The following is a 53,281-nucleotide window of genomic DNA, read 5'->3' on the forward strand; positions in this document are numbered from 1 at the left end:
GACGGCGGGACGGGGCGAGGACTAGAACGCGGCCTCGTCCAGCTCCATCAGCGAGTTGTCGACGGCCTCGGCCAGCGCGCGCTCGGACGAGACGCCCGGCAGGACGTTCGCGGCGAAGAACTTCGCCGCGGCGATCTTGCCCTGGTAGAAGGCGGTGTCCTTGGCGGAGGCGTTGCGCAGCTTCTCGGACGCCACGACCGCGCTCTTGAGGAGCAGGTAGCCGACGACGACGTCACCGGAGGCCATCAGCAGGCGGGTCGTGTTGAGGCCCACCTTGTAGATGTTCTTGACGTCCTCGCCGGTCGCGGTGAGGTCGGTGATCATCGTGCCGACGATCGCCTCCAGGTCCACCGCGGCCTTGGCGAGATGGTCCAGCGCGCCGGCGAGCTCCTCGTTGCCCTGGGCGCTCGCGAGGAACTTCTTGATCTCCTCGGAGAGGGTGTTCAGCGAGGCGCCCTGGTCGCGGACGATCTTCCGGAAGAAGAAGTCCTGGCCCTGGATCGCGGTCGTGCCCTCGTACAGGGTGTCGATCTTGGCGTCCCGGATGTACTGCTCGACCGGGTACTCCTGGAGGTAGCCGGAGCCGCCGAAGGTCTGGAGCGACTGCGCGAGCTGCTCGTAGGACTTCTCGGAGCCGTAGCCCTTGACGATCGGGAGCAGCAGGTCGTTGAGGCCGTTGAGCGCCTTGGCGTCCTCGCCCGCGGCCTCCTTCACCTGGATCGCGTCCTGGACGGAGGCGGTGTACAGCACCAGGGAGCGCATGCCCTCGGCGTACGCCTTCTGCGTCATGAGGGAGCGGCGCACGTCGGGGTGGTGCGTGATGGTGACCTTGGGGGCCGTCTTGTCCATGAACTGCGACAGGTCGGTGCCCTGGACGCGCTCCTTGGCGTACTCCAGCGCGTTGAGGTAACCGGCGGAGAGGGCCGCGATGGCCTTCGTGCCGACCATCATGCGGGCGAACTCGATGATGCGGAACATCTGGCGGATGCCGTCGTGCTTGTCGCCGATCAGCCAGCCCTTGGCGGGGTGCTGGTCGCCGAAGGTCATCTCACAGGTGTTCGACGCCTTGAGGCCCATCTTGTGCTCGACGTTCGTCGCGTACACGCCGTTGCGCGCACCGAGCTCGCCGGTGGTCCAGTCGAAGTGGAACTTCGGGACCAGGAAGAGGGAGAGGCCCTTGGTGCCGGGGCCGGCGCCCTCGGGACGAGCCAGGACGTAGTGGAGGATGTTCTCGGACATGTCGTGCTCGCCCGAGGTGATGAAGCGCTTCACACCCTCGATGTGCCAGGAGCCGTCCTCCTGCTCGACGGCCTTCGTGCGGCCGGCGCCGACGTCCGAACCGGCGTCCGGCTCGGTCAGCACCATCGTCGAGCCCCACTGCTTCTCGACGGCGATCTCGGCGACCTTCTTCTGCGCCTCGTTGCCCTCGTCGAAGAGGATGCCGGCGAACGCGGGGCCGGAGGAGTACATCCAGACCGCCGGGTTCGAGCCGAGCAGCAGCTCCGCGTAACCCCAGATCAGGGAGCGCGGGGACGTCGTGCCGCCGATCTCCTCGGGCAGGCCCAGGCGCCAGTACTCGGAGTCCATGAACGCCTGGTACGACTTCTTGAAGGAGGCCGGGACGGGCGCTGTGTTCGTCTCGGGGTCGAAGACCGGCGGGTTGCGGTCGGCGTCGGCGTACGAGTCGGCGAGCTCGTTCTCCGCGAGGCGGGTGACCTCGTCCAGGATGCTCTTCGCGGTGTCGACGTCCATCTCCGCGAACGGACCGGTGCCGTACAGCTTGTCGCGCCCGAGGACCTCGAAGAGGTTGAACTCGATGTCGCGGAGATTCGACTTGTAGTGCCCCATGGGAAGGCTCCGTAATCAATAGCAGTGGCGCGCAGCGCCCCGTGGAGGAGTGAGGATCGGGCGACGGACGGCCTGGCGTGGGTATATCACCTGACCCCTCCGATGATGCTACCCGTCAGTAATAAGACGCAACCCCTCAAGGCACAGATGTGTCCGATTACTCTTTGCGGCATGTATGGCTACGACCAGAACCCGGGCGCACAGCAGCAGATGGGCGGCGGCTACGGCGAGCAGCCGTTGTACCCCGAGCCCTCGCCGCCGTCCCTGGCCGACGCGGTACGGGCCTTCACGACCGGATCGCTGTCCGCGGAGGACTTCCAGCAGATCTTCGCCACGGCGAAGGTCTACTGCCCGCGCGGCGACAACCCGGGCTTCCTCGCCCTCCACAACACCCAGCAGCCGGTGATCCCCATGTTCACCACGCTCAAGGAGCTCCGGAGCTACGCCGGCAAGGAGTCCAAGTACTTCGTGATCACGGGCGCCGAGGTGATCGACCTGCTGCCGACGGGCTACGGCTTCGTCCTGGACATGGAGGGTGATCACCGGATGGTCTTCGACGCCAAGGCGGTGGAGCAGATGGTCGACTTCGCCATGCGCCGCATGTACGGCTGAGCAGCACCGGTTCCACACCGGCAGTCCGAGGGCCCGCACCGGCACGGTGCGGGCCCTCGGCGCTGTCCGGGTGCGGCTCTCGGCGCCGCCCCGGGGCGCGCGGGAATGGATGCCGCCTTGCTAGATGTTCACCGTTCAACTAAATTGGGCTCAAGACTCCCGGAGGTGGCTCCCATGCCCGCAGTGACCGTCGAAAACCCGCTGACCCTGCCGAAGGTCGCGGCCCAGGCCGACGCCGTCGCGCGCCCCGTGCTGACCGTCACGACGGCGCCGAGCGGCTTCGAGGGCGAGGGGTTCCCGGTGCGGCGCGCCTTCGCCGGGATCAACTACCGGCACCTCGACCCGTTCATCATGATGGACCAGATGGGTGAGGTGGAGTACGCCGCGGGCGAGCCGAAGGGCACCCCCTGGCACCCCCACCGCGGCTTCGAGACCGTCACGTACATCATCGACGGGAGCTTCATCCACCAGGACAGCCACGGCGGTGGCGGGTCCATCGAGAACGGTGACACCCAGTGGATGACCGCGGGCAGCGGACTCCTCCACATCGAGACGCCGCCCGAGGCGCTCGTCATGTCCGGCGGCCTCTTCCACGGCCTCCAGCTCTGGGTGAACCTGCCCAAGGCCGACAAGATGATGGCGCCGCGCTACCAGGACATCCGCGGCGGCCAGGTTCAGCTGCTCGCCTCCCCCGACGGCGGCGCGCTGCTCCGGGTCATCGCCGGTGAGCTCGACGGTCACGAGGGCCCGGGCATCACCCACACCCCCATCACCATGGTCCACGCGACGGTCCGCCCGGGCGCCGAGGTGACGCTGCCCTGGCGCGAGGAGTTCAACGGCCTCGCGTACGTCCTCGCCGGGCGCGGGAGCGTCGGCACGGAGCGCCGGCCCGTCCGCACCGGGCAGACCGCGGTCTTCGGCAAGGGGTCCTCGCTGACCGTCCGGGCCGACGAGGCGCAGGACGGCAACACGCCGGACCTGGAGGTCGTGCTGCTCGGCGGACGCCCGATCCGTGAGCCGATGGCGCACTACGGGCCGTTCGTGATGAACACCCAGGACGAGCTCAAGCAGGCCTTCGAGGACTTCCAGGCCGGCCGCCTCGGCAAGGTCCCGGCCGTCCACGGCATGTGACCCGCGCTCCCGTACCGGGCGTACGGTGACGGTCCGTCACCCGTACGCCCGTGCGGGAGGGACACCGCTCCCGGCCCGTGATCGGGTGGGAGGGTGTCTACCCGGAAGCCCCTTCTGCCCGACGTCGCGCGGCGGACGGCCGCCTGGTGCGGTGTGCTGCTGCTGGTCGCCGGTGTCGCGGCGGTGGCCGTCTGGTTGTGCGTGGCGCTCAAGACCGCGGTCACCCCGGTCCTGCTGGCACTCCTCGGCACGGCGCTCCTCGGCCCCGTCCACCGCTGGCTGACCGCCCACAAGGTCAACAGGTCCGTGGCGGCCGGGCTGACCTGTGCGGCGCTCGTCGCGGTCGTCGGCGGCGCCGGGTACATCGTGGTCACCGTCATGGTCGACACCGGCGGCCAGATCGTGAAGTCGCTGAAGGAAGCCGCGCAGTGGGTCATCGACCACTTCGACATCGCGGGTGTCGCCGATGTGGACGACCTGGCGGACAACGCCAAGTCCCTCTTCGAGAAGTTCGGCGCGAGCGCGGCGGGGGGACTGCTCAGCGGGATCAGCCTCGTCGGCTCGCTCGTGGCCACGGCCGTCCTGGCCCTGCTGCTGACGTTCTTCTTCCTGCGTGACTCCGACCGCGCCGCCCACCTCGCCCACGCGGTCGCCCCGCGCGGGACCGGCGCCCTGGTGGAGGCCATGGGGCGCAGGGCCTTCGAAGCGGTCGAGGGGTTCATGCGCGGCACCACCTTCATCGCCCTGATCGACGCGTTCTGCATCACCGTGGGCCTGCTGATCCTGGGGGTGCCGGGGGCGGTGGGGCTGGGTGCCCTCGTCTTCGTCGGCGCCTACATCCCGTACCTCGGGGCCTTCATCTCGGGTGCCGTCGCCGTGCTCGTCGCGCTGGCCGACCAGGGCCTCGTGATCGCCCTGTGGGCGCTGGGCGTGGTGCTCGCCGTCCAGGTGCTGGAAGGGCACGTGCTCCAGCCCGTCATCCAGAGCCGCACGGTCCAGATGCACCCCGCCATGGTCATGATCGCGCTGACCGCGGGCGCGAGCGTGGCGGGGCTGCTGGGCATGCTGCTGGCGGTGCCGCTGTGCGCCGCCGGGTTCGGGGTGATCGGCGAGCTGCGCAGGGAGGCCGACGGCCCCGGGGAAGCGGTTCCCGAGGGCCCCTGAGCCGGCTCAGCCGCTCAGTTCCACCGGCTCCGCGGACTCGTACAGCTCGAACCAGATCGACTTCCCCTCGCCCCGCGGGTCCACCCCCCACGCGTCGGCGAGCATCTCCATCAGCACCAGCCCGCGGCCGCTGGACGCCATCTCGCCGGGCCGCCGCTTGTGCGGCAGCTCGTCGCTGGAGTCGGCCACCTCGACCCGCAGCCGCCGCTCGCCCCGCTCACCCATCACCTCCGCCACGAGCAACGCGTCCCCGTCGGTGTGGACCAGCACGTTCGTGGCCATCTCCGAGACCATCAGCTCCGCGGAGTCGACCTGCTCCGTGTCCGCCCAGTCGTGCAGCAGCTCACGCAGCTGCTGCCGGGCCGACGCGACGCGCTCGGGCTCCGCCTGGGCGATGGTCATGGCCGAGCGCCGCCCCGGCGTCCTGCGCGTCCGCGCTCCCTCGCGGCGCAGCACCAGGACGGCGATGTCGTCCTCGCGGCGGTCCACCAGCGGTCCCGTCGTGTAGTGCGAGCCCGGACCGTGCACCGTCTGCACGAGGGCGTCCGCGAGCTCCTCCAGGTCCTCGGCGTTCTTCTCCAGGACCGGCTTGAGCCTGGTCCATCCGGTGGCCATGTCGTGTCCGCCGGTCTCGATGAGCCCGTCCGTGCAGAGCATGATCGTCTCGCCGGAGCCCAGGACGACGCGGGTCGTCGGGTAGTCGGCGTCCTTCTCGACGCCCAGCGGCAGGCCTCCGGCGGTCTGCCTGATCACCGCGGTGCCGTCGACGCTGATCACCACCGGGTCCGGGTGGCCGGCACGGGCGACGTCGAGGGTCCCGGTCCCGGGATCGGCCTCCGCGTACAGACAGGTCGCGAAGCGCGTCGCGTCGGACCGGTCCTCGCCGTCGGAGAGGTCGTACGTCTCGGTCAGCCCGGACAGGAAGCGCGAGGCCCGGGAGAGCACGGCGTCGGGGCGGTGCCCCTCGGAGGCGTACGCGCGCAGGGCGATCCTCAGCTGGCCCATCAGGCTCGCGGCCCGCACGTCATGGCCCTGGACGTCACCGATGACGAGGGCGATACGGCCGTTGGGGAGCGGGATCACGTCGTACCAGTCGCCGCCGACCTGGAGCCCCCCTCCGGTCGGGATGTAGCGCGCCGCCACCGTCAGCCCCGGCACATCGGGGCCGAGGGACGGCCTCATGGCCCTCTGGAGGCCCAGCGACAGCTCACGCTCCGTCTCGGCCGCACCGGCGCGGGTCAGCGCCTGAGCCAGCATCCTGGCCACCGTCGACAGTACGGAGCGCTCGTCCGGCGAGAAGGCCACGTTGTGCCGGAAGCCCGCCATCCAGGCCCCCATGGTGTGCCCGGACGAGATCAGCGGCAGGAAGGCCCAGGACTGGCGTCCGAACTCCTCGGCGAGGGGCCAGGTGGCCGGGAAGCGCCGCCGGTACTCCTCGGGCGACTCCAGGTAGATCGCCTGCCCGGTCCGTACGACCTCGGCGGCCGGATAGTCGGTCTCCAGCGGCATGTCGGTGAACGGCTTCTCGTCGCCGACGTTCTGACCGTGGTGCCCGACGACCGTAAGCCGCTCGCCCGAGACCCCGAAGACGGCCAGTCCGTCCGGCGAGAAGCCGGGCATGGAGAGCGAACCGGCGACCCGCAGGACCTCCTCGGTGGACACCGCCTCGGCCAGCGCCCGCCCCGCGTCCAGCAGGAACGCCTCGCGCGACCGCCGCCAGTCGCCGGTGAGCGGGGTCTGCGCCGCGGTGGCCTCCGGGGGCTGGGCGACCTCCTGGAGGATGCCCATCAGTACGTACGTGTGGCGGCCCGGGGTGTCCAGCGGGACCGGCTTGGACCGGGTGCGCACCGTGCGGACGACCGCGCCCTGCTCGTCCACGATCCGCATCCGGGCCTCGGCGACCGTGCCCTCCGCGATCGCGAAGTTCACGATGCCGTCGATCTCCTCCCAGTCGGCCGGGTGGAAGCGCGGGCGCACCTCTTCGCCGGGACGGACCGTGGCCTCGGCGGGAAGTCCCACCAGCCGCGCCGCCTCGGCGTCGAGCGTGACCGTGCCCGACGAGCTGTCCCAGCTCCACAGGCCGGTCCCGATCGCAGCCAGGATCTCCTCGGTGCGCATTGCCCCACTTTAGGAAGATGTTCTCCACGGTCGCCACCGAGGGAGACCGCACGGCAGCCACCCGCCTGAGGCCGCCGGACGCGCCTCGGACAGCCGTACGGCGACAATCGCAATGAAGCAGTGCGTCCACGGGCGGTAGCCTGGGGTGTCGATCCACCACCCCCGACCGCGAAGACTGGATGAACGACGATGCATCGGTACAGGTCCCACACCTGCGGCGAGCTCCGCGCCTCTGACGTCGGCACCGACGTCCGGCTGAGCGGCTGGCTGCACAATCGCCGAGACCTGGGCGGCATCCTCTTCATCGATCTGCGCGACCACTACGGTCTGGTGCAGCTCGTCGCCCGCCCCGGCACCCCCGGCAACGAGGCGCTGGCGAAGCTGACCAAGGAGACCGTCGTCCGCATCGACGGCACGGTCTCCGCGCGTGGCGCCGACAACGTCAACCCGGAGCTCCCGACCGGTGAGATCGAGATCGAGGTCTCCGAGGTCGAGGTGCTGGGCGAGGCCGGCCCGCTGCCCTTCACGATCAACACCGAGGACGGGGTCAACGAGGAGCGGCGCCTGGAGTACCGCTTCCTCGACCTGCGCCGTGAGCGCATGCACCGCAACATCATGCTGCGCTCGGCCGTGATCGCCTCCATCCGCTCCAAGATGGTGGCCCTCGGCTTCAACGAGATGGCGACGCCGATCCTCACCGCGACCTCCCCCGAGGGCGCCCGTGACTTCGTGGTCCCGTCCCGGCTGAACCCGGGCAAGTTCTACGCCCTCCCCCAGGCGCCCCAGCAGTTCAAGCAGCTGCTGATGATCTCCGGCTTCGACCGGTACTTCCAGATCGCGCCCTGCTTCCGTGACGAGGACGCCCGCGCGGACCGTTCGCCGGGCGAGTTCTACCAGCTCGACGTCGAGATGTCGTTCGTCGAGCAGGAGGACGTCTTCCAGCCGATCGAGAAGCTGATGACCGAGCTCTTCACCGAGTTCGGCAACGGCCGCGAGGTCACCTCGCCGTTCCCGCGCATCCCCTTCCGCGAGTCGATGCTGAAGTACGGCAACGACAAGCCGGACCTGCGGGCCAAGCTGGAGCTCGTCGACATCTCCGACGTCTTCGCCGACTCCGGCTTCAAGGCCTTCGCCGGCAAGCACGTCCGCGCCCTCCCGGTGCCGGACACGGCGGGCCAGTCCCGGAAGTTCTTCGACGGCCTCGGTGAGTACGCCGTCGAGCACGGCGCCAAGGGCCTCGCCTGGGTCCGCGTCGGCGAGGACGGCACGCTGGCCGGACCGATCGCGAAGTTCCTCACCGAGACGGACGTCAAGACCCTCACCGAGCGTCTCTCCCTCGTCCCCGGCCACGCGGTCTTCTTCGGCGCGGGCGAGTTCGACGAGGTCTCCAAGATCATGTCCGCCGTCCGTGTCGAGGCCGCCAAGCGCGCCGGACACTTCGAGGAGGGCGTCTTCCGGTTCTGCTGGATCGTCGACTTCCCGATGTACGAGAAGGACGAGGACACCGGCAAGATCGACTTCTCGCACAACCCCTTCTCGATGCCCCAGGGCGGACTGAAGGACCTGGAGGAGAAGGACCCGCTGGACATCCTCGCCTGGCAGTACGACATCGTCTGCAACGGCATCGAGCTGTCCTCTGGCGCCATCCGTAACCACGAGCCCGAGCTGATGCTCAAGGCCTTCGAGATCGCCGGTTACGACCGCGAGACCGTCGAGCACGAGTTCGCGGGCATGCTCCGCGCCTTCCGCCTCGGCGCCCCGCCGCACGGTGGCATCGCCCCGGGCGTCGACCGCATCGTGATGCTGCTCGCGGACGAGCCCAACATCCGCGAGACGATCGCCTTCCCGCTCAACGGCAACGCCCAGGACCTGATGATGGGCGCCCCGACCGTGCTCGACGAGACCCGGCTGCGTGAGCTGAACATCCAGCTCCGCAAGCCCGTCGCGGGTACGAAGGACAAGGCCGACGTCACGGAGGCCGTGGTGCGGGACACCGGCGCGAAGTAGGCATCGGCGGTTCCGCTTCGGTTCCACGTGAAACAGCCCCCGGCCATCCGGCCGGGGGCTGTTTCACGCGTAGGGCGGGATCCTCCGGCGGCCCCTCGGTGAAGGGCCCGGAACCCGGGCGGGTCCGGGGTCCTTGCCTGCGTACGGGTGGACCCTGCGGGACTTTCCGGCGCACGGGTGCGCGAAACGGGTACATCCGGATGGCCCCGGTTCCGATTCGGCGCCGTCGGGCCCGGCAAGGACTGGCACGGGAAGTGCTCGTCCGACCCCCACCGAGGAGTTCCGTACCGTGTCCGTCCCACGTCGTCCGTACGTCCTGCTCGTCGCCCTGTTCCTGCTGGTCATCGGCTGTTCCGCCGGGGCGGTGCAGACCACCGACCCCTCCGCGCCCCGGGGCGCGGCCGGTCCCGGGGCCTCACCCGGACCACCGCGCCCCGTGGAGAGCCTCCGGCCCCCCGCGGAGATCCCGGATCTGGGCCCGCAGACCCGGGCGCAGATCCCGGCCACGGCCCGGCAGGCCCTCGTGGTGACCGGCCAGGGTCCCGATTCGAACCGTTCCTCGGCCGTCCTCTACAGCCTCGACGACCCGGCGCTCGGCTGGAGACCCGGGGCGGGCCCGTGGCCCGCCCACAACGGCATGGAGGGCTGGACCGGCCATCACCTCGCCGACGACCTCCGCTCGCCCGTCGGGGTGTTCGGCCTCACCGACGCGGGCGGCCGGCTGCCGGACCCGGGCGCGCTGCTCCCGTACGACGAACAGCACCGCTTCGCGGTGAGCGGCGAGGGCTTCCTGGGGGAGCCCCTCGAAGGCTCCTTCGACTACGTCGTCGCCATCAACTACAACCGGACCCCGGGCACCAGCCCACTGGACCGCACCCGGCCGCTCGGCGCGGAGCGCGGCGGCGGCATCTGGGTCCATGTGGACCACGGCGGCCCCACCCAGGGCTGTGTCTCGCTCACCGAGGACCGGATGCGGGAGCTGCTGCTCACCCTCGATCCCGCGAAGTCCCCGGTGATCGTGATGGGGGACGCCGCTTCGCTGGCCCTGTGACGACGGGACACGCGCCGGTGGACGACGCGGAGGAGCCCGGGTCCCGATGTGTCGGGGACCCGGGCTCCTGCCGTGCGTACGCCGCTTACGCGGGCTTCTCCTCCAGACGCGGGAAGAGCACCGCGCCCTTCGTGACCGTCGCGCCGACGGGCAGCTGACCCCAGCGGCCCGCGTCCTGCACCGGCTGGTCGGCCAGGGCGCCCAGGGACGCCTCGGCGCCCAGGGACTCCCACAGCTTCTGCGAGGTGTCCGGCATGACGGCGTTCAGCAGGACCGCGACACCGCGCAGGGCGTCGGCCGCCGTGTACAGGATGGTCGCGAGCCGTGCCTGGCCCTCGGGCGAGGTGTCCTTGGCGACCTTCCAGGGCTCCTGCTCCGTGATGTAGCCGTTGACCTGCTTCACGAAGTCGAAGATCGCCAGGATGCCGCCCTGGAAGTCCAGCTGCTCGCCGATCTTCTCGTCGGCGGAGGCGACGGCCTTGGCCAGGCCCTCCTGGACCGCCCGCTCCGCGTCACCGGCGGCCGTGGCCTCCGGGAGCGCACCGCCGAAGTACTTGCCGACCATGGCAGCGACGCGCGAGGCGAGGTTGCCGTAGTCGTTGGCGAGCTCGGAGGTGTAGCGGGCGCTGAAGTCCTCCCAGGAGAACGAGCCGTCGCTGCCGTAGGCGATGGCGCGCAGGAAGTACCAGCGGTAGGCGTCCACGCCGAAGTGCGAGGTCAGGTCCTGGGGCTTGATGCCGGTCAGGTTCGACTTGGACATCTTCTCGCCGCCGACCATCAGCCAGCCGTTGGCGACGACCTTGCCGGGCAGCGGCAGACCCTGCGCCATCAGCATGGCCGGCCAGATGACCGAGTGGAAGCGCAGGATGTCCTTGCCGATCAGGTGGACGTCCGCCGGGAAGGTTCCGTCGAACTTCTCCTGGTTGGCGCCGTAGCCGACCGCGGTCGCGTAGTTGAGCAGGGCGTCGATCCACACGTAGATGACGTGCTTCGGGTCCCACGGCACCGGGACGCCCCAGTCGAACGTGGAGCGCGAGATCGACAGGTCCTGGAGACCCTGCTTGACGAAGTTCACGATCTCGTTGCGGGCGGACTCGGGCTGGATGAAGTCCGGGTTGGCCGCGTAGAACTCCATCAGCTTCGGGCCGTACTCGCTGAGCTTGAAGAAGTAGTTCTCCTCCTTGAGGAGTTCCACCGGCTTCTTGTGGATCGGGCACAGCTTCGTGCCGTCCTCGGCCTCGATCAGGTCGCCGGGGAGCTTGTACTCCTCGCAGCCGACGCAGTACGGGCCTTCGTACCCGCCCTTGTAGATCTGGTCCTTGTCGTACAGGTCCTGCACGAACTCCTGCACACGGTCGGTGTGCCGCTTCTCCGTCGTACGGATGAAGTCGTCGTTCGCGATGTTCAGGTGCTCCCAGAGGGGCTTCCAGGACTCCTCGACGAGCTTGTCGCACCAGGCCTGGGGCGTGACGTTGTTCGCCTCGGCCGTGCGCATGATCTTCTGACCGTGCTCGTCCGTGCCGGTGAGGTACCACACCTTCTCGCCGCGCTGGCGGTGCCAGCGGGTGAGCACGTCGCCTGCGACGGTCGTGTAGGCGTGGCCCAGGTGAGGAGCGTCGTTGACGTAGTAGATGGGGGTCGATACGTAGTAACTCTTCACGACGTCGCCCCCTTGCTTCTCGGATCCAGTGGCCGCCATGGTCGAAATCCTAACGGTCCGTGGGAGATCCACTCACATCGATAACCCTGCCCCGGGCGGCGGAGAGCTTTGCGAAACATCCTTTCCCGTACCAAAGACGCATCCTGGGAGGAGTGGGCACGCGTGCGCGAGGCAGGGGACAACACGATGCGGGTACTGGTCGCCGAGGACGAGGAGATTCTGGCGGAGCTGGTGGCGACCGGGCTGCGGCGGGCCGGATTCGCCGTCGACACCGTGTACAGCGGTGATGCCGCGCTCGCCTACCTCGGGCTCCACGACTACGACGTCGTGGTCCTGGACCGCGACCTCCCCCGGGTGCACGGCGACGACGTGGCCCGCAGGCTCGTCTCCGCCGGCTCGCGGACCAGGATCCTGATGCTCACGGCCTCCGGGACGATGGAGGACCGGGTGGAGGGGCTCGACCTCGGTGCCGACGACTACGTGAGCAAGCCCTTCGAATTCCCCGAGCTGGTCTCCCGGGTGCGCGCCCTGCGGCGGCGCAGCGCCCGGCCCGTGCCGCCGCAGCTGGAGAGACACGGCATCCGGCTCGACAGCGTGCGCCGGGCCGCCACCCGCGACGGGCGGGACCTGGACCTGTCGCCGAAGGAGTTCACCGTCCTCCAGCTGCTGCTGGAGGCCGACGGGGGCACGGTCAGCGCGGAGGAGCTGCTGGAGCGTGCCTGGGACGCCAACGCCGACCCCTTCACGGGCGCCGTCCGCGTCTGCATGAGCAAGCTGCGCGCCAAGCTGGGCGAGCCGGCGCTGATCCGTACCGTCCAGGGCGTCGGGTACGTCCTGTGAGCGGCCTCCTGGGGCTGATGCGGACCACCGGGACGGCGCACGTGCGGCACTCCACGATCCGGATGCGGATCGCCCTCGTCTACGGCGGGGTCTTCCTGGTCCTCGGCACCGCGCTGCTCGCCACGGTCAATCTGGCCTCGCGCGCCGGTACGGACTCGCAGGCGCGGGCCATCGCCACGTCCGCCGCGGTCGCCCAGCCGGGCTTCGCGGTCAACGGGCCCCTCCACGCACGGGGCCGCCTCGGCCCGCCCACGGTCTACGACGTCACCGACGACGTCAGCGACGCCGCGAGCCGTGAGCTCCTGTACTGGTCGGTCGCCGCACTGCTCGTCATGACGGGCTGCGCGGTCGGGGTCGGCTGGTGGACCGCGGGCCGGGTGCTGCGGCCCGTCCACGCGATGACGGCGAAGGCGCGACGGCTCTCCGAGCACACCCTGCACGAGCGGATCGCGTCCAGCGGGCCCGACGACGAGCTGAAGGAGCTCGGCGAGACGCTCGACGCGCTGCTGGCCCGTCTCGAGAAGGCCTTCGACAGCCAGCGGCGGTTCATCGCCAACGCCTCGCACGAGCTGCGGACCCCCCTGGCCACCCAGCGGGCGGCGATCCAGGTGGGGCTGGACGACCCGTCTCCGGAGGACCTCGTACGGACCCGGCAGACGCTGCTTGACAACAACCGGCGCAGCGAGCGGCTCATCGAGGGGCTGCTGGTGCTGGCCCGCAGCGAGCGGGGGCTGGCGCGCGGCGAGCGGGCGGAGGTCGACCTGGCGCAGGTGGTGACGGAGGAGGCGGCCCGGCCCCTGGCGGCGGCGGAGCGGGCGTCGGCGAACCGGCCCGAGGTCACGGTCGAGGCCGGGCCCTGCGTCGTACAGGGCAACCGGCAGCTGCTCGCGCAGCTCGTGGCGAACCTGCTGTCCAACGCGGTGCGCTACAACGTGCCCGACGGCCGGGTCGGGGTGTCACTGTCCGCGGACGGGGTCCTGGCGGTCCGCAACACCGGCCCGGTGGTGGCCGAGGGCGACATCGCCGGGTTCTTCCAGCCGTTCCGGCGCGGGGAGGGGCGGGACCGGATGGGGCAGGGCTCGGGGCTCGGCCTGTCGATCGTGCGCTCCATCGCGCTGGCCCACGGCGGTACGGTCACGGCGGTACCCGGCCCGGAGGGCGGGCTCACCGTGACCGTACGGCTGCCGGTGGATCAGTCCTCCGCGACGACCCCGCGGGCGGCGGCCCAGGCGGGGAGCCCGGCGAGCACCTCCCGGTAGAACGTCGCGTCGGGCACCTCGCGCGGGGCGGGGCCCGCGTGGAAGAACCCGGCGTTCTCGACGTCCAGCCTGCGCAGGAAGTCGAAGCCCTTCGCGTCCTCGTCGCCGAACGCGACGAACTGGAAGAACAGCGGCAGCCGCGCCGCGTCGGCCAGGGCCTGCTTGGCCGCGACCTTGGCGTCCGGGGCGCCGTCCGTCTGGAAGACCACCAGCGCGGGACCGGTGGCACCGGACTTCTCGTAGTGCGCGACGATCTCCTCGACGGCCCGGTGGTAGTTCGTACGGCCCAGGCGGCCGAGGCCCGCGTGCAGCTCGTCGACCCGGCCCTCGTGGGCGCCGAGGTCGATCGCCCCGGTGCCGTCGATGTCGGTCGAGAAGAAGACGACGGGCACGGTGGCGTTCGCGTCCAGGTGCGCGGCCAGCGCCAGTGTGCGGTCGCCCAGGTGCTGGGCGCTGCCGTCCTTGTAGAACGGCCGCATGGAGCCGGAGCGGTCGAGCACCAGGTACACGGTGGCCCGCAGCCCGGTCAGCCCGTGGGCCTTGAGCCCGGCCTGTGCGGCCTTGTACGGGGCCACGAGCGCGGGCGCCGCGGCCTTGACCCGGGCGAGGGTGACGGCGGGCTTGCCGGCCGGGGCGGCGGACTTGGCCGCGGGCGCGGCGGCGGCGGGCTCGGGCGCGGCGACCGGCTCAGCTTCGGCGACCGGCTCCGCGGCCTCCGGCTCGGGTACGGCGACCGGCTCGGGGGCGGTCACGGCCTCGGGAGCCGGAACCGGCTCGGGCGCGGCGACGGCCTCGGCCTTCGGCGGCTCGGGGGCCGCTTCCGGCGCGGGGTCGGCGGCGACCGGCTCGGCAGCCGTCTCGACGACCGGCTCGGCGGCGGGCTTCTCGGCGGCGGGCTCTTCGACGGGCTTCTCGGAGGCGGCCGGCTCGGTGGCCGACTCCGCCTTCGCCTCGGCAGCGGGCGCCTCGACGGCGGACTCCTCGGCAGCGGCCGCCTCGGCGACCGGTGCGTCAGCAGCAGGCGCCTCGGCGGGCTTCGCCTCGGTCGCGGAAGGCGTCTCGGCCTCCGGCTCCGGGTCCATGTCGATCGTGATCGGCGCCACGTCGGCCGCCTCGGTCCCGACCACGGCCTCCGCGGCCGGCTCGGCGGCCGCGTCGTCGTCGGCGTCCTTCCCGGCGTCCGCGCTGTCGGCGGGCGCGGCCGGCTTCGCCTCCGGGTCCGACCCCTGGGCCGGTACCTTCGGCGCGGGCGCGGAGGACGTCGTGCCCGCCGAGGTCGCCGACGCCTTGTCGAAGGCCGCCGCGACCAGGTCCGACGCCTGTCCGCTGTCGTGCTCGGCACCGGCGGACCGGTCCGAGGAGGAGGCCGGGGCCGGTACCGAGGCCTTCGCGGGCTCGGCCGCCGAAGTGGTGTTCTCCGGCTCCGGCTCCGTGGGCTGGGTGCGCTCGGCCTGGGGCGGGACGGTGGCCGTGGTCGGCTCGTCCTGCTCCGTGCGGCCGAACACCTTGCGCAGCAAGCTCCGAATGCCCATGGGCGAGGCCTTTCGCATGAGTTGGGTGCGATAAATGTCCGTACTGCGGGAATTGATCCCTGGCCAGGGCGGATACGTAAGGTTAGCGGCCGGATCCGGCCGTTCGGCTGCGCGGCCCGCCCCTGCGTCAACCGAGCCCCAACCGAGTCGTCACCGAGTCCTGGACGGGGGCCCGTACGGCCGGAAGCGGAGCGGTGTCCCGGACTTCACCCTCCGTTCACCGGCAGTCCCTCGGACGGCGTGGATGCGCCCCTACCGTCGCCGCGTGACACACAGACGGAGGGACGAAAACGTGCGCGAACTGCTTCCGCTCATCGGCTCGCACCAGGGCGGGCGCTCTGCGCTGACCTGCCGCTACCGCTGCGGTGACGCCTGCTTCCAGGAGGTCCCGAACACGAGCGACAACGAGTACGCCGGCGACATCATCGCCGGTGCCCTGTCACGCCGTTCGATGATGCGCGCGGCCGCCGTGGTGACCGTGGCCGCCGCCGCCGGGACCGCGGCCCTCACCGGCCCGGCCGCCCCGAGCGCCGAGGCCACGCCGCTCGCGGGACGGACCGGCGGCAGGCCGAAGCCCACCGCGTCGGGCGCCCGGGGTCTGCGTTTCGCGGCCGTCGCACCGAACACCGACGACAAGGTCACGATCCCCGACGGCTACAGCCAGAACGTGGTGATCCGCTGGGGCGAACCGATCCTGCGCGGCGCTCCCGCCTTCGACCCGGAGAAGCAGTCCGCCAAGGCGCAGGCGGGCCAGTTCGGTTACAACAACGACTTCCTCTCCCTGCTCCCGCTGAGCGGTGAGCGCGGGCGTCAGGTGCTGGTCGCCAACCACGAGTACACGGACGAGATCCTGATGTTCCGTGGTTACGATCCGGCCAGTCCGACCCGTGAGCAGGTCGAGATCGCCTGGGCGGCGCACGGACTCTCCGTGGTCGTCGTCCAGGAGGAGAACCGCACGGGCAAGCTCGCCCCGGTCACCCGCCACCCGCTGAACCGCCGCCTCACCGCGACCAGCGAATTCCGGGTCACCGGCCCGGCCGCCGGCAGCCCGCTGCTGCGCACCTCCGCCGACCGCACGGGCCGCAAGGTGCTCGGCACCCTCAACAACTGCGCGGGCGGCACCACCCCGTGGGGCACCACGCTCCACGGCGAGGAGAACTTCAACCAGTACTTCGCCAACGGCTCCAGCGCCACCGACAAGCGGTACGGCATCGGCACCGCCGCGACCGAGCGCAAGTGGGAGCGGTTCGACAAGCGCTTCGACCTGGCACAGGAGCCCAACGAGGCCCACCGCTTCGGCTGGGTCGTCGAGCTCGACCCGTACGACCCCGACTCGACGCCCCGCAAGCGGACCGCGCTCGGCCGGTTCAAGCACGAGGCGGCGCAGCCCCGGCTGACCGCCGACGGGCGACCGGTCGTCTACATGGGGGACGACGAGAAGTTCGACTACTTCTACAAGTTCGTCTCCAGCAAGCGGATGAAGAAGGGGAACTCGCGGGCCGCCCGCGAGCACAACCTGACCCTGCTGGACGAGGGCACGCTGTACGTCGCCAAGCTGACGGGTGACTCCCCCGCCGCGGAGTTCGACGGCACCGGCAAGCTCCCCTCCGACGGCGAGTTCGACGGAAGCGGCGTCTGGATCCCGCTCGCCACGGGCACCACCTCGCACGTCCCGGGCATGACGGCCGAGGAGGTGTACGTCTTCACCCGGCTGGCCGGTGACAAGGTCGGCGCCACGAAGATGGACCGCCCGGAGGACGTCGAGCCGTCGCCGCGCACCGGCCGGGTCTACATCGTGCTCACCAACAACACCGACCGCGGCAAGGCGGGCCTGGCCGGAGCGGACGAGGCCAACCCGCGCCACGCCAACAAGCACGGCCAGATCCTGGAGCTCGCGGAGAACTGGGACGACCCGGCGGGGGACGGGTTCGCCTGGCGGCTGTTCCTCGTCGCGGGCGACCCGGAGGACCCGTCGACGTACTTCTCCGGCTTCCCGAAGGAGAAGGTCAGCCCCATCTCCTGCCCGGACAACGTGGCCTTCGACGACCACGGCAACCTGTGGATCTCCACCGACGGCAACCAGCTCGGCTCGCACGACGGCCTGTTCGGCGTCGCGACGCAGGGCGAACGGCGGGGCGAGCTCAAGCAGTTCCTGACCGTGCCGACCGGTGCGGAGACCTGCGGGCCGGTGATCCAGGACCGCCGTGTCCTCGTCGCCGTCCAGCACCCGGGCGAGGTCGACGGCGCCTCCGTCGAGAAGCCGGCGAGCACCTGGCCGGACGGGCGCGGCAGGATCGTGCGCCCGTCGGTCGTCGCCGTCTGGCGCAAGGACGGCAGCGACATCGGCGTCTGAGACACACCGGGAAGCCGGAAACGGAGGCCCGCCTACGGCCTGTGTCCGTGCGGTGCATGCCTGATGGGTGTCGTTCAAATGTGCCCTCGGGGGACGTAGTTGCGTTGTTAGCGTGACCGGCCGGTGTGGCTGACGAGAGGTCAGCCGCACCGGCCGATCAGTACGCGCACTCACGAAGGGCCCCACATGGGACATCCATCCCGCAGAACACGCCTCGCGGCCTGTGCCGTGGCAGCGGGCGCACTGCTGTCCGCGCTGGTGCCGGCGGCGGGTGCCACGGCCGCTCCCGCCGGCGCCCCACGCGCCGTCGCGGCGGACGATCCCGTGCCGGGCCACGAGGGCATGCCGGACGACGGCTTCGAGGACGCGCCGGAGGGGGAGCAGGACGACCTCGCCGGGGAGGGCACCGCTCCCTCGGCTTCGGCGGGAGCCGATGCGCAGGCCGTGGTCCCCGGCCGGCCGGGCGACTTCACGCTGGAGGCCGGCACCAAGCTGACCGGGCTGGTCGGCAAGCTGGACGCCGCGCTGCCCAAGCAGGGCCTCACCGAGCTCATGACCCAGGCCAACCGGGACGCGGGGTGGAACTCCACCTGCGGTGACGCCGCCATCTACGGCCCCGACCTGGTCGCCGCACCCCGGGTCTGCTGGGCGAACGACGACGCCACCTCCTCCGAGTGGATCCCGCAGGCCATCACCGGCGTCTCGGACGCCCAGGAGGACGAGGACTGGGGCACGTCCGACTCCGAGCCCGTCGCGGTGGCCGGCTACGACGACCAGAACCCCGGCCGCAGCGACTACGCCTCCGGCCGTGACAACTGCGTGCAGGCCTCCGCGTCCGACGCCTGCAACGAGAAGGGCATACGGGTCAGCTTCTTCAACCAGGCCACCAAGAAGTACCGCCATGTACTGCTGGCCTGGCCCTACCTGAACTCCAAGGACCACATCTCCTTCGACGCGCTGCACGCGAGCGAGGGCAAGTGCACCGCGGCCTCCGGTGTGACGGCCTCCTGCAAGGCGCAGAACGGCATCCACGCGGGCGGCATGGTCTGGTACGGCAACTACCTGTACGTCGCCGACACCGCCAACGGCATGCGGGTCTTCGACCTCCGCAAGATCATGGACCTCAACCCGGACAACGACGCCTCGGTCCACGACCCGACGCCGGACGGCCTGGTCAGCAACGTCGTCGACAAGAAGCGGGTCGGCCGCCAGAACAACGTCTGGTACGCCTACGGCTACCGGTACGTGATGCCCCAGATCGCCACGCTGAAGTTCACCACGGCGAAGAACGGCGGGACGACCAGCGGCAACCAGTGCTACGCGACGGGCCGCCCGAAGGCCTCGTACATCTCGCTCGACCGGACCGGCGACGACCACATGGTCCTCGGTGAGTACTGCAACACCAACAACGGCGGGTCCAGCAACGGCCGCGTCGGCACCTACCCGATGACCGCGCTGACCGCCGCGGTCGAGGGCGCGGCGGGCACCTCGGCCAAGGCGGACCTCGCGTACGGGCTGCCGGACACCGGCACCTTCGGGGGCGAGGACCTCTGGCACAAGATCCAGGGCGTCACGCGCTACGACGGCAAGTGGTACTTCCACCGCAGCAACGCGTACGACAACGGCCGGCTGATGCAGGCCACCCCGAAGACGGTGGACGGAACGACGCAGCTCGTCGCCAACCCGAAGATCCTGGAGAGCTCGTTCGGCCCCGAGGACCTGTACCTCGCGCACGGCAGGGGCGACGGCCTCCCCCCGAAGCTGTGGTCGCTCAGCGAGCACGCGCCCAGCAAGTGCGGGGTGTGCAAGCGGGAGCTGTACAGCTACGACATGGGCGCGGTCATCACCGGCTTCGGCTCCTGACCGCTTCCGGTCCCCATCTGAGCCCATGGGGGCGCCTCATCGGATTACAGTCGTACGCATGGTTTCCGGTGAGGCGCCGCAGGCGGAGGGAAGCGTCCGGGTCGACGCCTGGATCTGGGCGGTCCGGCTGACCAAGACCCGGTCGCAGGCGGCCGCCGCCTGCCGCGCGGGGCATGTGCGGGTCAACGGGGAGCGCGCGAAGCCCGCCCAGGCGCTGCGTACGGGCGACGAGGTGCGGCTGCGGCACGCGGGCCGGGACCGGATCGTGGTCGTGTCCAGGATCGTGAAGAAGCGGGTCGGCCCGCCGGTCGCGGCCGAGTGCTTCGTCGACAACAGCCCGCCCCCGCCGCCGCGCGAGGTGGCCCTCCAGGTCCCGGTCCGTGACCGGGGCGCTGGGCGCCCCACCAAGCGCGACCGCCGTGAGATGGAACGCCTCCAGGGCCTCCAGGGTCCTCAGGGCAGGGGCCCGAACCCCGGCTAGTCAGCTCTGGTAGCCCTCCACCTCGGAGGCCGGGCGCACCCTCGCCTCCGAGGGGTCCTCGCCGTACTCGCTGAGCGCGCGCCGCTGGCGCAGCAGGTCCCAGCACTGGTCCAGCTGGACCTCCACCTCGCGCAGCCGAACCCGTTCGTCGGCCGAGAGGCCCAGTTCGGCGGTGGAGCGGGAGCGCAGGGCGCGCTCCTCGGTGATCAGCTCGTCGATGTTCTCGAAGATGTCCTGGTCGGCCATGAGCCTCTCCCGGTCCGGTGTCGTTCAGATGGCGAAGACGGTCTTGCCGCGCGCCCCGCCCGCGCGGTTCTGTACGAGCGCCTGCGGCGCCTTCTCCAGCGGGAGCTCCATGTCGACGGGCACGGTCAGCTCGCCGCGTGCCACCGCGGCGGCCAGCTCGTCCAGCACCGCGGCGGTCGGGGCCAGCCGGAAGTCGGCCCAGGCGACGCCCGCCGGTGCCGCGACGCCCCGGGTGGTCACCGCGACCCCGCCGTCGCGCACCAGGGCGGTGTACGCGGCGAACGAGTCGGTGTCCGCGGAGACCAGGTCGACGAGGGCGTCGACACCGTCCGGGTACAGGTCGCGCACGACGGTCTCCAGCGCCTCGGGGCCCTCGGTCGTGTCGACGGTGACGGTGGCGCCGAGCGCCCGCATCCGCCGCCGCTCGTCGCCCCGCACGGCGGCGACGACCGCGGTCCCCCGGGCCGAGGCGAGCTGGGTGAGGAAGCTGCCGACGCCGCCCGTCGCCCCCACGATCAGCAGGCTCAGCCCGCTGCGTACGGCCGTGCTCGACAGGATCTGCGCGGCGGTCGACCCGGCCGTGGGGAGCGCCGCGGCGAGCTGGAGCGGCATGTCGCGGGGGACCAGGGCGATCGGGGAGTCCTGCGGGACGCACACGTACTCGGCGTACGCACCGGGGCGTCCAGGGAGCGCCGGCACCCGGCCGAAGACCGGGTCGCCGACCCGGAACGTGTTGTCGCCGCTGCCGATCATGTCCACCCGGCCCGCGAAGTCGGTGCCGAGCACCAGCGGGAACACCGGCGGGACGGCACCTTCCGGGGCGCCGTCGGCGGTCTGCCGGTCGAGCGGGTTGAGCGCCGCGTACTCGATCTTCACCCGCACCTCGCCCGCACCGGGGTCGGGCTTCGGCATCTCGACGAGACCGGGCTCCGCACGGAACGCGCTGACAGCGATGGCACGCATACGGCAGACCTCTCACTCGCCCCCTGCTCTCACGCCTCCCACTCTCGCCCGGCCCACGCACCCGCGCATGTCGGGCCGGGGAGGGCTCGGAAGGCCCGGGAGCGCCCCGGATCAGGTGCCCGAGGGCGCCGCGGCGGCCGTCCGCCCCCGCCGGCCCGCCACGAACCGGCCGAGGAGGCCGCCGACCACCAGCACCGCCCCCACGATCAGCACGATCCACACCGTCGTACGCAGGGACGCGGTCAGCGCGTCGTAGACCGCGGCGGCCCCGGCCCGGTCGGTGCCGGGCACCTCGTCGAGCACCCGGTCGCGGCCGACGGCCACCGCGATCCGGAGCAGGACCGCGCCCAGGACCAGCCCGCCGCCGGCCACGGCCGCGGTGGTCAGGGCGGCCCGCGGACCACCGCGTACGAGTGTGAGACCCAGCACCAGGACGAGCAGGACCACCGTCGCCACCGCGGGCCAGACGCTGCAGTACCTGAGCCACCGGAACGAGGACCGCAGCTCGTCGGCGCGGTCGGCGGACAGCACGGTGATGGAGGTCTCCCGGACCGGGATCCGGTCGGCGAAGGGCACCCCGCTGTCGACCAGCTCCTTCTTGACCTCCTCGATCACCGGCGCCAGATCGATGGTCACGGCCTTCCCGTCGTCCCCGTGCAGCGAGGCGGTGACGGCCTGGTGCGCCGTCCGGTTCGCGCTGTCCCACGCCCGCTGGAAGGCCTCGGTCGTGGTGAACGACAGGGCGGTCTCGTGCAGGAACTGCTCGACGGTGTCCTGGAGCGGCCCGACGTCGATGTTCTTCATCGCCTCGTCCGTGACCACCGTGGCCACCGTGTTCCGTACGTCGGTGTCCGAGGCCAGCGGGGAGACGGCGGCGAGATACCGGTCGGTGTCGTCCAGCTCCAGATCGACCCACGCCGAGAGCGCGCCGAACGGGACCAGCACGGCGAGCAGGACGAGCAGTACCGCCGACAGAGCCGCTGAGAGAGAGGTCCGCACAGGTCCCAGCCAATCCCGTGCGGCGGCGGGGCGCTCCGGGCCGTACGCCATTCGAGTTGCCGGGTGGCCCGGCCGGGTGTGCGCTGGAGGAAACACGACGGCGGACGACGGGGGCGACGGAAGGAGCTGTGCGCCATGGCCACACACGCAACGATGCCGATGGGCCGGCGGACGCATGCCCGCACCCCCGCCCGGCAGGAACACCGGCACACCGCGCTCGCCTGGATGGTCCCCCTGGTGCTGGGCGTGATCCTCGGTTTCTGGGCCTTCTTCATCAACCGGGACGGCGGGGCGACCACGAGCGGTCAGATCTGGCTCGGAGTCGTCTCCGGCGTGGGCTTCGCCGTGCTCTGCTTCCTGCTCGCGCGCTTCCGCTGGTCCCTCCCGCGCGAGCTGCGCGCGGCGGCGTTCGGCGTGCTGGCCGGGGGCGCGGTCGGCTATCTGTCCAGCCTGAACGGCAGGAGCGTGCTGATGTCGGGCTTCATCGGGCTGGTGGTCGGCGCGGGCATGCTCGTCACGATGTTCTACGCCTACTACACGCGCGAGGAATGACCGGCCGGTCCTTCCCGACCGACGGGCGCGGCAGCCGGACCACCTCCGGCCGCCGCGCCCGCGTCATTTGGTCGGATTCGCCCCGCGACCGGGACGCACCGTGCCATCGTGGCCCGTATCCGCCCTCGACACCGCCGACAGGGAGGGGACCATGAGCACTGAACTGGCCATCGAGACCACGGGGCTGGTGAAGGTCTTCGGCGACAACCGCGCGGTGGACGGCGTCGACCTCGCCGTGCCCGCGGGCACCGTCTACGGAGTCCTGGGGCCCAACGGGGCCGGGAAGACCACCACGGTCAGGATGCTGGCGACCCTGCTGCGGCCGGACGCGGGCCGGGCCCTGGTCTTCGGCCACGACGTCGTGAAGGACGCCGACACGGTACGCGGCCGGGTCAGCCTCACCGGGCAGTACGCCTCGGTCGACGAGGACCTGACCGGTACGGAGAACCTCGTGCTGCTGGCCCGGCTCCTCGGCCACTCCAGGCCCGCCGCCAGGGCCCGGGCCGCCCAGCTGCTGGAGGCCTTCGGGCTCGGCGAGGCGGCGGGCAGGCAGGTGAAGGACTACTCCGGCGGCATGCGGCGCAGGATCGACATCGCCGCGTCCATCCTGAACACGCCGGACCTCCTCTTCCTGGACGAGCCGACGACCGGGCTCGACCCGCGCAGCCGTAACCAGGTGTGGGACATCGTGCGGGCGGTCGTCGCGCAGGGCACGACGGTCATGCTGACCACCCAGTACCTCGACGAGGCCGACCACCTGGCCTCCCGCATCGCCGTGATCGACCACGGCAAGGTGATCGCGGAGGGGACGAAGGGCGAGCTCAAGGCGTCCGTGGGCGCCGGCTCCGTCCATCTGCGCCTGCGCGACCCCGCCCAGCGTCCCGAGGCCGAGCGGGTGCTGGCCCACGCGCTCGACGCGACGGTGCAGCTGGACCCCGACCCGGTGGCGCTGACCGCCACGGTCGGCGGGCACGGCACCGACAGGGGCGCGGCCGAACAGGCGGCGCGGGCGCTGTCGGAGCTGGCCCGGTGCGGCATCCACGTGGACAACTTCTCGCTGGGCCAGCCCAGCCTCGACGAGGTGTTCCTCGCGCTCACGGACAAGAAGGGGGTGGCGGCATGAGCACCGTGCCCACCACGGCCGAACGCGGCGACGCCGAGCTCGGCGCCCCGGACGCGGGGACGCTGGCCTCCCTGCTGGTCGGCCAGGAACGGCCGCACCGGCCGAGCGCGCTGTCGGCGTCGCTCACCTTCGGATGGCGGGCCATGCTGAAGATCAAGCACGTGCCCGAGCAGCTCTTCGACGTGACGGTCTTCCCGGTCATGATGGTGCTGATGTTCACGTACCTCTTCGGCGGGGCGCTGGCCGGCTCCACCGAGGGCTACATCCAGTTCCTGCTGCCGGGGATCCTGGTCATGAGCGTCGTGATGATCACGATGTACACGGGTGTCGCGGTCAACACCGACATCGCGAAGGGCGTGTTCGACCGCTTCCGCACGCTGCCGATCTGGCGCCCGGCTCCGATGGTCGGCTATCTGCTCGGCGACGTCGTGCGCTACCTCCTGGCCTCGGCCGTGATGCTCGTGGTCGGCATCGTCATCGGCTACCGGCCGGACGGCGGCCTGCCGGGCGTGCTGGCGGGCGTCGCGCTCCTGCTGGTGTTCTCGTTCGCCTTCTCGTGGATCTGGACCATGTTCGGCCTGATGCTGCGCACCGAGAAGTCGGTGATGGGCGTCAGCATGATGGTGATCTTCCCGCTGACGTTCCTGAGCAATGTCTTCGTCGACCCGAGCACGATGCCGGGCTGGCTCCAGGTGTTCGTGAACAACAGCCCGGTGACCCATCTCGCCGCCGCCGTACGCGAACTGATGGCCGGCAACTGGCCCGCGACGGACATCGCCTGGTCGCTGGGCTGGTCGGCGCTGTTCGTGCTGGTCTTCGGCGCGGTGACGATGCGCCTCTACAACCGGAAGTGACGGCGCGGGGCGGACGGTTGACCTTCCCGGTGGGGGAAGCCCCAGCATCGGCGGGGCCGGGCGCTTCCGTCCGGCGCGAGGAGGGGGCGTGGTGGAACACGAAGGCGGGGCGTCCGGGCGCGCGGAGCTGGTGACGATCGGGGAGTTCGCCCGGCTGTCCAGGCTCTCCGCCAAGGCCCTGCGCCGCTACGACGAGCTGGGCCTGCTCCGGCCCGCCCTGGTCGATCCGGTGAACGGCTACCGCTACTACGACCGGGCCCAGGCGGAGACGGCGCGGCTGGTGGCGTGGCTGCGCCGGATCGGGATGCCGCTCGCCCGGATCGCCGAGGTGGTGGCACTCGACCACGGCACGGCCGCGGCGGAGATCCGCGCCTACTGGGCGAGGGTGGAGGCCGAGACGGCCGCCCGCCGGGAACTCGCCTCCTTCCTCGTCGACCATCTGTCAGCGAAGGAGAACGCCGGAATGTCGAACGGCAACGGAACCGGCCGAGGGTCGGGAACCCTCGGGATCCGCTACGCGGCACTGGCCCACCCCGGCGCGGTGCGCGCCTCCCAGCAGGACACGGCGTACGCCGGGGCGCGGCTGCTCGCCGTGGCGGACGGCTTCGGGGAGAGCGGCGCGGGGGCGAGCGCGGCGGCGGTCAACGCCCTGCGACCGGCCGCGCGCGGTGCGGTGAACGCGGCGGACCTGCTCGGCGTCCTGCACGAAGCGGCCGAGTCCTCGGCGCGGGCGGTGCACGACGCGGTGGGCGGTGACGGGGCCCCGGCCGAGTCCGGGACCACGCTCACGGCTCTGGTGTGGACCGGTGAACGGCTGGGCCTGGTGCACATCGGGGACTCCCGGGCCTACGCGCTCCGTGGCGGCGAGTTCTTCCGGATCACACACGACCACACCCTGGTGCAGTCGATGATCGACGACGGGTCGCTGACCGAGGAGGAGGCGGCATCGCACCCGCAGCGCGCGATGCTGCTGAGGGCTCTGACCGGAGGCCCGGAGGCGTCTGCGGCCCGCCCGGAGGTCCGGCTGCACGACACGCTGCCGGGCGACCGCTATCTGCTCTGCTCGGACGGGTTGTCGGCGGTCGTCGACGAGACGGACGTGGCCCGCACGGTCATCGCGGCCGACGGGCCCGATGCGGCTGTGACCGCGCTGGTCGCCCTGGCGGGCGACGCGGGCGCCCCGGACAACGTGTCCTGCGTCGTGGCGGACGTCGTGGCCCTCTGATCCGGAACACGACGGACGGGCGGGCCCCCGGGGTGCAGGGGCCCGCCCGTTCCGTGTGCGGGAGGCCGGATCGGCTCGGCGGTCAGTCGCGGACGACGGTGACCGGGCAGCTCGCGTGCTGGGCGACGTGGAGGCTGACCGAGCCGAGCAGCGTCGCCTTGAAGCCGCTGTAGCCACGGGCGCCGACGACCAGGAGGTTCGCGCCCTTGGAGCGTTCCAGCAGGGACTGGGCGGGGTTGCCGATCACCACGATCTTCTCGACCGCCGCCGCTCCCTCGGCGCCGAGGGCCTCCTCCAGCGCCTCGTTGAGCGCCACGGTCGCCACCGCCTGGGGGTCGAAGTCCTCCGGCATGCCCGGCATCATGGATCCCCAGTTGGTCGCGGGGTACTCCCAGCTGTTCACCGCCTCGACGGTGTCGCCGGTCAGCTCGGCCTGGCGTACGGCCCAGCGCAGTGCCTTGATCGACGGGTCCGACCCGTCGACGCCCACGACGATCCTGCCCATGTCTGCCTCCAGTGTGTTCAACATTTACGGCATACAGGGAGCAACTGTAGTCACGTCGGGCTCCGGGGGCCGGTCAGGCCTCCGGAGCCCCTGGTCCGGCCGAGGTTCAGCCGACCCGCAGTCCGGCGAGCTGCTCCTCGAACGGGACCAGCGCGTCCTCGCCGTCGTCGAGGGTCGGGGTCCGTGAGGCGCCGGACACGGTCCGGCCCGTCACGGCGGAGGCGAGTTCGCCGCCCGCGCGCCGGATCCGGGAGGGCAGTCCCTCGGTGTACTCGTCCCCGTTCGAGCCCCAGTCCTCGGATGCCGCGTACACGGAGGTCGGCAGGACGACGGCCCGCAGGTAGGCGAAGAGCGGGCGCATCGCGTGTTCCAGGACCAGCGAGTGGCGGGGGGTGCCGCCGGTCGCCGCGATGACGACGGGCCTGCCGGTCAGCGCGGTGTTGTCGACCAGGTCGAAGAAGGACTTGAACAGCCCGCTGTACGAGGCGGTGAAGACGGGCGTCACGGCGATCAGTCCGTCCGCGCCGGTCACCGCGTCGAGCGCCTTCTTCAGGGCGGCCGGCGGGAAGCCGGTGACCAGGTGGTTGGCGATGTCGACGGCCAGGTCGCGCAGCTCGACGACCTCGACCTCGACGCGGCGGTCCTGCTCGGCCGCCAGCCTCTCGCGGGCCGCCTCGGCGAGCCGGTCGGCCAGCAGCCGGGTGGAGGAGGGGCTGCTGAGACCGGCCGCGACGGCGACGATCTTCAGGGGGGCGGTGGCGGGCACGGTCATCGGAGCTCCTTCGGGTCTGCGGCGGCGGCGCGGGCGGCGGTGACCGCGGGGTGGACGGGGGCGTCCGGCACTCCGGCCGGGCGGAGGCGGGCGAACTCCTTGCGCAGGACGGGCACGACCTCCTCGCCCAGGATGTCGAGCTGCTCCAGGACCGTCTTCAGGGGCAGCCCCGCGTGGTCCATCAGGAACAGCTGGCGCTGGTAGTCGCCGACGTCCTCGCGGAACGACAGGGTCCGCTCGATGACCTCCTGCGGGGAGCCGACGGTCAGCGGGGTCTGCTGGGTGAAGTCCTCCAGGGAGGGCCCGTGCCCGTAGACCGGCGCGTTGTCGAAGTACGGGCGGAACTCCCGCACCGCGTCCTGCGAGTTCTTCCGCATGAACACCTGGCCGCCCAGGCCCACGATCGCCTGCTCGGCGGTGCCGTGCCCGTAGTGGGCGTAGCGGCGCCGGTAGAGGTCGACCATCTTCTTCGTGTGCTCCATGGGCCAGAAGATGTTGTTGTGGAAGAACCCGTCGCCGTAGTACGCGGCCTGCTCGGCGATCTCCGGCGAGCGGATCGAGCCGTGCCAGACGAACGGCGGCACGCCGTCCAGCGGGCGCGGGGTGGCCGTGAACGACTGGAGCGGCGTACGGAACTTGCCCTCCCAGTCCACGACGTCCTCGCGCCACAGCTTGTGCAGCAGGGCGTAGTTCTCGATCGCCAGCGGGATGCCCTGGCGGATGTCCTTGCCGAACCAGGGGTAGACCGGGCCGGTGTTGCCGCGGCCCATCATCAGGTCGACGCGGCCGTCGGCCAGGTGCTGGAGCGTGGCGTAGTCCTCGGCGATCTTCACCGGGTCGTTGGTGGTGATCAGCGTGGTCGAGGTGGAGAGGATCAGCTTCTCGGTGCGGGCCGCGATGTAGCCGAGCGTGGTCGTCGGCGAGGACGGGACGAACGGCGGGTTGTGGTGCTCGCCGGTCGCGAAGACGTCCAGGCCCACTTCCTCGGCCTTGAGCGCGATCGCGAGGGTCGCCTTGATCCGCTCGTTCTCGCTCGGTGTCGTACCGGTCGTGGGGTCGGTGGTGACATCCCCGACGGTGAAGATCCCGAACTGCATGGCGCCCGCCTCCAAAGGTGTTGAGCGAGAAGTCTTGAGCGAGTGGTGCGATGTAGTGGTTGAACGTTGAACTATGTGAAGACACCCTACAACGGAGCACCCCCTCTCTCTATTCCACCCGCTCCCCGGCCCCTGTCCATCCGGCCCTGCGTACCCTGGACGCGGCGCCCGCTGCGGCCGCCGGACGGAGGAACGCCTGATGAGCGAGAGCGAACGCTGGAAGGAGCGCGGCGTCGCCCTGCGCGTCTTCGTCTACGTCTTCGCGACGCATCTGTTCGCCGGGTTCGTCATGCTGCTGTTCTACGTCGGCGGCGGCGACAAGTAGGAAACGCTCCCGTGCCGGAAGGCCGGTGCACGCTACACTCGACGCATGACCTCCGTACCGTGCCGGAACTGGTGGCGCTCCTCCTAGGAGCGGCCACCTTCTCTGCACGGAACCAGGGCCGTTCGATCTTCGGACGGCCCTTTTCGCTGCCCCGGTGCCCCGTGACGGGCCGTCCTCCACGCATACACCACCAGCGAGGAGACCCCCGTGACCACGACCGCCGACCTCTCCGTCAGTCCCGCGGTGCGCCGCAGCGCCGAACTGGAGCAGCAGCTCGCCCTGGACCCCGGACGCTTCCGCGTCCTCACCGGGGACCGGCCCACCGGCGCCCTGCATCTCGGCCACTACTTCGGCACCCTCCACAACCGGGTGCGCCTCCAGGACCTCGGCGTGGACGTCTTCGTGCTGATCGCCGACTACCAGGTGCTCACCGACCGGGACGTCGCCGAGCGGCTCACCGAGCATGTGGAGGGGCTGCTCCTGGACTACCTCGCCATCGGGATCGACCCCGCCCGTACGACGGTCTTCAACCACAGCGCGGTCCCCGCCCTCAACCAGCTGCTGCTGCCGTTCCTGTCCCTGGTCTCCGTCGCCGAACTGGGCCGCAACCCCACGGTGAAGGACGAGATCGCCCACTCCCGCCAGTCGGCCGTCAGCGGCCTGATGTACACCTACCCGGTGCACCAGGCCGCCGACATCCTGTTCTGCAAGGGCAATCTCGTGCCCGTCGGCCAGGACCAGCTGCCCCACCTGGAGATCACCCGCACCGTCGCCCGGCGCTTCAACGAGCGGTACGGCGATGTCTTCCCCGAGCCCGACGCGCTGCTCTCCGCGGCGCCCCTGCTGCTCGGCACCGACGCCACCAAGATGAGCAAGAGCCGCGGCAACTCGATCGCCCTGGGCGCCGACGCCGACGAGACCGCCCGGCTGATCAAGGGCGCCACCACCGACGCGGACCGGCACATCACCTACGACCCCGAGCTGCGGCCCGGGGTGTCGAGCCTGGTGCTGCTGGCCGCGCTCTGCCTCGGCCGCGACCCGCACGAGGTCGCCGAGGAGATCGGCGGCAGCGGCGCGGCCGGTCTCAAGCGGACCGTGACGGAGGCCGTCAACGCGGCGATGGCCCCGATCCGCGCCTGCCGGGCGGAGTACGCCCAGGACATGGGGTACGTACGCGACGTGCTGCGCGCCGGCAACGAGCGGGCGAACGCCGTGGCCGAGGCGACGCTCACGGAGGTCCGGGAGGCGATGGGCATGTTCAGCTGAGCCCCCGCCGAGCACCACCCGCCCCCGGCCGTCCGCCCCCAGCCCCAGCCCCCGCTCAGCGGCGTGACACCGAGCGATGCTGCCCGCGCAGCAGCTCGGCCAGCCCGCGCCGGGTCGCGGCGATCACCACCCGGTCCTCCGGCTGCAGCACATAGCCCGGGTGCAGGTCCCAGACCAGGCCGGAGGGCCGGTCCGGGGTACCGGGGCCGGTGGCGCCGTCCGGGTCGAACGGCGGTACGGCGGCCAGGTCGGGGAGGCGGTCGGCCGGCGGGGTGGCGTCCAGGGCCAGGACCCGCCAGGCACCCGCCCGGAACGCCTGGTCGACGGTGCGGCCCTCCAGTTGCGGGTGGCCCGCCACCTCCAGGGCGGCGAAGAGCATCACCTTGCGCTCCACCGGCACCGCGCCGAGGATCTGCCGCCCCATCATGGCGACGGCGAACGACGGCGCGGCCAGGTGGGACACCGAGCGGGAGCGGGTCAGGGCCTGCGGGTGGGCCGTGCGCAGGGTGCGGTAGACGGCGGTGGCGAACTCGTCGTCGTACAGACGCAGCGCCACGCGCAGTTCCGGCTTCACCGAGCGGGCGTACAGCGCGGCTTCGAGGTTCGTCGTGTCGATGCTGGTCAGGGCGAGCAGCGCGCGGGCCCGGCGGATCTTGGCCGCCTCCAGGACGCCCTCCTGGGTCACGTCGCCGAGGACCGTCGGGACGTGCAGGCTGCGGGCCAGCGGAATGCCGCGCGCCTCCGGGTCCTCCTCGACGACCACCACGGGGATGTCCAGCTCCCGCAGGCGCACCAGGACCCTCGTACCGATCTTGCCGAGACCCAGCAGGACCACATGGCCGGACAGACCGCGCGGGGGCCGGCGCAGCGAGGACGCGGTGCGCAGCGAGCCGAACGCCTCCAGGACGGCGGCGACCAGCAGCGGCAGCAGCAGGAGCCCGGCCATGCCGGAGAGCAGCTGGATGACCTGGCGGGACGCCGAATCGGTGTCCTCGACCGCCGGGTCGCCCATCGCCAGCAGGTCCAGCAGGGTCAGATAGGCGGCGTGCAGCGGGCTGTCACCCGTGGTGACCACCGAGGCGACGGCCAGGGCGACGACGGCCGCCGCGACGCCCAGCGCCGACCAGCGCAGCCGCCGGGAGAAGACCTGGCCGAGCGGCGCGCCCCTGCCGCCCATGCGGGTGGGTGCCTGGTCGGGACCCGCCTGGCTGATGGCCTCCAGGACGATCGTGCCCCGGCCCGTGGCGGCGTTCACCGTGGCCCGGTCGGGCAGGAGCTGCGGGCCCTCGTCGCCGCTGCTGTCGGAGCCCTCGCTGCCGGCCGGGTCCTGGCTGGTGGAGGAGAGCAGGGCCAGGGTGCACAGCCCCGGGTCGGCGAGCTCGCCCGGGCGCGGCGGGGTGCGCTCGACGGCGCGCAGGAGAAGTCCCTCGGCCTGGATGACCTTGCTGCTGCCGGTCAGCGCGGTGGCGGCGAGGGCGGGTGCGGCGGTGTCGGCGTCGGAGAGGACGGTGGTGGAGGCGTCCAGCACGGCCGGGTCGAGGCCGGGCATGGCGACGGCGGCCGCCTGGTCGAGCAGGGTCTCCAGGTGCTGGCCCAGCTTGCGGTTGTAGAGCCGGATGACGAGGCGCAGGCGCGGATTGAGCCGACGGGCCGTCAGGGCGGCGCGGATGTTGAGCTCGTCGTCGTCGTAGACGAGGGCGAGCGCGGCGGCGCGGTCGACGCCGGCCTCCTCCAGCACGTCGTCGGAGGGCTCGTGCGCCTCCATGATGCGGACGGCCTCGACCCCGGCGTTCGTGTCGCCCGCGCCGTTCCCGCCGGCCGTCCCGTTGCGCATCATCGCCGCCGACATCCGCCCGAACAGCGCGCCCGCCCGGGCCCGTTGGGTCAGGGGCAGGTCCGGCCTGCTGGGTTCCCGGCCCGGGGGGACCAGGAGCGTGACCCGCTCCCCGTACACGTAACGCAGCTCCACGGCCAGCCTGCGGGCCAGGGCGTCGTCGCCGCAGACCACCATGTGGCCGCTGCTCGCGGGGCGTTGGGGCTGTTGAGGAAGTGAGGTCACGGAACCCAGCATGCCTTGCTCCCCCCGGATCAGTCGGGCGTGTCGGTGATCATCGCGTGACGGGGGCGTGGGCCCGCGCCCGCCCTCCGGGGGCCCGTCGCCCGCTCGATGGCCGCCTCGACCGCCGCGATCCGGTCCGCCAGCAGACCCAGCGCACCGACCGCCCGGGAGGCGGGGTCGCCGTCGGGCCCGCCGAGGGCCTGTGTGCGTACGTAGGCGGAGGTGACCGCCGCCCAGCGCTCGGCCTGTGCCGGGCTGAGCGTGCCCCGCAGGGCGGCCAGCTTCAGCAGGTTCGACTCGGCGCCCGTGGTGAGCGTCTGGGCCTCGCCGGCGTAGTGGTCGTCGACGACGGCGGACAGCTCGTCGTCGTTCATGACGGGCACGATCCGTTCGGCGATCTTGTTCATGTTGCGGTACGAGCCCTGGAGCCGGAACGGCGGCTCGGTGCGCGCCGCGTCGGTCTGCGCCGCCGACGCGATGTACGCCGCGTTCACCGCGAGGACCGTCTCCCGGGCCGTGAGCAGATGGCGCAGGACGGAGACGATCCTGTCCAGCTCGGCCGGCGCGTAGGCGTGCTCCAGCTGGTCGGCACGGGCGGCGAGCCCGGAGCCGGACGCCATGCGCACGAGCAGCGCCAGGTCGGCGCGGGAGCGGCCCGCGAGCGGGGCGAGGACCGGGTTGGCGGTCAGCGCGTTCTCCACGAAGCTCAGGGCGAAGACGTCCTCCCGGCCGCTCAGCACCTCGCCGAGATTCCATACGTCGGCCCGGTTGGCGAGCATGTCCGGAATCCTGAACCGGTCCCCGGACTCGGTGTACGGGTTGCCCGCCATGACCACCGCGAACCGCTTGCCCCGCAGGTCGTAGCTGCGCGGCTCGCCGTCCCGCACACCCTCGACACGGCGGGTGGCGTCGCAGAGCGGAATGAACTTCTGGAGCAGTTCCGGCGAGGTGTGCTGGATGTCGTCCAGGTAGAGCAGGGTGTTGTTGCCCGACTCCAGCGCGAAGTTGATCTTCTCGACCTCGCGCCGTGCGGTCGCCCCGCGCGCCTGCGCCGGGTCCAGGGACGTCACGTCGTGGCCGAGGTTCGGCCCGCTGACCTTCACCAGGACCATGCCGAGCCGGTCGGCGACGTACTCCATGAGCGTCGTCTTGCCGTAGCCGGGCGGGGAGACGAGCAGCAGCAGGCCCTGCGAGTCGGTGCGCCGGTCCGCGTCCGCGGTGCCGAGCTGCTTGGCGAGGCTGTCGCCGATCAGCGGCAGGTACACCTCGTCCAGCAGCTGGTTGCGGACGAACGCCGACATCACGCGCGGCCGGTGGTCGTCCAGCCGCAGCCGGGCGCGCTCGGAGTCCACCAGCGTGGTGCGCAGCCGCTGGTAGGCACGGAATCCGGGCACGCCTTCGGCGCGGAACTCGGCGGTACGGGCGAGGAGTTCGTCCAGCCGTACGGTCAGCGACCCCCTCTCGACCCGGGGGTGGTCGCCGAGCAGCCCGTCCACGGTCGCGGTGAGCGGGGCGTCGAGGTCGTACCGATCCAGGCCGGGGCAGAGCTCCACGGCCGCGGCCTCCGCCAGGTCCCCGGCGTCCACATCGGTGCCGGACGCGGCGGCGTACGAGCCGAGCCAGCCCTCGACCAGCTGGCGCCGGGCCGGCAGGTCGTCACCGAACGCGGCCAGGTCGTCGTCGTACGCCGAAGTCCCCGTCGCCCGGCGGAACTTCTCCAGGAACTCGCGGGTGACGGCGCTCGTCACGAACCCGGCGGGACCGCTCGTCAGCTCCTCGAAGAGGTACACGGCGGCCGTCCTCCCCGCGCCCATCACGGCCGCCCACTCCTCCTGGAGCACGGCGATGGCGGGGGCGAGCCCGAAGGTGTCGCGGGCCCGCGCCAGCGACACGGCCCGGCGCGTCCAGGAGGCACGCAGGGCGTCGTCCGCCTCGTGCGACCAGAACAGCTGCGCGGCGGCGCGCACGGCGGGCTCGTACCGCAGCAGGCCCGCCCCGGCGTACAGCTCCAGCAGGACCGTCAGGATCGCGGTGGCGTCCTCGTCGTGGACACCCCGCTGGTGGCCCTCGTCGTACGCCGCCGCTGCCGCCTCCCGGACGAGCCCGGCCAGGTCCCGCGCGTCCGCCAGGGCGTCGGCGCCGTGCTCGTCCAGCAGCCGGGCGGCCAGGTGCTCGGCGCGGTAGACGTCCCGGGACTCCGAGGGCAGCAGCCGGTCCCAGTACGGGCGGGTCGCCGCGAACTCCGGGTCGGTGACCGGGGCCCGGTAGTCGGTGCCGGTCAGCGCGAAGGCGAGCCGGTCGCCGTGCGGGACCAGGGTCAGGTCGAAGGGCCGGCTGTTCACCGCGAACCGGTGGCGACCCAGCTTGAGGACCGCGCCGCCGTCCGCGTACAGCTCGCCGCGGTCCCGCAGCGCGCGCCCGGCCTCCTGGCGGGCCGCCTTCAGCCGCCCGTCGAGCTCCTCGGCGCGCACCGGGTCGCCCAGCTCGCGCAGCTCCTCGGCGGTGCGCCGGACCTTGGCGACCATCGGGTCGGAGGCGAAGTACGTGTGGACGGCGTCCAGGTCTTCCAGCGCGGCCAGGCGCCTGGTGACCGTCTCCAGCACCCGGGCGGCCGAGTCCGCGAGCCGCTCGGCCCGCCGGGCACGGGCGTCCTGGAGCGTCTGCCGGCGGGCCGAGAACGCCTCGTGGACCTCGGTCCTGCGCTCGGTCAGCCGGCCGAGGAAGTCGTCGGACTCCGCGAACCGCGACTCCAGGTTCTCCAGCTGGAGCAGCAGCCGCGCCAGCTGCTCGTCGCAGGCCTCGGGGGAGTCGGCGGCGGCCAGCGCCCCCGTGACGGCCTGCCCGAGCAGCGCGAACTCGGCGGCGAACTCGGCCCGGCCCTCCTGGGACAGCAGCTCCCTGCGGCGGGCGTCGAGGGTGGCGCGGGCCCGGTTCGCGTCGCCCAGCACCCCGGCGATCCGCTCCAGGATCGACGTACGGACGGTGGCGTCCCCGATGTCGAGCCCGGCCACCACGTCCGTGACGGTCGCCAGCCCCTCGGTGATCGCCGTCAGCCGGTCGCCGACCTCCGAGGCGTCCGCGACCGCGGTCAGGGCGTCGGCGGTGGCGGTGAGGGCGGCGAGCTCCTCGTGGTAGCCGGCGAAGGCGTCCTCGCGGGCCAGGAAGGAGACGGCCCGCCGGGCGGCCGACGCCAGGTCGTCCTCTGCCTCGGCGGACAGCTCGGCGATCCGCCCGGTGTCGGCGTACCGCATCTCGGCGAGCGTCGCCAGATGGCCGTGGGTGCGGCGGAGTTCGGTGAGCTGGTCGACCCAGGCGGCGGCCGTGCGCGGGGCCTCGCCCCGGATGCGGCGGACCAGGGCGGTGAGCTTGGCCGCCGTGGCGTCGAGGGCCTCGGCGGCCTGCCGGGTCAGCTCCTGCACCGTCCCGAACTCGGCCAGGACCTGGCCCGCGGTGGTCCCGATCTCCGTCAGGGGCTCGCCGAGTCCGCCCAGCTCGGGGTCGGCGAGCCAGTGGTAGCGGTCACCGGCCCGGGCGCAGTCGGCGACGAGCCGGGCGTACACGGCCGCGGTCGGCGTCATGTCGCGGATGCCGTGCGCCAGGGCGAGGCAGTCGGAGATCCCGCGCACCAGGTCGGCGTTGCCGGTCCGGGCGAGCGGACCCGTCCCGGCGGGGCGCGCGGCGGCGTAGGTGTCGGAGACGTACGGGGTCTGCCAGCGCTGCAACGGGTGGACACGGACGGGCCCGTCCTCGCCGCCCTTGAGCAGGACGAGGGTGCCGTCGTCCAGGAGCGCGTGCCCCCGGCCGAGCAGCGGGGTGGCGACCTCCTGGCGGATCAGGTTGTACGGCAGGAGCAGGGTGCGGCTCTCGTCGCGGGACCGGAAGACGTACAGCACGTCCTCGCCGTTGGGCGAGCGGACCGCGCCCTCGAAGACCGGGTCGGTGAGCTCCTCGGCGGTGTCGAACGTCTTGGCCGCGCCGGTGGTCAGGTAGTAGCCGCCGGGGAAGATGATCCCCTGGTCCTCGGGGAGCCGGTGGCAGGACGGCCCGATCGCGTCCAGCCGCTGGACCCGGCCGAGCAGCGTGTTGAAGACCAGGTGGCGCCAGGCCTCCTCCTTGTACGGGCGCACCCGGAGCAGGACCAGCGGCCCGGCCTGCGCGTACTCGACGTCGGCGTCCGCCAGGGACTGCAGCGGCTCGTCGACGGGCTCCTCGTAGATCCCGTCCGGGGTCTCGGTGTCGTCCTCGGTCTTGACGGTGAGCGTGCCGCCCAGGGTGTCGACGAAGAGCGCGCCCTCGGCGACCGCGATGTGCGGGTGCCGGCCGGGCCGGTGGGCGTCCCGGCCCGCCGGGGTCCAGTCGAAGTCGTGCGAGGGCGGGAAGACGTGGTCCTTCTCGCCCCGGGCGTCCAGGAACTCCCCGGGCGTCCCGTCCGGGCCCAGGGCCCAGCGCAGGACGCGGACGTCCTCGGCGCTCTCCCCGGTGCGGAAGACGGCGATCAGCCGGCCGTTGACCCTGCGCAGCCGCAGCAGCCGGGCGTCCCGGAAGTAGCGGTGCAGGCCCGCGAACTCCCGTACGAACGCCTCGTCGGCCAGGGGCCCTTCGCCCGTCACCTCGTCCAGGCCGGCCTCCCGCAGGACGAGGACGTCACCGACCCCGGCCTCCCCGCCGACGCCGGGCCCCCGCTCGAAGCCGAACAGCAGCCGGTCGCCGACGGCCACCAGGTCCCGGGCCAGCGAGGGGCGCTCCGTGTGCACCTGCTCGGTGGCCAGCAGCCGCAGCCCGGCCGACCCGAACTCCTCGGTCCGCCGCGCGTTGAGCGCCTCGGCCCGCCGGACGAGCTCATCGGCCTGCGCCCCGAGCCGCCGCCGGAGCACCTCGTAGGCACCGCCGTCGGCGAGTGTGGTGTCACGGTCCATGCGTACGGCTCCCTACGGAATAACACTCACTGACAACGCCCCCTCCGGAGCGCATCGCCGTGCGAACAGGCGCGCTCTCACGCCCAGCCCGGCACAATCAAGCCCGTCCGGCGCTTGAGGCTGGCTCTGCTGGCAGCAGGGGCGCTGGACGCCGAAATCAAGCCCGTCCGGCGCTTGAGGACGGAACCCTCACGCCGCCGGGGCGGAACCCTTCGCCCCGGGCGAGCCCGCCCCGGGCCAGGGGCAAGCCCCGCCCCGGGGCAGGAACAGGCCCCCGCTACGCCACCCCCGCCGGCGCCACCCCGTTCTTCGACGGCGCCGGAGACGACCCACCCGTGGGAGACGACCCACCCGTGAGCGACGACACCGTCATCCCCGCCAGCCCCAGCTCCTCCGCCGCCGCCAGCAGCTGCCGTACCTGCCCCGAGGCCGCCCCCGACGTCCCCCGCATCAGCTGCATCAGCAGCGCGGACACCGTCAGGTTCTGCACGTCCCCCGAGGACACCGACCCCAGCACCCGGGTCAGGTCGTCCGTGAAGGACGAGGAACCGTCCAGCCACGGCCCGGCGAGCGCCTGCGCGGTCTTCGAGTTCTCCACGAACCCGTCCACGCTCCGCCCCAGCGAGATCGACGAGACGAGCCGGTCGAAGAAGACCGAGTCCCCGCCGACGATGTCGATGTCCGCGTTCTCCAGACCCGTCGCCAGGATCGTCGCCTGTGCCTCGGCCACCTGCCGCTGCACGTCGAACTCCGCCAGCCGGATCTCCTTCTCCGCGGCCAGCCGCAGCCGGTACTCCTCGTGCCCGCGCGACGCCTCGTCGAGCGCGGCCATCGCCGCGGCCTTCTGGGTGAGCCCCTCCGCCTCGGCCTTCAGCTTCTCGCCGATCACCGCCGCGTCGGCGGTCGCCTGGGCCTGCGTACCCTCCGCGGTCGCCAGCGCCTTGAGGCGCGCGCCCTCCGCCTCGGCCCTGAGCCGTGCCTCGGTCGCCTGGGCCTCCGCCAGGCCGGCCTTCTCGGTGACCACGGCCTCCGCGTCCCGGACCTGGACCTCGGCCAGCCCCGCCGCGGCGGACTCGGCCTGGATGCCCTCCGCCAGCCGCAGCTTCGCCTGCGCGTCGAGGTCGGCCGTCTTCAGCCGGGCGTCCGCGAGCGTCAGCTGCTCGGCCGCCAGGTGGACCGCCGCCGCCTCCGCGGCCTCCGCCGCCTTGATGTCCTTGACCAGCTTCTCCTGCGCCTCCGCCTCGGCCGCGATGATCACGGACCTGCGGGTGCGCTCCGACTCCTCGACGGACCGCAGGGTCAGGATCGACTCCTCCTGCTCGGCGACCGTACGGTCCACCGCGATCCGCTCCCGGATGACGTCCGCCACCTCACGGCGCTCGGCCTCGACCTCCTTCGTCGCGGCGATCCGGTTCAGCTCGGTCTCGCGCTCGCGCCCGATGACCTCCAGCATCCGGTCCTTCTCGATGCGCTCGTTCTCCACCGCGATGACCCGCTCACGGTTCTTCTGCGCGACGGCGACCTCGCGTGCCTGGTTCTCCCGCTGGATGCCGAGCTGCTCCTCGGTACGGATGAACGCGCTCTGCGAGCCGAGCCGCTCCTCCTCCTGCACCCGGGCGGTGGCCGACTCCTCACGGGCCCGCAGCGTCTCGACCTCGCGGCGCTGCTTGATCTCCGCCTCGGCCTGCCGGCGCTCCAGCTCCAGGATGGTCTCGCGGGCGTCGACGTCCTGCCGGGTGATCTCCTTCTGCTCGGTGCGCTGGAACTCGTTGGTCCGTACGTGCTCGATCGCCGTCAGCTCGGTGATCTTCCGGATGCCCTGCGCGTCCAGGATGTTGGCCCCGTCGAGCTGGACCATCGGCGTCTGCTCGAGGAAGTCGATCGCGGCGTCGTCGAGGTGGTAGCCGTTCAGGTCGGTCCCGATGACCCGGATGATCCGGTCCCGGAACTCCTCGCGCTTGGTGTAGAGGTCGACGAAGTCGAGCTGCTTGCCAACGGTCTTGACCGCCTCCGAGAACTTCGCGACGAAGAACTCCTGGATGGCGACCTTGTCGCTCGCCCGCTCCGTGCCGATGGCCTGCGCCACCTTGATGACGTCCTCGACGGTCTTGTTGACCCGGACGAAGAACGTGATGTGGATGTCGGCCCGGATGTTGTCCTGGCAGATCAGGCCCTCACGCCCGGTACGGCGGATCTCGATGGTCTTCACCGAGATGTCCATCGTCTCGGCCTTGTGCAGCACCGGGAGGACGACCGCACCGGTGAAGGTGACGTCGACCTTCTTGGTCTTGGAGATGATCAGGGCCTTCCCCTGCTCGACCTTGCGGAAGAGACGGGTGATGACGAAGACCAGAGCGACGGTGATGAGCAGGACAACGGCGACGAGCACGCCGATGCCCCAGGAGATGGCATCCATGTCAGTCCTTGCGGCTGGTGATGACGTACGAAGAAGAAAAGGGGGCCCGGTCCGCACGACGGCGCGCGGAACCACGGGCCCGGGGCCCGGAGAAGACAGGGGGCGGGTCAGCCGGCCTTGCGCGGCAGCGGGCGCGGGGCGAGCGACGCGTCGTACGGCGAGACCCAGAAGAACTCGCCCTCGGCGTCGTACGCGTACAGCAGGCCCGTGCTGCCGGAGGTGAACACGTCACCGGGCGCGGACGTCCGGAGCGGCTGCCTGACCTGCACGATCGCGGTCGACCCGTCGGCGGCCGCGACCTCGGCCTGCCCGAAGTCGGCGCTGACGGATCCCGTACGGATCGTGCAGATCTGACCCACGAAGTCCTCGCGGGATGGAGGAGGTTCCGCGGGGAAGTACCGGCGGAATCGGCGTACGAGCATGCGGACCACCCCCCAGGCGATCAGGATCGCCCCCGCCAGGACGGCGAGGTGCAGTGCGGCCCGCAGGGTGCCGGTGGCTCCGCTGCGGAGCACCAGGACCGAGCCGGCCAGGCCGGTGAACCAGGCGACGACGACGAACAGCGACACCGACACGGAGACCGGCACCCCGCCGAAGCCGACCGCCTCGGAGTCGAGGTCGGCGTCGAAGGAGTCGGGTCCGGCCGCTCCCACCAGCACCAGCAGCCAGAAGCAGACGACCACCACCAGCGCGCCGCCGAAGACGACGGCCGGGAAGGCGACTGCCGCGGAAAAGAACTCGGTCATCCGGTCCACCCCCTGCGATGCCGTACGGTCCGGGAGACCGGGCGGTGGCAGGCGGGACGGGGGCACCGGTGCTGCGACACCGCGAACGGCCCCGCAGCAACCGGTTCCTTCCCCCGTGTCCCCCGTAACCCCCGTGATTCCCCCGTGTGTTGCTGGAACGATCCTGTCAGCAGGGGGTGTCCCGGCGCATTGCCGGAATCCGGCAGCCTTCACGGGACCACCCTGCCGGGCACCGGCACAGGTCTTCGCGCGTTGAGGAGGCGACAGTGCTGTTGACGTGTGGAGGAGTACGCAGTGACGGAGCCCGAGATTTCCGAGCGGTTCCTGGAGGGCTATGCGCAGATCCTGGCCGAGGTCGCGGAGACCGGCCGCCGGCTCACCCGCGACGAGCTGGAGACGCGGCGCACGCTCGGCCGCGAGGCGGCGGAGGCCGGACACCAGCTGCGCGCGCTGGTGCGGCGTCACCTCGCGGAGACCAGGGCCGCCTGGCCGCTCGCCGCATCGGGCGCGGCTGCCTCCGGCGCCGTGCTGGGCGCCGTGGAGCAGACCGTCGACGCGTTCGCGGAGGGCTTCGAGCGGGCGCAGCGCATCACCGTGCGCCGCGAGGAGGCGGCGCGGCGGGAGTTCATCGACGACCTGCTGTACGGGCGCAGCGACCTGGGCCGGCTCGCGGAGCGCGCCACCCGGTTCGGGCTGCGGCTCTCGCGGGCGCACGCCGTCGCGGTGGCGGCCGGACCGGAGGCCTACAGCGAGTCCGACGCGGTGCCCCGCAGCGTGGAGACGGCGCTGCTCTCCCGATTCAGCGGCCGGAAGATCCTCCTCACCACGAAGGACGGGCGCCTCGTCTGCATAGCCCCGGGCAGCCAGCCGGACGTCCTGCGGTACTTCGCGAAGCAGGCGCACGTCGCGACGGACGGCGGTCAGGTCGCCGTCGGCCGCCCGCACCGCGGTCCCGGCGGGGTGGTCCACTCGTACGACGAGGCGCTCGACGCCCTCGATCTGGCCCAGCGGATGAACCTCGACGACCCCGTGCTGTACGCCGCCGACCTGCTGGTCTACCCCGTGCTGACCAGGGACCGGCAGGCGATGGCCGATCTGGTGCGGAGCGAGCTCGGCCCGCTCAAGGAGGCGCGGGGCGGTGCGGAACCGCTGCTGAGGACGCTGTCCGTGTACTTCGACGCGGGCTGTGTCGCCGCCGAGACGGCCCGCCGGCTGTCGCTGAGCGTGCGTGCGCTGACGTACCGGCTGGAGCGGATACACCAGCTGACCGGCTCGGACCCCTCCGATCCGATGCACCGCTACACGCTGCAGACGGCGGTGATCGGTGCCCGGCTGCTGGACTGGCCCGCGAAGGAGCTCTGACGGGCCCGGTCCAGGGGTCCGCGAGGCGTACGGCCCGAGGGCCCGGGCCGTACGCGGCGGAGTTCTACAGGTCGAACTCGTGCGGGGGCAGGTCCAGCGCGAAGCACGCCTCGCGCACGACGGCCTGCTCCGACTTGTCGAAATCGCCGTCGGCGCCACCGATCACGATGCCGATCTGGATGACGGCGCGCGCCTCGGAGGGCTTCTTCTTCGCCTTGGCGATCTCCTGGAGGACGCTCACCTTGCCGAAGGCGAAGTCCGCGGTCAGCTTGTTGACGTAGTCGTTGAACCGGCGCTGGAGGTCGTCCGCAGGGAAGTTCTGCAGCACGTCGTTGGTGGCGATCAGCGAGGCGACGCGCTGCCGCTCGGACGGGTCGATGGAACCGTCCGCCGCGGAGACCAGGGCACACATGGCCATGCTCGCGTCCCGGAACGCCCCGCTCTTCAGGTCGTTCTTCTTCGCCTCCAGCTGCGTCTGCATCGTCGACGCGGATTCCTTGATCCGATCCCAAAGGGCCATGACGTCTCCATACGTTGCGTTGCCTGTGGTGCGGGAACCCAGCAAACTCTACAACTGTGTAGAAGAGCCGCGCGTGGCCGTCGGCAGCACGCAGGACGGCACACCCGTATCCGGCCACTCAGTAGGATGCGGCGGATGAACAGGCCCACAGGTACGGACGAGGGCGGCACCGGGGACGGCCGGCGGCTGCCCAGGCGCGGCCAGGGACAGCTGGAGTCCCAGGTCCTGACCGTGCTGCGGTCGGCGGGCGGCCCCGCGACGGCCGGCTGGGTGCAGGAGCACCTCGACGGCGACCTCGCCTACACCACCGTCATCACGATCCTCTCCCGCCTCTACGCGAAGAAGGCCGTGACCCGCAGCCGCCAGGGACGTTCCTACACCTGGACCCCGGCCTCCGACGAGGCGGGCCTCGCCGCGCTGCGGATGCGCCGCGTCCTGGACGGTGAACGCGACAGGGAGGCCGTCCTCGCCCGGTTCGTCTCCGCGCTGTCCCCCGGTGACGAGGCCAGGCTCCGCGCGCTGCTCTCCCGCGCGGCGGACGACCCCGGCGATCCCACCGCTCCAGAAGGCCGATAGTCATCGCGATGGGCGTCTTCGTCTACCTGCCACTCGTCCTGCCGCTGACCGCCCTGCCCATGGCGCGTCTCGCGGAACAGCATCTGCACCCCAGGAGCGCCACCCGGCTGCTGGCCGCCGTGGGGTCGACGCTGGCCCTGTGCAGCACCCTGTGCCTGGCCCTGCTCATGGTGGTCGGCACCGCCCAGCTCCCCGGCAACCCGCTGCCCGACGGCTGGTCGGACCCCGAGGTGCGCGCCGCCGTCCCGTACGAGGAGAAGGCGGGGCTGGTCGCCATCGGTGTGCTGGGTGCGGTGCTGGTGGCCTGCGGCGGCACGCTGCTGCGGCACGCCCGGACCAGGATCCGCGCCGCCCGTGCCCTGCCGGGGACCACCGGGCCCGGCGCCACGGGGGACCTCGCGCTGGTCCCGTCCCCCGACCCGTACGCGTACGCCCTTCCGGCGGGGCGGGGGCGGGGCGGCCGGATCGTCGTCTCCACCGCGATGATGGACTGCCTGGACGCCCGTGAGCGTGACGCGCTCGTTGCCCATGAGCGCGCGCACCTGACCGGACGGCACCACCGCTATCTGCTGGTGACGCAACTGGCGGCCCGCGCCAACCCGTTCCTCCTGCCCCTGCGCACGGCGGTCGCGTACAGCACCGAACGCTGGGCGGACGAGGAGGCGGCGGACGCCGTCGGGAGCCGCAGGGCCGTCGCCACGGCGGTCGGCAAGGCGGCCCTGTTCTCGCACCGCCCCCCGGGGCCCGCGGTGCTCCCCGCCCTCGCGGCGGAGGGCCCCGTGCCGCGCCGGGTGGCGGCGCTGTTGGACCCCGAACCCTCGGCCGGGCTCTGGCCCCCCGCCTCCGCGCACCTGGCCCTGGCGGCGGTGACCGCGACGGCGGGGACGGCGGCCTCGGCGCTGTCGTCGCTCAACGCGACGGTGACGCTCGTCGGGATACTCCACGCGGCCACCCCGCTCTGAACCGCTGCCGGCGGGCCGTCGTCCGGACCCCGCCGACGGCCGGTCGTCCGGACCGCTGCCGGCCGGCGTCAGTCGGAGTCGCGCCCGGCGTGCTCCGGCGTGAGGTCGTCGTGCGACGGCATCGGCTGCTCGGCCGCGACGGCCGGCTTCGACCGCTTGCCGGCCAGCACGGCCTGGAGCTTGGAGGCGACCGGTTCCGTCCACCGGGCGGTGAGCGGTCCGACGATCACCAGGATCAGCACGTACGCGGTCGCGATGGGCCCGATCCGCGGCTCCGTCGCCACGGCCAGACCGGCGATGACGATCGAGAACTCCCCACGCGCGACGAGCGTGCCGCCCGCGCGCCAGCGGCCGCGGGGACCGATCCCGGCCCGCCGGGACGCGTACCAGCCGGTGCCGATCTTCGTGAAGACGGTGACGATCGCCAGCAGCGCCGCGGGAAGCAGCACGGGCGGGATCTCGGCCGGGTCGGTGGACAGCCCGAAGAACACGAAGAAGACGGCGGCGAACAGGTCCCGCAGCGGCGTCAGGAGCTTGCGCGCACCCTCGGCGACCTCGCCGGACAGGGCGATGCCCACGAGGAAGGCGCCGACGGCCGCGGAGACCTGGAGCTGCTGGGCCACCCCGGCCACCAGGACGGTGAGCCCGAGGACGACGAGCAGCAGCATCTCCGGGTTGTCGGAGGACACCGCGCGGCTGATGAGCCGGCCGTGACGCAGCGCGAGGTACAGCACGAACCCGACGGTCCCGAGCGCGATCAGCAGCGCGATGCTGCCGCCCGCCAGACCGACACCGGCCAGCATCGCGGTGAGCAGCGGCAGATAGACGGCCATGGCCAGGTCCTCGATGACGAGGACACCGAGGATGACGGGCGTCTCGCGGTTACCGAGCCGGCCCATGTCGGTCATCACCTTGGCGATCACGCCCGACGACGAGATCCAGGTGACGCCGGCCAGAGCGACGGCTCCCACGGGCCCCCACCCGAGCATCAGACCGGCTGCCGCGCCGGGCGTCGCGTTGAGCACGAAGTCGACGGCCCCGGACGGGTACTGCGTCTTGAGACTGGTGACGAGCTCCGAGGCGCTGTACTCCAGGCCGAGCAGGAGCAGCAGCAGGATGACGCCGATCTCCGCCCCGATGGCGGTGAACTCCTCGCTGGCGCCGAGCGGCAGCAGGCCGCCCTCACCGAACGCGAGTCCCGCCAGCAGGTAGAGCGGGATCGGGGAGAGCCCTATCCGTCCGGCGAATCTTCCGATGATGCCGAGCCCCAGAATGACGGCGCCCAGCTCCACCAGCAGTGCTGTCGTGTCGTGCATGGTCAGCCCTCCGCGATGATCTCGGAGAGCGCGTCCACGCCCTCACGCGTTCCTACGGCGACGATCGTGTCGCCGATGGCCAGCCGGAAGTCCGGCCCCGGTGACGGATGCGCGCTGTGCGTGCGCAGCACCGCCACGATCGACGCCCCGGTCCGCGTCCGCGCCCGGGTGTCCCCGAGCAGCCGGCCGCCGTACGGGGAGCGGGTCCCGAGCGGGATGTGCTCGGTGACCAGGTCGATGCCCTCGGTCCGTACGGCGTCGATCGGCGCCGCGTCGATGAGATGCGCGAGCCCCGTCGCCTCGGTGGTCGTCAGAGGTACGGACAGGACGCACGAATCAGGGTCGTCCTTCTCGTAGAACCCGAGGAACCGCCGGCCGTCGTGGTGGACGACCACGGAGATGTGCTGCCCCGACTCGGTGGTGTAGTCGTACTGGACGCCGACTCCGGGCAGCGATGTGCGGTGGGTTCCCATGGTTTCCTCCCGAGGTGCGCGCGGTGACGGAGCGGCGCTTTTGATCATCTCTTTAGCTGCCTATTACCTTAACCGGAGCCGTGGACCGGCCGTCGGGACGCGGAAATCAGCTCCCGGCGGGACCGTGCCCGGCGGCTCCGGGAGACGCGGACATGGGCGTGCCCGGCCGGTGAGCCGGCCGGGCACCTGAGGCCGTGCGACGGATCACTCCGTGACAGGTCAGCCCTTGATCTGGATCTCCTCGCCGTTGGCCGAGGGGGAGGGGACCGCCGGTGCGGACTCCGTGGCCTCCGCCTTGCCCTGAAGGTTGCGGAGCAGCGCGGCCAGGTCGACGCCGGTGGTGGAGTTGAGGAGCTCCACGCCCTGGGCCACGTTGTCGGCGACCGTGCGGGACAGCTGGCTCGCGCCGTCCGTCGAGATGACCGTCAGCTTGTCGATGGCGCTGAGCGGCTCGGACGCCTTGGCGACGACCTGCGGCAGCACCTCGACCAGCATCTGGAGGACGGCCGCGTCGCCGTACTGCTTGAACGCGTCGGCCTTCTTCTGCATGGCCTCGGCCTCGGCGGCGCCCTTCGCGGCGATGGCGGCGGCCTCGGACTCACCCTCGATGCGTACGGCGTCGGCGAGGGCGGAGCGGTGGAGCTTCTCACCCTGACCGGTGAGGCGGGAGCGCTCCGCGTCGGCCTCGGCCTCCTTGACCTGGGCGATCCTGCGGGCCTCGGCCTCCTGCTCCGCCTGGTAGCGGGCGGCGTCCGCGGGCTTACGGACCTTGGTGTCGAGCTCACGGTCCGTCAGGGCGGCCTGGCGCTCGGCGACCTTCTCCTGCTCGCTGAGCACCTCCTGCTGACGGGCGGCCTCGGCGAGCGGACCGGCGGCGTTGGCCTTGGCCGCGGCGGCCTCGGTCTCGGCCTTGATCTCGGCCTGCTTGAGGTAGAAGGTCCGCTCGGCGATGGCGATCTCCTCGGCCGCCTTCAGCCGGGCCTGCTCCGAGGCGCGCCGGGCGATGGCCTCGGCGATGTCGGCCTCCTGCTTGGCGCGGGCGGCCTCCGGGCGGCCGAGGTCCTCCAGGTAGGAGCCCTCGGTGGTGATGTCCTGGATCTGGAAGGCGTCCAGGATGAGGCCCTGGCCGGAGAGGCTGGCCTCGGCCTCCTCGGCGACCTGCCCGGCGAACGCGGCGCGGTCGCGGATGATGTCCTCGACGGACATGCGGCCGACGATGGCGCGGAGCGCTCCGGAGAGCACTTCCTGGGTGAAGCCGACGATGCCGTTCTGCTGCTGGAGGAAGCGCTGGGCCGCGGCCCGGATCGCGTCCTCGCTGCCGCCGACCTTGACGATCGCGACGCCTTCGAGGTTGGACTTCACCCCGCGCAGGGTGACGGCGCCGCGCACCGCGACCGGGATGTGCCGGCTGGAGAGGTCCAGGGTGAACTTCTGCTGGACGAACGGCACGACGAAGACGCCGCCGCCGACGACGACCTTCTGGCCGCTGTTGTCGATGCTGGTGCGGCCGGTCACCGGATCGGTGGACTTCTTGCCGCGGCGTCCCGTGATGATGAAGGCCTGGCTGGGCCCCGCGACCTTGTAACGGGTGATCACGGCGAGGGCCAGGAGTACGAGAAGTACGACAATGCCGATGATGGCGATCACTACTGGACTCATGAGAGGTGTCCCCCTTGCCCTCCCGAAGGGACGGCAGTGTGTTCGGTTGTACGGGTGTCGGACAGGCGTAGGGCTCGGTGGTGGTCAGCGCTCGACGGGGCGGACCGTGACCGAGGTGGTCGAGAGGGTGGCCTCCACCCAGATCTCGGCGCCGCGTTCGACCGGGACGGCGCTCTTCGCGGAGAACTTCACGGTCTGACCCGCGAGTCGCAGCAGGACCTCGCCGTACCCGTCGGCCGGGATCGGGGTGACCACCGACCCCGAGGTGCCGACGAGGTCGTCGCCACGCGGTGTGGCCGTGGTCTGGTCCCGCATCAGGGCCTTGCTGAACTTCCAGGTCAGCCAGGCCGCGACGACGCCCGCCACCGCACCGGCCGTGAGGGCCAGGGGGACGCCGGCCCCGGTGGTGCCGAGGACGATCGCTCCCCCGAAGCCGAGCATCGACAGGAAGCCGGCGATGACCGGCAGGGAGAGCAGGCCGTCGAAGAAGCCGTTCAGCAGCCCGCCGAGCGCGTCGCCGAGGAGTCCTTCGAGGATCCCGTCGAAGATCAGGGAGAGGACGAGAAGTGCGATTCCCGCAATGCCGAGACCAAGGAAAACGGTCACGTGATCACTCCCCCGTTGTTCGCTGTCCCCCGAAAAGTCTCCGTCGAACTGGCTGAATGGTCCCATAGGGGACCATGCCGTGGCACTGCCGGAGTCCGGCAGTTTCTACGGAGTTCCGATGCCGGAAAGCTGCTGGGCGAGCGTGTCGAGCGACTGGAAGGTGGCACCGAGCAGCGCGACGTGCTTCCACCGCAGGACACCGTCCGGACCGATCAGGAAGACGGAACGGCGTACTCCGATGCCGGGGGCGGCGACCCCGTAGGCCCGGGCGGTCTCCCGGGCCGTGTCGGCGAGCAGGGGCATGCGCAGGCCGTGGCCACGGGCGAAGGACTCATGGCTGTCCACACCCTGTGGACTGATTCCCCAGACCTCGGCGTCGAGGCCCTCGAAGGTCTCCAGGCCGGAGGAGTAGGAGCAGAGCTGCTTGGTGCAGACGGCGGTGTTGTCGCCGGGGTAGAAGGCGAGGACGACGGCCCGTCCGCGCGCGGCGGAGAGCGTGTAGTCGCGCCGGGCGAAGTCGTCGTCGGTGAGGACGCCTCCGGGGAGGGTGAAGTCCGGTGCGGGCAGGCCGGTTCGGGGTCCTGACGCCATGTCGGGGGCTCCTTGGGTCGCGTACGGGAAGGGTTCGTGCGCCCTACAGTGAACGGCACTTTCCACGCATCCGTACGTTCGACCCATCCGCCCGCCCTCCGGCACCGAACATGAGGTGTGGGCGGGCGCGGGCCCCGCACCCGATCGGGAGGTACGTGTGGCCGGAAGACCGCCGTCGGCAGCGGTGCTCATCCTCCACGGCGGTTACGAGACGGGCATGGCGGCACCGGCACCGGGCGCGCTCAACCTGCCCGGCCTGCGCATGCTGCCGGTCGCGCGCGTGGTGGCCCGTGCGGTGCGCGGGGACTCCGGGGTGCGCGTGCAGCGCGTCCGCTACACGCACCGGGGCTGGAACGGCTCCCGCGAGGACCCGCTGCACGACGCCTTACGGGTGCTGGACGACCTGCGGCGCGAGGCGGGCGACATCCCCGTGGTCCTCCTCGGCCACTCCATGGGCGCCCGCGCCGCACTCCACGCCGCCGGGCACCCGCTGGTCCGCTCCGTGGTGGGCCTCGCCCCCTGGTGCCCGCCCGGCGACCCGGTGACGCAGCTCGCGGGCCGCGACGTCGTCCTGCTGCACAGCACCCGGGACCGGGTGACGAGCCCCCTCGCGTCCCAGTCGCTCACGGCCAGGGCCCGCCGGGCGGGGGCCCGGACCTGCCTGGTGACGATCCCGGGCAGCGACCACGCGATGATCCGCAGGGCCCCGGCCTGGCACCACCTCGCCGGCCTGCTGGTGACGGGGCTGCTGGGGCTGGCCCCGGTCCCGAAGCGGGTCGAGGCGGCGTTCGGGCTGCCCCCGGAGGCAGCCGCGTCCGAGGGGACCCTGTCCCTGGACGGACTCGACGCCGGAGGGCCGGGCCTGCGGAGATGCGGGGCGCTGCGGGGCGTCGGACGATGAGGGGCCGGGTGCGCGTCGGCCCGTGAGGGCCGACCCGCCCCGCACCGCCGGGCACGACCCCTCTGGAGGCTCCGTTGCAGGCCGAAGAGCACGCCGATCCGTCCTACGCCGACGTGACGGCGCTGGACACGCTGATCGGCAGAAGCCCGGCCGGGGTGGCGGTCCTCGACACGGAGCTGCGCTACGTCTACGTGAACCCGGCACTCGAACGGCTCAACGGCGTGACGGCCGCCGCGCATCTGGGCAGACGCGTCGGCGAGGTGCTGCCGGACATGAACGTACGGACGGACGTCATGCGCCAGGTACTCGCCGACGGCAAACCCCGGGAGATGACCACCAGCGGGCAGACCCGGGTGGACTCCGTCATCGAGCGGCGGTACTGGCGGGTGGCCCTCCACCGGTTCGAGGAGGACGGTGCGGTGCGCGGGCTGATCGCGCTCGCCCAGGAGGTCACCGGCACCGAGAGCGAGCGGGAGGAGCTGCGGCGCGCCAGGAGCTATCTGACGCTCCTCGACCAGGCCACCGTCAGCATCGGCACCACGCTGGACGTGGAGACCACCTGCCAGGAACTCGCGGACTTCGTGGTCCCGGAGATGGCCGACGTCGCCGTCGTCGAGCTGATGCCGGACGCCGACGGGCCCGCCCGGCGGGAGCCGCCGCCCGGGGTGCTGCGGCTGCGGAGGGCCGGGGTGGCCTCCGTCCCGGAACTCGCCGACGAGCTCTCCCGGTTCGGCGGGCCGGGTACGGACGTCGACTACCAGGAGGACGCGGCCGTGACACGCTGCCTGGCCGCCGACGGTCCGGTGATCGAGAACCTCGTCGGCGGCGAGGGCCTCAACCGCAACCGGTCGGGGCCCTCGCCCGAGCGGGCCGCCGCCTACCGCGCCCTAGGTCTGCACTCCGCCGTCGTCGTGCCGCTCACCACGCGCGGACGGCCGCTGGGGGCGCTCAGCCTCGTACGGGCCGGGGACTCGCCGCCCTTCACGGAGGGCCTGGACGTGGTCGTGGCCCGCACGCTCGCGGGCCGCGCCGCCGTCGACGTGGACCATGCCCACCGCTACACGCACGAGCACCGCGTCGCCCGGGAGCTCCAGCGCTCCCTGCTCTCCGAGCCGCGCGTGCCGAACCCGGGCATCGAGATCGCGTCGCTCTACCTCCCGGCGGGCGAGGGGGCGCTGGTGGGCGGCGACTGGTTCGACGCCATTCCGCTGCGCGGCGGCCGCCACATCAAGGTGATGGGCGATGTCATGGGGCACGGCGTGGACGCCGCCGTCGCCATGAGCAACTACCGCTCGATGCTCCGCGTGATGGCCGACGACGAGCATCCGCCGCACCGCATCCTGGAGCGGCTCGACCGGGCGATCGGGCAGTCGGGCCTCGACCGGGCGGCGACGTGCCTGATCGCCGTCGTCGACCGGAAGGAGGGGACCTGCGAGGTGGCCAGCGCGGGACATCCGCCGCCCGTGTTCATCGACCCGGGGGCGCCCGAGGCGCGGGTGGCGCGCGTGCCCGTCGGGCCGCCCCTGGGCACGGGCTTCGGCGGGTACCGGACGACGGTGCTGCCGTGCGCTCCCGGGACGGTGCTCTTCATGTACACCGACGGCCTGGTGGAGCGCCGGGGCGAGGACATCGACGTGTCGATCGAGCGGCTCAGGCAGCTCAAGCTCCCGCCGGGCGGACGGCTGGAGGACCTGCTGGCGGAGGTCGTCGACCGGTTCGCGGACGCGGCCGAGGACGACATCGCGGTGCTCGTCTCGCGGAGCCGGGGCTACTGAACGCTCCTGCGGCGCCGGGGCGTTGTCGGTGGCCGGTGCGAGGATGCACGGCATGGGACCTCTGCTCCTCACCGACATCGAAGCCGCCGTCCGCAGCAGCTGGGGCGCGGACACCACCACGCCCGCGCACCGGGCGGACTGGGATCCGGCGAATCCGGCCCGTGACCAGTGCGGGGTGACCGCGCTCGTGGTACACGACCTGCTGGGCGGCGAGCTGATCAGGGGCGAGGTGCTGGTCGACGGCGAGCGCGTCGATTTCCACTGGTGGAACAGGCTGGGCGAGGCCACGGAGATCGACCTGACCCGCGAGCAGTTCGGCCCGCACGAGACCGTGACCGTGGGCGTGGCCGTCGAGCGCCCGGCGGAGATCGTCCGGCTCCGCGAGGAGTACGAGCTGCTGAGCGCCCGGGTCGGGGAGACGCTGCGGGACCGGCTCAGCCGGCGTGCCGGGAGCGCCCTCGCAGCCGGCGCAGGACGATCAGGGCCGACGTCACCAGGGGCATGAGACCCGCCAGGGTGTTCGCGGTGGTGAGCTTGTCCTGCGTGCCTCTGGCCCGGCGCATCTGCTTGACGGTGCGGACGACGGCGAGCGCGCTGCTGCCCAGGCTCAGGAGCAGGCCGATCTTCGAGTTCGCGGGCTTCCTCGGCATCTGCGTGCCTCCCGACATCGCTGCACGGCCCCTCGGTCCACGTAACCGGCTGCGGGGCGGGTCCGCAATCGGGGGCCGTCCGGGTCACCGGGCAAGGCGGGTCCGGGCGTCCGGCCCGGGCCTCGGGCGCGTCCGGTCCGGGCTCAGGCGAAGAGGAAGCCGGCCGCCGTGGCGGCGCCCACGGCCGCTCCCGCCACCGTCTGGGCCACCGAGTGGTAGCGCAGCGCCACCCGCGACCAGCACACGGCGACGGCCGGGACGGCCGCGCACAGCCACCACGGGGAGTGGGCGACGCTGAGCAGGGCCACCACGGATGAGGCGACCGCCGAGTCGACGGAGATCTTCCAGACCGTGTTGACGGCCAGCAGCACCGTCGTCATGACCCACAGGGAGATCATCGCGATCAGGATGCCGAGGGGTGCGTGTCCCAGGACCATGATCAGCGCGCCGGTGCCGAGCGAGCCCAGGATCACCAGGAAGATCGGTGCCCGCTGGGTCCGGTCCACGACGTGCCGGTCGCCCCAGGTGCCGCGTCCGCGCTCCCACTCGATGTAGCCGGCGGGGATCAGCCCGGCGCAGAGGGCGCCGAGGAAGCCCCAGGGGAGCCCGGTCCAGTCACCGGCCGAGGCCAGTCCGACGGCGAGCATCCCGAAGAGCAGCACATTGCGGGGCTGCAGGACGTCCGTGACCGTGCGGGCCACCGTCGTCGTGAGGTCCGAGGTGGTGTCCGTGCTGCTCATGGTGGGTGCTCCGGTCCGCGCGGGCCGCGCGGATACCGGCGGCCGCGCGTGAAGTAGCCCTTCACGACGGGGGATGCGTGAAGGGCTACCCGTGCAGTATGACCGTTCGCCGGTCTGCCGACAACTGACCGGTCGGTCAGCCCTGTTGGGGGTGTTCGCACGGCTACGGAGGGCTCCCGCCCGGCACCTTCCCTCGCGGGCCGCACCCGGTGCACGCCGGGGACGGCGGAAACCTGTTCCGGTGGCAATAGACATGACCTACCCGTACGCCTAGGGTTTCTTGTGCAGCCAGGCCATATCAGAGGTCAGGTGCGCAGCAGAAGAGGTGCAGATGACCCCGGAATCCCCGTCGCATGCCACGGACCGTCTCGACGACGACGACTACCCCGCGTACACGATGGGGCGGGCCGCCGAGATGATCGGTGCGACGCCAGGCTTCCTCAGGGCCATCGGCGAGGCCCGCCTGATCACGCCGCTGCGCTCCGAGGGGGGCCACCGGCGCTACTCGCGTTACCAGCTGCGCATCGCGGCCCGCGCCCGCGAGCTGGTGGACGCCGGCACACCGATCGAGGCCGCCTGTCGCATCGTCATCCTGGAGGACCAGCTCGAGGAGGCCCTGCGCCTCAACGAGCAGTTGCGGCGGCCCGCCGCGGGCCGGAGCGGCGGCGATTCCTGACCGGCGCACGGGTGCATATCTGTTTCCGTCGGCACAGAAATACGCGCAATGTGCGGTGAGGGTATATGCCGTACGCGGCGGAGTGATGGCGTAGTGATATGGCGTACAGCTCACTTGTGCCCGAATCGTGCTACTGTTGATCTCAGTTGCAGTTGTGGTTCCCAAAACTTCAAGTGCACTCACCGTTTTCACTCCGGTGGGCGCGCTTTTGTATTTCCGGTCTCTTCCGGACGGGGCAATCATTTGCGGCGACGTAGGGCTCGCACAGTGTGGGCCCACGGGCAACGCCCCGAAGGAGATATGACATGGCTACTGGCACCGTGAAGTGGTTCAACGCCGAAAAGGGTTTCGGTTTCATCGAGCAGGAGGGTGGCGGCGCTGACGTCTTCGCCCACTACTCGAACATCGCCGCCCAGGGCTTCCGCGAGCTGCAGGAAGGCCAGAAGGTGAACTTCGACGTCACGCAGGGCCAGAAGGGCCCGCAGGCGGAG

At 71.9% G+C, this 53,281-nt stretch carries 46 protein-coding genes; 24 read left to right on the forward strand and 22 right to left on the reverse strand.

Features of this window, described 5'->3' with window-relative positions:
* Positions 1-21: 21 nt before the first annotated feature.
* A complete protein-coding gene (locus JKV81_RS00080; RefSeq protein WP_129264546.1) occupies positions 22-1,848 on the reverse strand; it encodes an acyl-CoA dehydrogenase in 1,827 nt (608 codons plus the stop codon).
* Positions 1,849-2,019: 171 nt separating this feature from the next.
* Between JKV81_RS00080 and JKV81_RS00085 the strand changes: the two genes are divergently transcribed.
* The 3 genes from JKV81_RS00085 (at position 2,020) to JKV81_RS00095 (ending at position 4,755) form a co-directional block, all read left to right on the forward strand.
* Entirely contained in the window at positions 2,020-2,460 is a 441-nt protein-coding gene (locus JKV81_RS00085) for an SseB family protein (RefSeq protein ID WP_073750539.1), read from the forward strand.
* Positions 2,461-2,634: 174 nt separating this feature from the next.
* Complete coding sequence (locus tag JKV81_RS00090; RefSeq protein ID WP_129264545.1) at positions 2,635-3,591, forward strand: pirin family protein; 957 nt, start codon at positions 2,635-2,637, stop codon at positions 3,589-3,591.
* Positions 3,592-3,684: 93 nt separating this feature from the next.
* On the forward strand, positions 3,685-4,755 hold the full coding sequence (locus tag JKV81_RS00095) for an AI-2E family transporter (RefSeq protein WP_129264544.1): 1,071 nt from the start codon (positions 3,685-3,687) through the stop codon (positions 4,753-4,755).
* Positions 4,756-4,761: 6 nt separating this feature from the next.
* Here the strand turns inward: JKV81_RS00095 and JKV81_RS00100 are convergent, their stop codons facing one another.
* Positions 4,762-6,873: an ATP-binding SpoIIE family protein phosphatase gene (locus JKV81_RS00100; RefSeq protein WP_129264543.1), complete on the reverse strand. Its 2,112-nt coding sequence runs from the start codon at positions 6,871-6,873 to the stop codon at positions 4,762-4,764.
* A 189-nt stretch (positions 6,874-7,062) separates the two neighbouring features.
* Between JKV81_RS00100 and aspS the strand changes: the two genes are divergently transcribed.
* Together aspS and JKV81_RS00110 are read left to right on the forward strand one after the other, a co-directional pair.
* On the forward strand, positions 7,063-8,880 hold the full coding sequence (gene aspS / locus JKV81_RS00105; protein WP_129264542.1) for an aspartate--tRNA ligase: 1,818 nt from the start codon (positions 7,063-7,065) through the stop codon (positions 8,878-8,880).
* Between the two features lie 289 nt (positions 8,881-9,169).
* A complete protein-coding gene (locus JKV81_RS00110; RefSeq protein WP_129264541.1) occupies positions 9,170-9,931 on the forward strand; it encodes a hypothetical protein in 762 nt (253 codons plus the stop codon).
* An 85-nt stretch (positions 9,932-10,016) separates the two neighbouring features.
* Here JKV81_RS00110 and metG read toward each other — a convergent pair whose 3' ends face one another.
* Positions 10,017-11,630 (reverse strand): methionine--tRNA ligase, encoded by a 1,614-nt coding sequence (gene metG, locus JKV81_RS00115; RefSeq protein WP_124277826.1) that lies wholly within the window; start codon positions 11,628-11,630, stop codon positions 10,017-10,019.
* Positions 11,631-11,777: 147 nt separating this feature from the next.
* Here metG and JKV81_RS00120 point away from each other — a divergent pair, with 147 nt between their 5' ends.
* Together JKV81_RS00120 and JKV81_RS00125 are read left to right on the forward strand one after the other, a co-directional pair.
* Positions 11,778-12,431, forward strand: coding sequence for a response regulator transcription factor (locus JKV81_RS00120; protein WP_164493759.1), 654 nt, complete (start codon positions 11,778-11,780; stop codon positions 12,429-12,431).
* Between the two features lie 17 nt (positions 12,432-12,448).
* A complete protein-coding gene (locus JKV81_RS00125; protein ID WP_202074675.1) occupies positions 12,449-13,690 on the forward strand; it encodes a sensor histidine kinase in 1,242 nt (413 codons plus the stop codon).
* Here JKV81_RS00125 and JKV81_RS00130 read toward each other — a convergent pair.
* Positions 13,624-15,222 carry a VWA domain-containing protein gene (locus JKV81_RS00130; protein ID WP_202074660.1) on the reverse strand — a complete coding sequence of 533 codons (1,599 nt, stop codon included), beginning with the start codon at positions 15,220-15,222 and terminating at the stop codon, positions 13,624-13,626. The two genes, JKV81_RS00125 and JKV81_RS00130, sit on opposite strands and share 67 nt — an antisense overlap.
* A 292-nt stretch (positions 15,223-15,514) precedes the next feature.
* Between JKV81_RS00130 and JKV81_RS00135 the strand changes: the two genes are divergently transcribed.
* The 3 genes from JKV81_RS00135 (at position 15,515) to JKV81_RS00145 (ending at position 19,919) form a co-directional block, all read left to right on the forward strand.
* A complete protein-coding gene (locus JKV81_RS00135; protein WP_129264539.1) occupies positions 15,515-17,575 on the forward strand; it encodes a PhoX family protein in 2,061 nt (686 codons plus the stop codon).
* 186 nt (positions 17,576-17,761) lie between these two features.
* Positions 17,762-19,438 (forward strand): hypothetical protein, encoded by a 1,677-nt coding sequence (locus JKV81_RS36020; protein ID WP_236054812.1) that lies wholly within the window; start codon positions 17,762-17,764, stop codon positions 19,436-19,438.
* Between the two features lie 58 nt (positions 19,439-19,496).
* Positions 19,497-19,919 (forward strand): RNA-binding S4 domain-containing protein, encoded by a 423-nt coding sequence (locus JKV81_RS00145; RefSeq protein WP_099173358.1) that lies wholly within the window; start codon positions 19,497-19,499, stop codon positions 19,917-19,919.
* On the opposite strand, the gene JKV81_RS00150 is transcribed toward JKV81_RS00145, so the two are convergent.
* From JKV81_RS00150 to JKV81_RS00160, 3 genes are all read right to left on the reverse strand, one after another.
* The gene (locus tag JKV81_RS00150) at positions 19,920-20,165 is read right to left on the reverse strand and encodes a DUF2630 family protein (RefSeq protein WP_099173359.1); all 246 of its coding nucleotides are present in this window, start codon (positions 20,163-20,165) and stop codon (positions 19,920-19,922) included.
* 24 nt (positions 20,166-20,189) lie between these two features.
* Entirely contained in the window at positions 20,190-21,128 is a 939-nt protein-coding gene (locus JKV81_RS00155; protein ID WP_129264538.1) for an NADP-dependent oxidoreductase, read from the reverse strand.
* 111 nt (positions 21,129-21,239) lie between these two features.
* On the reverse strand, positions 21,240-22,127 hold the full coding sequence (locus JKV81_RS00160) for a hypothetical protein (protein ID WP_124277821.1): 888 nt from the start codon (positions 22,125-22,127) through the stop codon (positions 21,240-21,242).
* Positions 22,128-22,262: 135 nt separating this feature from the next.
* On the opposite strand from JKV81_RS00160, the gene JKV81_RS00165 reads away from it, so the two are divergent.
* The 4 genes from JKV81_RS00165 to JKV81_RS00180 all read left to right on the forward strand — a co-directional run bounded on the left by JKV81_RS00165 (position 22,263) and on the right by JKV81_RS00180 (position 25,881).
* Positions 22,263-22,679 (forward strand): hypothetical protein, encoded by a 417-nt coding sequence (locus JKV81_RS00165; RefSeq protein ID WP_129264537.1) that lies wholly within the window; start codon positions 22,263-22,265, stop codon positions 22,677-22,679.
* Between the two features lie 151 nt (positions 22,680-22,830).
* Positions 22,831-23,802 (forward strand): ATP-binding cassette domain-containing protein, encoded by a 972-nt coding sequence (locus JKV81_RS00170; RefSeq protein WP_129264536.1) that lies wholly within the window; start codon positions 22,831-22,833, stop codon positions 23,800-23,802.
* Positions 23,799-24,656, forward strand: a complete 858-nt coding sequence (locus JKV81_RS00175; RefSeq protein WP_129264535.1) for an ABC transporter permease — start codon at positions 23,799-23,801, stop codon at positions 24,654-24,656. Before JKV81_RS00170 ends, JKV81_RS00175 begins: the two co-directional genes overlap by 4 nt.
* Before the next feature lie 91 nt (positions 24,657-24,747).
* A complete protein-coding gene (locus JKV81_RS00180; RefSeq protein WP_202074676.1) occupies positions 24,748-25,881 on the forward strand; it encodes a MerR family transcriptional regulator in 1,134 nt (377 codons plus the stop codon).
* Between the two features lie 82 nt (positions 25,882-25,963).
* On the opposite strand, the gene JKV81_RS00185 is transcribed toward JKV81_RS00180, so the two are convergent.
* The 3 genes from JKV81_RS00185 to JKV81_RS00195 form a co-directional block, all read right to left on the reverse strand.
* Positions 25,964-26,386, reverse strand: a complete 423-nt coding sequence (locus JKV81_RS00185; protein WP_099173364.1) for a universal stress protein — start codon at positions 26,384-26,386, stop codon at positions 25,964-25,966.
* Between the two features lie 106 nt (positions 26,387-26,492).
* Positions 26,493-27,158 (reverse strand): FMN reductase, encoded by a 666-nt coding sequence (locus JKV81_RS00190; protein ID WP_236054815.1) that lies wholly within the window; start codon positions 27,156-27,158, stop codon positions 26,493-26,495.
* A complete protein-coding gene (locus tag JKV81_RS00195) occupies positions 27,155-28,255 on the reverse strand; it encodes an LLM class flavin-dependent oxidoreductase (protein WP_129264534.1) in 1,101 nt (366 codons plus the stop codon). The genes JKV81_RS00190 and JKV81_RS00195 overlap by 4 nt, the downstream gene beginning before the upstream one ends.
* Before the next feature lie 199 nt (positions 28,256-28,454).
* On the opposite strand from JKV81_RS00195, the gene JKV81_RS36025 reads away from it, so the two are divergent.
* Positions 28,455-28,580 (forward strand): DUF6126 family protein, encoded by a 126-nt coding sequence (locus tag JKV81_RS36025; protein ID WP_222723278.1) that lies wholly within the window; start codon positions 28,455-28,457, stop codon positions 28,578-28,580.
* A 207-nt stretch (positions 28,581-28,787) separates the two neighbouring features.
* Entirely contained in the window at positions 28,788-29,846 is a 1,059-nt protein-coding gene (trpS, locus tag JKV81_RS00200) for a tryptophan--tRNA ligase (protein ID WP_202074661.1), read from the forward strand.
* A gap of 55 nt (positions 29,847-29,901) precedes the next feature.
* On the opposite strand, the gene JKV81_RS00205 is transcribed toward trpS, so the two are convergent.
* The 4 genes from JKV81_RS00205 to JKV81_RS00220 all read right to left on the reverse strand — a co-directional run bounded on the left by JKV81_RS00205 (position 29,902) and on the right by JKV81_RS00220 (position 39,983).
* Positions 29,902-31,917 carry an NAD(P)-binding protein gene (locus JKV81_RS00205; protein WP_129264532.1) on the reverse strand — a complete coding sequence of 672 codons (2,016 nt, stop codon included), beginning with the start codon at positions 31,915-31,917 and terminating at the stop codon, positions 29,902-29,904.
* Between the two features lie 17 nt (positions 31,918-31,934).
* Positions 31,935-36,821 carry a DNA repair ATPase gene (locus JKV81_RS00210; RefSeq protein ID WP_202074662.1) on the reverse strand — a complete coding sequence of 1,629 codons (4,887 nt, stop codon included), beginning with the start codon at positions 36,819-36,821 and terminating at the stop codon, positions 31,935-31,937.
* Positions 36,822-37,098: 277 nt separating this feature from the next.
* Entirely contained in the window at positions 37,099-39,237 is a 2,139-nt protein-coding gene (locus JKV81_RS00215) for a flotillin family protein (RefSeq protein ID WP_202074663.1), read from the reverse strand.
* Positions 39,238-39,344: 107 nt separating this feature from the next.
* On the reverse strand, positions 39,345-39,983 hold the full coding sequence (locus tag JKV81_RS00220; RefSeq protein ID WP_124277812.1) for a hypothetical protein: 639 nt from the start codon (positions 39,981-39,983) through the stop codon (positions 39,345-39,347).
* 294 nt (positions 39,984-40,277) lie between these two features.
* Between JKV81_RS00220 and JKV81_RS00225 the strand changes: the two genes are divergently transcribed.
* Complete coding sequence (locus tag JKV81_RS00225) at positions 40,278-41,345, forward strand: PucR family transcriptional regulator (protein ID WP_202074664.1); 1,068 nt, start codon at positions 40,278-40,280, stop codon at positions 41,343-41,345.
* Positions 41,346-41,409: 64 nt separating this feature from the next.
* Here the strand turns inward: JKV81_RS00225 and JKV81_RS00230 are convergent, their stop codons facing one another.
* On the reverse strand, positions 41,410-41,865 hold the full coding sequence (locus JKV81_RS00230; protein ID WP_202074665.1) for a tellurite resistance TerB family protein: 456 nt from the start codon (positions 41,863-41,865) through the stop codon (positions 41,410-41,412).
* Positions 41,866-42,000: 135 nt separating this feature from the next.
* On the opposite strand from JKV81_RS00230, the gene JKV81_RS00235 reads away from it, so the two are divergent.
* Together JKV81_RS00235 and JKV81_RS00240 are read left to right on the forward strand one after the other, a co-directional pair.
* Positions 42,001-42,441, forward strand: a complete 441-nt coding sequence (locus JKV81_RS00235) for a BlaI/MecI/CopY family transcriptional regulator (protein ID WP_202074666.1) — start codon at positions 42,001-42,003, stop codon at positions 42,439-42,441.
* Between the two features lie 8 nt (positions 42,442-42,449).
* Positions 42,450-43,403 (forward strand): M56 family metallopeptidase, encoded by a 954-nt coding sequence (locus tag JKV81_RS00240; protein ID WP_202074667.1) that lies wholly within the window; start codon positions 42,450-42,452, stop codon positions 43,401-43,403.
* A 68-nt stretch (positions 43,404-43,471) separates the two neighbouring features.
* Here JKV81_RS00240 and JKV81_RS00245 read toward each other — a convergent pair whose 3' ends face one another.
* The 5 genes from JKV81_RS00245 to JKV81_RS00265 all read right to left on the reverse strand — a co-directional run bounded on the left by JKV81_RS00245 (position 43,472) and on the right by JKV81_RS00265 (position 48,048).
* On the reverse strand, positions 43,472-44,719 hold the full coding sequence (locus JKV81_RS00245; RefSeq protein ID WP_099173373.1) for a cation:proton antiporter: 1,248 nt from the start codon (positions 44,717-44,719) through the stop codon (positions 43,472-43,474).
* A 2-nt stretch (positions 44,720-44,721) separates the two neighbouring features.
* Complete coding sequence (locus JKV81_RS00250) at positions 44,722-45,192, reverse strand: cation:proton antiporter regulatory subunit (protein ID WP_099173374.1); 471 nt, start codon at positions 45,190-45,192, stop codon at positions 44,722-44,724.
* A gap of 219 nt (positions 45,193-45,411) precedes the next feature.
* Entirely contained in the window at positions 45,412-46,851 is a 1,440-nt protein-coding gene (locus JKV81_RS00255) for a flotillin family protein (protein WP_124277808.1), read from the reverse strand.
* A gap of 84 nt (positions 46,852-46,935) precedes the next feature.
* Positions 46,936-47,457 carry an NfeD C-terminal domain-containing protein gene (locus JKV81_RS00260; protein ID WP_202074668.1) on the reverse strand — a complete coding sequence of 174 codons (522 nt, stop codon included), beginning with the start codon at positions 47,455-47,457 and terminating at the stop codon, positions 46,936-46,938.
* A 105-nt stretch (positions 47,458-47,562) separates the two neighbouring features.
* Positions 47,563-48,048 (reverse strand): peroxiredoxin, encoded by a 486-nt coding sequence (locus tag JKV81_RS00265; protein WP_147982784.1) that lies wholly within the window; start codon positions 48,046-48,048, stop codon positions 47,563-47,565.
* A 157-nt stretch (positions 48,049-48,205) separates the two neighbouring features.
* Between JKV81_RS00265 and JKV81_RS00270 the strand changes: the two genes are divergently transcribed.
* The 3 genes from JKV81_RS00270 (at position 48,206) to JKV81_RS00280 (ending at position 51,229) form a co-directional block, all read left to right on the forward strand.
* Entirely contained in the window at positions 48,206-48,949 is a 744-nt protein-coding gene (locus JKV81_RS00270; RefSeq protein ID WP_202074669.1) for an alpha/beta hydrolase, read from the forward strand.
* Positions 48,950-49,023: 74 nt separating this feature from the next.
* Complete coding sequence (locus JKV81_RS00275) at positions 49,024-50,724, forward strand: SpoIIE family protein phosphatase (protein ID WP_202074670.1); 1,701 nt, start codon at positions 49,024-49,026, stop codon at positions 50,722-50,724.
* A 52-nt stretch (positions 50,725-50,776) separates the two neighbouring features.
* On the forward strand, positions 50,777-51,229 hold the full coding sequence (locus JKV81_RS00280; RefSeq protein WP_202074671.1) for a YunG family protein: 453 nt from the start codon (positions 50,777-50,779) through the stop codon (positions 51,227-51,229).
* Here the strand turns inward: JKV81_RS00280 and JKV81_RS00285 are convergent.
* Positions 51,159-51,374: a hypothetical protein gene (locus JKV81_RS00285; protein WP_202074672.1), complete on the reverse strand. Its 216-nt coding sequence runs from the start codon at positions 51,372-51,374 to the stop codon at positions 51,159-51,161. The two genes, JKV81_RS00280 and JKV81_RS00285, sit on opposite strands and share 71 nt — an antisense overlap.
* Before the next feature lie 143 nt (positions 51,375-51,517).
* Positions 51,518-52,114, reverse strand: a complete 597-nt coding sequence (locus JKV81_RS00290; protein ID WP_129264521.1) for a hypothetical protein — start codon at positions 52,112-52,114, stop codon at positions 51,518-51,520.
* Positions 52,115-52,445: 331 nt separating this feature from the next.
* Here JKV81_RS00290 and JKV81_RS00295 point away from each other — a divergent pair, with 331 nt between their 5' ends.
* Both JKV81_RS00295 and JKV81_RS00300 read left to right on the forward strand, forming a co-directional pair.
* The gene (locus tag JKV81_RS00295; RefSeq protein ID WP_202074673.1) at positions 52,446-52,790 is read left to right on the forward strand and encodes a MerR family transcriptional regulator; all 345 of its coding nucleotides are present in this window, start codon (positions 52,446-52,448) and stop codon (positions 52,788-52,790) included.
* Positions 52,791-53,095: 305 nt separating this feature from the next.
* A partial coding sequence (locus JKV81_RS00300) for a cold-shock protein (protein ID WP_202074674.1) occupies positions 53,096-53,281 on the forward strand: 186 nt, incomplete at its 3' end.

It is taken from the genome of Streptomyces silvae, from assembly GCF_016745505.1.
Lineage (GTDB): Bacteria > Actinomycetota > Actinomycetes > Streptomycetales > Streptomycetaceae > Streptomyces > Streptomyces silvae.

What these genes read in the sequence shown, in the direction of transcription:
- JKV81_RS00080 (WP_129264546.1), bottom strand. Translation starts at nt 1,848, where the DNA reads ATGGGGCACTACAAGTCGAATCTCCGCGACATCGAGTTCAACCTCTTC.
- JKV81_RS00085 (WP_073750539.1), top strand. Translation starts at nt 2,020, where the DNA reads ATGTATGGCTACGACCAGAACCCGGGCGCACAGCAGCAGATGGGCGGC.
- JKV81_RS00090 (WP_129264545.1), top strand. Translation starts at nt 2,635, where the DNA reads ATGCCCGCAGTGACCGTCGAAAACCCGCTGACCCTGCCGAAGGTCGCG.
- JKV81_RS00100 (WP_129264543.1), bottom strand. Translation starts at nt 6,873, where the DNA reads ATGCGCACCGAGGAGATCCTGGCTGCGATCGGGACCGGCCTGTGGAGC.
- aspS (WP_129264542.1), top strand. Translation starts at nt 7,063, where the DNA reads ATGCATCGGTACAGGTCCCACACCTGCGGCGAGCTCCGCGCCTCTGAC.
- metG (WP_124277826.1), bottom strand. Translation starts at nt 11,630, where the DNA reads ATGGCGGCCACTGGATCCGAGAAGCAAGGGGGCGACGTCGTGAAGAGT.
- JKV81_RS00120 (WP_164493759.1), top strand. Translation starts at nt 11,778, where the DNA reads ATGCGGGTACTGGTCGCCGAGGACGAGGAGATTCTGGCGGAGCTGGTG.
- JKV81_RS00125 (WP_202074675.1), top strand. Translation starts at nt 12,449, where the DNA reads ATGCGGACCACCGGGACGGCGCACGTGCGGCACTCCACGATCCGGATG.
- JKV81_RS00130 (WP_202074660.1), bottom strand. Translation starts at nt 15,222, where the DNA reads ATGGGCATTCGGAGCTTGCTGCGCAAGGTGTTCGGCCGCACGGAGCAG.
- JKV81_RS36020 (WP_236054812.1), top strand. Translation starts at nt 17,762, where the DNA reads ATGGGACATCCATCCCGCAGAACACGCCTCGCGGCCTGTGCCGTGGCA.
- JKV81_RS00145 (WP_099173358.1), top strand. Translation starts at nt 19,497, where the DNA reads ATGGTTTCCGGTGAGGCGCCGCAGGCGGAGGGAAGCGTCCGGGTCGAC.
- JKV81_RS00150 (WP_099173359.1), bottom strand. Translation starts at nt 20,165, where the DNA reads ATGGCCGACCAGGACATCTTCGAGAACATCGACGAGCTGATCACCGAG.
- JKV81_RS00155 (WP_129264538.1), bottom strand. Translation starts at nt 21,128, where the DNA reads ATGCGTGCCATCGCTGTCAGCGCGTTCCGTGCGGAGCCCGGTCTCGTC.
- JKV81_RS00165 (WP_129264537.1), top strand. Translation starts at nt 22,263, where the DNA reads ATGGCCACACACGCAACGATGCCGATGGGCCGGCGGACGCATGCCCGC.
- JKV81_RS00170 (WP_129264536.1), top strand. Translation starts at nt 22,831, where the DNA reads ATGAGCACTGAACTGGCCATCGAGACCACGGGGCTGGTGAAGGTCTTC.
- JKV81_RS00175 (WP_129264535.1), top strand. Translation starts at nt 23,799, where the DNA reads ATGAGCACCGTGCCCACCACGGCCGAACGCGGCGACGCCGAGCTCGGC.
- JKV81_RS00185 (WP_099173364.1), bottom strand. Translation starts at nt 26,386, where the DNA reads ATGGGCAGGATCGTCGTGGGCGTCGACGGGTCGGACCCGTCGATCAAG.
- JKV81_RS00190 (WP_236054815.1), bottom strand. Translation starts at nt 27,158, where the DNA reads ATGACCGTGCCCGCCACCGCCCCCCTGAAGATCGTCGCCGTCGCGGCC.
- JKV81_RS00195 (WP_129264534.1), bottom strand. Translation starts at nt 28,255, where the DNA reads ATGCAGTTCGGGATCTTCACCGTCGGGGATGTCACCACCGACCCCACG.
- JKV81_RS36025 (WP_222723278.1), top strand. Translation starts at nt 28,455, where the DNA reads ATGAGCGAGAGCGAACGCTGGAAGGAGCGCGGCGTCGCCCTGCGCGTC.
- JKV81_RS00205 (WP_129264532.1), bottom strand. Translation starts at nt 31,917, where the DNA reads ATGCTGGGTTCCGTGACCTCACTTCCTCAACAGCCCCAACGCCCCGCG.
- JKV81_RS00210 (WP_202074662.1), bottom strand. Translation starts at nt 36,821, where the DNA reads ATGGACCGTGACACCACACTCGCCGACGGCGGTGCCTACGAGGTGCTC.
- JKV81_RS00215 (WP_202074663.1), bottom strand. Translation starts at nt 39,237, where the DNA reads ATGGATGCCATCTCCTGGGGCATCGGCGTGCTCGTCGCCGTTGTCCTG.
- JKV81_RS00220 (WP_124277812.1), bottom strand. Translation starts at nt 39,983, where the DNA reads ATGACCGAGTTCTTTTCCGCGGCAGTCGCCTTCCCGGCCGTCGTCTTC.
- JKV81_RS00230 (WP_202074665.1), bottom strand. Translation starts at nt 41,865, where the DNA reads ATGGCCCTTTGGGATCGGATCAAGGAATCCGCGTCGACGATGCAGACG.
- JKV81_RS00235 (WP_202074666.1), top strand. Translation starts at nt 42,001, where the DNA reads ATGAACAGGCCCACAGGTACGGACGAGGGCGGCACCGGGGACGGCCGG.
- JKV81_RS00240 (WP_202074667.1), top strand. Translation starts at nt 42,450, where the DNA reads ATGGGCGTCTTCGTCTACCTGCCACTCGTCCTGCCGCTGACCGCCCTG.
- JKV81_RS00245 (WP_099173373.1), bottom strand. Translation starts at nt 44,719, where the DNA reads ATGCACGACACGACAGCACTGCTGGTGGAGCTGGGCGCCGTCATTCTG.
- JKV81_RS00250 (WP_099173374.1), bottom strand. Translation starts at nt 45,192, where the DNA reads ATGGGAACCCACCGCACATCGCTGCCCGGAGTCGGCGTCCAGTACGAC.
- JKV81_RS00255 (WP_124277808.1), bottom strand. Translation starts at nt 46,851, where the DNA reads ATGAGTCCAGTAGTGATCGCCATCATCGGCATTGTCGTACTTCTCGTA.
- JKV81_RS00265 (WP_147982784.1), bottom strand. Translation starts at nt 48,048, where the DNA reads ATGGCGTCAGGACCCCGAACCGGCCTGCCCGCACCGGACTTCACCCTC.
- JKV81_RS00280 (WP_202074671.1), top strand. Translation starts at nt 50,777, where the DNA reads ATGGGACCTCTGCTCCTCACCGACATCGAAGCCGCCGTCCGCAGCAGC.
- JKV81_RS00285 (WP_202074672.1), bottom strand. Translation starts at nt 51,374, where the DNA reads ATGCCGAGGAAGCCCGCGAACTCGAAGATCGGCCTGCTCCTGAGCCTG.
- JKV81_RS00290 (WP_129264521.1), bottom strand. Translation starts at nt 52,114, where the DNA reads ATGAGCAGCACGGACACCACCTCGGACCTCACGACGACGGTGGCCCGC.
- JKV81_RS00295 (WP_202074673.1), top strand. Translation starts at nt 52,446, where the DNA reads ATGACCCCGGAATCCCCGTCGCATGCCACGGACCGTCTCGACGACGAC.